At 65.6% G+C, this 50,357-nt stretch carries 42 protein-coding genes and 1 tRNA gene (1 of these 43 only partly in view); 31 read left to right on the forward strand and 12 right to left on the reverse strand.

What is annotated here, in order from left to right; translation table 11 throughout:
• The 19 genes from HNR60_RS15055 to epsC form a co-directional block, all read left to right on the forward strand.
• On the forward strand, window positions 1-8,095 hold the 3' portion of the coding sequence (locus HNR60_RS15055) for a filamentous hemagglutinin family protein (RefSeq protein ID WP_184258873.1). The gene continues 2,945 nt to the left of window position 1, outside the view; 8,095 of the gene's 11,040 nt are visible here — the last part of the coding sequence; the start codon falls outside the window, past its left edge; it ends in the stop codon at window positions 8,093-8,095.
• Between the two features lie 233 nt (window positions 8,096-8,328).
• Window positions 8,329-9,132 (forward strand): secretin and TonB N-terminal domain-containing protein, encoded by an 804-nt coding sequence (locus tag HNR60_RS15060; protein ID WP_184258874.1) that lies wholly within the window; start codon window positions 8,329-8,331, stop codon window positions 9,130-9,132.
• Complete coding sequence (locus HNR60_RS15065; RefSeq protein WP_184258875.1) at window positions 9,129-9,857, forward strand: energy transducer TonB; 729 nt, start codon at window positions 9,129-9,131, stop codon at window positions 9,855-9,857. Before HNR60_RS15060 ends, HNR60_RS15065 begins: the two co-directional genes overlap by 4 nt.
• 133 nt (window positions 9,858-9,990) lie before the next feature.
• Window positions 9,991-10,533, forward strand: coding sequence for a sigma-70 family RNA polymerase sigma factor (locus HNR60_RS15070; RefSeq protein WP_184258877.1), 543 nt, complete (start codon window positions 9,991-9,993; stop codon window positions 10,531-10,533).
• Window positions 10,534-10,937: 404 nt separating this feature from the next.
• Entirely contained in the window at window positions 10,938-11,876 is a 939-nt protein-coding gene (locus HNR60_RS15075; protein WP_184258879.1) for a FecR family protein, read from the forward strand.
• Between the two features lie 252 nt (window positions 11,877-12,128).
• On the forward strand, window positions 12,129-13,808 hold the full coding sequence (locus HNR60_RS15080; RefSeq protein WP_210313572.1) for a ShlB/FhaC/HecB family hemolysin secretion/activation protein: 1,680 nt from the start codon (window positions 12,129-12,131) through the stop codon (window positions 13,806-13,808).
• Window positions 13,809-13,828: 20 nt separating this feature from the next.
• A complete protein-coding gene (locus tag HNR60_RS15085) occupies window positions 13,829-15,859 on the forward strand; it encodes a DUF2341 domain-containing protein (RefSeq protein WP_246432961.1) in 2,031 nt (676 codons plus the stop codon).
• A 5-nt stretch (window positions 15,860-15,864) separates the two neighbouring features.
• The gene (locus tag HNR60_RS15090) at window positions 15,865-16,269 is read left to right on the forward strand and encodes an ExbD/TolR family protein (protein ID WP_184258887.1); all 405 of its coding nucleotides are present in this window, start codon (window positions 15,865-15,867) and stop codon (window positions 16,267-16,269) included.
• Between the two features lie 7 nt (window positions 16,270-16,276).
• Window positions 16,277-16,774, forward strand: coding sequence for a hypothetical protein (locus tag HNR60_RS24195; RefSeq protein ID WP_246432962.1), 498 nt, complete (start codon window positions 16,277-16,279; stop codon window positions 16,772-16,774).
• Window positions 16,771-17,526: a TonB C-terminal domain-containing protein gene (locus HNR60_RS15100; RefSeq protein WP_184258889.1), complete on the forward strand. Its 756-nt coding sequence runs from the start codon at window positions 16,771-16,773 to the stop codon at window positions 17,524-17,526. The genes HNR60_RS24195 and HNR60_RS15100 overlap by 4 nt, the downstream gene beginning before the upstream one ends.
• A 46-nt stretch (window positions 17,527-17,572) precedes the next feature.
• Window positions 17,573-19,414 (forward strand): putative porin, encoded by a 1,842-nt coding sequence (locus HNR60_RS15105; RefSeq protein WP_184258892.1) that lies wholly within the window; start codon window positions 17,573-17,575, stop codon window positions 19,412-19,414.
• A 2-nt stretch (window positions 19,415-19,416) separates the two neighbouring features.
• Window positions 19,417-20,016: a hypothetical protein gene (locus tag HNR60_RS15110; protein WP_184258893.1), complete on the forward strand. Its 600-nt coding sequence runs from the start codon at window positions 19,417-19,419 to the stop codon at window positions 20,014-20,016.
• Window positions 20,013-21,056, forward strand: a complete 1,044-nt coding sequence (locus HNR60_RS15115; protein WP_184258894.1) for a peptidyl-prolyl cis-trans isomerase — start codon at window positions 20,013-20,015, stop codon at window positions 21,054-21,056. The genes HNR60_RS15110 and HNR60_RS15115 overlap by 4 nt, the downstream gene beginning before the upstream one ends.
• Window positions 21,057-21,073: 17 nt before the next feature.
• Entirely contained in the window at window positions 21,074-21,607 is a 534-nt protein-coding gene (locus HNR60_RS15120) for a YbjN domain-containing protein (RefSeq protein ID WP_184258895.1), read from the forward strand.
• 55 nt (window positions 21,608-21,662) lie between these two features.
• A complete protein-coding gene (locus tag HNR60_RS15125) occupies window positions 21,663-22,136 on the forward strand; it encodes a hypothetical protein (RefSeq protein WP_184258897.1) in 474 nt (157 codons plus the stop codon).
• The gene (locus tag HNR60_RS15130) at window positions 22,137-22,943 is read left to right on the forward strand and encodes a transglycosylase SLT domain-containing protein (protein ID WP_246432963.1); all 807 of its coding nucleotides are present in this window, start codon (window positions 22,137-22,139) and stop codon (window positions 22,941-22,943) included. It begins immediately after the preceding gene.
• A gap of 12 nt (window positions 22,944-22,955) precedes the next feature.
• Complete coding sequence (locus HNR60_RS15135) at window positions 22,956-23,333, forward strand: hypothetical protein (RefSeq protein WP_184258900.1); 378 nt, start codon at window positions 22,956-22,958, stop codon at window positions 23,331-23,333.
• Between the two features lie 261 nt (window positions 23,334-23,594).
• The gene (gene cysK, locus HNR60_RS15140; RefSeq protein ID WP_184258902.1) at window positions 23,595-24,572 is read left to right on the forward strand and encodes a cysteine synthase A; all 978 of its coding nucleotides are present in this window, start codon (window positions 23,595-23,597) and stop codon (window positions 24,570-24,572) included.
• The gene (epsC, locus tag HNR60_RS15145; protein WP_184258904.1) at window positions 24,569-25,516 is read left to right on the forward strand and encodes a serine O-acetyltransferase EpsC; all 948 of its coding nucleotides are present in this window, start codon (window positions 24,569-24,571) and stop codon (window positions 25,514-25,516) included. Before cysK ends, epsC begins: the two co-directional genes overlap by 4 nt.
• A 163-nt stretch (window positions 25,517-25,679) precedes the next feature.
• Here the strand turns inward: epsC and HNR60_RS15150 are convergent, their stop codons facing one another.
• The 3 genes from HNR60_RS15150 to HNR60_RS15160 all read right to left on the reverse strand — a co-directional run bounded on the left by HNR60_RS15150 (window position 25,680) and on the right by HNR60_RS15160 (window position 29,482).
• Window positions 25,680-27,716: a family 2A encapsulin nanocompartment cargo protein cysteine desulfurase gene (locus tag HNR60_RS15150; protein WP_184258907.1), complete on the reverse strand. Its 2,037-nt coding sequence runs from the start codon at window positions 27,714-27,716 to the stop codon at window positions 25,680-25,682.
• Entirely contained in the window at window positions 27,709-28,656 is a 948-nt protein-coding gene (locus HNR60_RS15155) for a family 2A encapsulin nanocompartment shell protein (protein ID WP_184258909.1), read from the reverse strand. Before HNR60_RS15155 ends, HNR60_RS15150 begins: the two co-directional genes overlap by 8 nt.
• Before the next feature lie 349 nt (window positions 28,657-29,005).
• Window positions 29,006-29,482 carry a MarR family winged helix-turn-helix transcriptional regulator gene (locus HNR60_RS15160; protein WP_184258911.1) on the reverse strand — a complete coding sequence of 159 codons (477 nt, stop codon included), beginning with the start codon at window positions 29,480-29,482 and terminating at the stop codon, window positions 29,006-29,008.
• A 159-nt stretch (window positions 29,483-29,641) separates the two neighbouring features.
• On the opposite strand from HNR60_RS15160, the gene HNR60_RS15165 reads away from it, so the two are divergent.
• The 7 genes from HNR60_RS15165 (at window position 29,642) to HNR60_RS15195 (ending at window position 36,673) form a co-directional block, all read left to right on the forward strand.
• Window positions 29,642-31,285 carry an MFS transporter gene (locus HNR60_RS15165; RefSeq protein WP_184258913.1) on the forward strand — a complete coding sequence of 548 codons (1,644 nt, stop codon included), beginning with the start codon at window positions 29,642-29,644 and terminating at the stop codon, window positions 31,283-31,285.
• A 184-nt stretch (window positions 31,286-31,469) separates the two neighbouring features.
• The gene (locus HNR60_RS15170; RefSeq protein WP_184258915.1) at window positions 31,470-32,024 is read left to right on the forward strand and encodes an iron transporter; all 555 of its coding nucleotides are present in this window, start codon (window positions 31,470-31,472) and stop codon (window positions 32,022-32,024) included.
• Window positions 32,025-32,116: 92 nt separating this feature from the next.
• On the forward strand, window positions 32,117-32,497 hold the full coding sequence (locus tag HNR60_RS15175; protein WP_184258917.1) for a cupredoxin domain-containing protein: 381 nt from the start codon (window positions 32,117-32,119) through the stop codon (window positions 32,495-32,497).
• 15 nt (window positions 32,498-32,512) lie between these two features.
• Entirely contained in the window at window positions 32,513-33,352 is an 840-nt protein-coding gene (locus HNR60_RS15180) for an FTR1 family iron permease (RefSeq protein WP_184258919.1), read from the forward strand.
• A complete protein-coding gene (locus HNR60_RS15185; RefSeq protein WP_184258921.1) occupies window positions 33,349-34,773 on the forward strand; it encodes a 4Fe-4S binding protein in 1,425 nt (474 codons plus the stop codon). The genes HNR60_RS15180 and HNR60_RS15185 overlap by 4 nt, the downstream gene beginning before the upstream one ends.
• A gap of 202 nt (window positions 34,774-34,975) precedes the next feature.
• Complete coding sequence (locus tag HNR60_RS15190; protein ID WP_184258924.1) at window positions 34,976-36,307, forward strand: carbohydrate porin; 1,332 nt, start codon at window positions 34,976-34,978, stop codon at window positions 36,305-36,307.
• Between the two features lie 150 nt (window positions 36,308-36,457).
• Window positions 36,458-36,673, forward strand: a complete 216-nt coding sequence (locus tag HNR60_RS15195; protein WP_184258926.1) for a hypothetical protein — start codon at window positions 36,458-36,460, stop codon at window positions 36,671-36,673.
• Between the two features lie 294 nt (window positions 36,674-36,967).
• Here HNR60_RS15195 and HNR60_RS15200 read toward each other — a convergent pair whose 3' ends face one another.
• The 6 genes from HNR60_RS15200 to HNR60_RS15225 form a co-directional block, all read right to left on the reverse strand.
• Window positions 36,968-37,801 carry a transglutaminase domain-containing protein gene (locus tag HNR60_RS15200; RefSeq protein ID WP_184258928.1) on the reverse strand — a complete coding sequence of 278 codons (834 nt, stop codon included), beginning with the start codon at window positions 37,799-37,801 and terminating at the stop codon, window positions 36,968-36,970.
• A gap of 111 nt (window positions 37,802-37,912) precedes the next feature.
• On the reverse strand, window positions 37,913-40,018 hold the full coding sequence (gene glgX / locus HNR60_RS15205; protein ID WP_184258930.1) for a glycogen debranching protein GlgX: 2,106 nt from the start codon (window positions 40,016-40,018) through the stop codon (window positions 37,913-37,915).
• Window positions 40,019-40,173: 155 nt separating this feature from the next.
• Complete coding sequence (katE, locus tag HNR60_RS15210) at window positions 40,174-42,291, reverse strand: catalase (RefSeq protein ID WP_184258932.1); 2,118 nt, start codon at window positions 42,289-42,291, stop codon at window positions 40,174-40,176.
• A gap of 121 nt (window positions 42,292-42,412) precedes the next feature.
• The gene (locus tag HNR60_RS15215) at window positions 42,413-42,967 is read right to left on the reverse strand and encodes a DUF4142 domain-containing protein (protein ID WP_184258934.1); all 555 of its coding nucleotides are present in this window, start codon (window positions 42,965-42,967) and stop codon (window positions 42,413-42,415) included.
• Window positions 42,968-42,981: 14 nt separating this feature from the next.
• Entirely contained in the window at window positions 42,982-43,491 is a 510-nt protein-coding gene (locus HNR60_RS15220; RefSeq protein WP_184258936.1) for a YciE/YciF ferroxidase family protein, read from the reverse strand.
• A gap of 59 nt (window positions 43,492-43,550) precedes the next feature.
• Window positions 43,551-43,841: a SemiSWEET family sugar transporter gene (locus HNR60_RS15225; RefSeq protein WP_184258939.1), complete on the reverse strand. Its 291-nt coding sequence runs from the start codon at window positions 43,839-43,841 to the stop codon at window positions 43,551-43,553.
• Window positions 43,842-44,147: 306 nt separating this feature from the next.
• Here HNR60_RS15225 and HNR60_RS15230 point away from each other — a divergent pair.
• Window positions 44,148-44,221, forward strand: a tRNA-Gly gene (locus HNR60_RS15230).
• 241 nt (window positions 44,222-44,462) lie between these two features.
• Window positions 44,463-44,606 (forward strand): hypothetical protein, encoded by a 144-nt coding sequence (locus HNR60_RS15235; protein WP_184258941.1) that lies wholly within the window; start codon window positions 44,463-44,465, stop codon window positions 44,604-44,606.
• A 49-nt stretch (window positions 44,607-44,655) separates the two neighbouring features.
• On the opposite strand, the gene HNR60_RS15240 is transcribed toward HNR60_RS15235, so the two are convergent.
• Window positions 44,656-45,192: a flavin reductase family protein gene (locus HNR60_RS15240; RefSeq protein ID WP_210313574.1), complete on the reverse strand. Its 537-nt coding sequence runs from the start codon at window positions 45,190-45,192 to the stop codon at window positions 44,656-44,658.
• Window positions 45,193-45,397: 205 nt separating this feature from the next.
• Here HNR60_RS15240 and HNR60_RS15245 point away from each other — a divergent pair, with 205 nt between their 5' ends.
• On the forward strand, window positions 45,398-46,780 hold the full coding sequence (locus HNR60_RS15245) for a 4-hydroxyphenylacetate 3-hydroxylase N-terminal domain-containing protein (protein WP_184258943.1): 1,383 nt from the start codon (window positions 45,398-45,400) through the stop codon (window positions 46,778-46,780).
• A gap of 128 nt (window positions 46,781-46,908) precedes the next feature.
• Here the strand turns inward: HNR60_RS15245 and HNR60_RS15250 are convergent, their stop codons facing one another.
• Entirely contained in the window at window positions 46,909-47,718 is an 810-nt protein-coding gene (locus HNR60_RS15250; protein ID WP_184258945.1) for a GntR family transcriptional regulator, read from the reverse strand.
• An 8-nt stretch (window positions 47,719-47,726) separates the two neighbouring features.
• A complete protein-coding gene (locus tag HNR60_RS15255; protein WP_184258946.1) occupies window positions 47,727-48,398 on the reverse strand; it encodes a DUF4286 family protein in 672 nt (223 codons plus the stop codon).
• 83 nt (window positions 48,399-48,481) lie between these two features.
• On the opposite strand from HNR60_RS15255, the gene HNR60_RS15260 reads away from it, so the two are divergent.
• Both HNR60_RS15260 and HNR60_RS15265 read left to right on the forward strand, forming a co-directional pair.
• Window positions 48,482-49,063: an amino acid synthesis family protein gene (locus HNR60_RS15260; protein ID WP_184258948.1), complete on the forward strand. Its 582-nt coding sequence runs from the start codon at window positions 48,482-48,484 to the stop codon at window positions 49,061-49,063.
• A gap of 3 nt (window positions 49,064-49,066) precedes the next feature.
• Complete coding sequence (locus HNR60_RS15265; protein ID WP_184258950.1) at window positions 49,067-50,266, forward strand: amidohydrolase family protein; 1,200 nt, start codon at window positions 49,067-49,069, stop codon at window positions 50,264-50,266.
• The last annotated feature ends 91 nt before the right edge of the window (window positions 50,267-50,357 follow it).

A 50,357-nucleotide genomic window follows, 5' to 3' on the forward strand; every position in this document is an offset into this window, starting at 1 on the left:
GGTCGGCGATGCCGGCGCGATCAAGATCGTCAGCCTGGTCACGACGGACCTCGCCGCGCTGGACCTGCGCGGCTATGCCGCCGGCTCCGGCGGCAGCATCTCCATCGTGATGCTCGGCGATATGCAGGTCGGCGGGACCAAGCCGGCCGATCCGGCGACGATCTATTTGCCGGCGATGCTGTGGGCGGACCGCGGGTTTCGCGCGGTGAACGTCGCCACCGACGGCGATGTCGAGATTCCGGATGGCGCCACGGTCAGTCAGCTGCCGGTCAACGTCGATATGCTCGGCGCGGACTATGCCTCGGTTGCCACCGGAATGCCGATCACCGCGGTGGGCAAGCTGCGCGTGCTCGATCTGGTCGATCGGCTGACGCGCAAATCGGCGTCGCTCACCATCAGCAGCCCGAAGACCATCACGCTGGGCAGCGGCGCGACGCTGGCGAGCGACGTCAAGGGCAGCATCACGCTGACCCAAGGCGAGGCGGTCAACACCGGCGCGGCGGTGATCAAGGGCAGCATCGACGCGCCGGCCGGCGTGATCACCATCAATGCCAATAAGCTCACCGTGGCGGGCGGGGCGAGGCTCACCGCGCGCGGCGTCGCGGCGATCGTCACCGATCCCGCCACGGGTCTGCGCACCGGCACGGTGCTGAATGGCGGCACCGTCAGCCTCACTGGCGCGATGGCGCTCGAGGCCAGCGTGCTGATCGACGTGTCCGGCACCGCCGGCGTGATCGACGACCCGCAGCGCGCACGCGGCAGCAATGCCACGGTACTGCTGGCGAGCGACGGCGGAACGATCTCTTTGACCGGCGGCACTTCGGCGGGGTCGACCATTGATGCAGGGCTGCTGGCCAAGGCGGGCGGCGCGGGTGCATCGGGCGGCACGCTGACGCTGACGAACGGCGCCGTGTTGGGCTCGGCACAAAATTCGATGCCGACCGCGACGACGACCTATATCGGCTACTTCAAGCTGGTCGGGGCCGGTGGCAAGTATTCGTACGATCCCGCGACCGGCGCCTACTACGCCAATGCGGCCAGCGGGACGTATAATTTTGTCGGCGGGACTGCTTTCGGGACTGCCGCCGCTGTGATCGATCTCGATCCCTACGACGAATACGGCACAACCGCCTACAAGCTGCCCGCGGCGATGCGTTCTGCGATCAATAATCTGAGCACTCTCACGGCTGCGTCGATGCAGATCGTAAATGGTCTGGCGGCGGATGCCCCGGCTCCGGATGGCATCAAACCTTGGGTGCAGAACACCGCGATCACCGAGAAGGCGGTGGTGCTGCTCAACAAGTACTTCTACGCCGCCATCCGATCCGGGCCGTCCAGCGCCTACGTCTACACACCGGGGACCAAGATCAAGATCGCGGATATTGCGGGTGCTTCGGTTTCGGTTTCCGCCAACGCCATCAACAATGGCGGCTTCGGCGCGGTCAATTTGCCTGGGGTGAAGCTCGGCAATGGTGTCAATTTGAACCTGCCGGGAGCGGCGCTCTCGATCGGAAGGCTGACCGCCCCTTCGGTCGGCGCCAGCGCGGAAATTAACGCCGCCTATATTGCGCTCGGTGGTAACGTCAACGCCAACACCGCGCCGGCCGGCGGCACGCTGACGCTGACTGCCGAACTGATCGACGTGACAGCGGGCGTGACGCGGGGCTATGGCGATACAAAGCTGATCGCCGGCGACATCCGCCTGGTCGGCAACGATTTCACCCCCAATCCTCTCCTCAATGTCGACGGCACGCTGACGCTGCAGGCGGCGCAGATCTATCCCGCGACGCAGACCATCGCCACGATCACCGCGGCCGACCGGATCGTGGTGCTGCCGAACGGCACCGCCGCCGCGCCGCTTTCCGCCGGCGGCAGTCTCACGTTAAGCGCACCCGACATCGACATCTACGGCACCGTCCGGGTGCCGTTCGGCAGCCTGACGCTGTCCGCGTCGCACGAGATCACGCTCGGCGCCGAAGCGGTTGTGTCGGTGTCCGGTGACGGACTGACTGTGCCTTACGGCGTGCTGCTCAACGGCGATACCTGGGCGCTGCAGACATCGGCCGGCGGCGTGCCGGTGACGATCGCGGCTCCGCCGCAGAAGAAGATCACGCTCGACGCGCCGTCGGTGACGATGGCCTCCGGCTCGACCACCGACATCCGCGGCGGCGGCGATCTCTATGCGTCGGAATTCGTCGTCGGCAGCGGCGGCTCGCACAACATCCTGACCATGGCCGGGGTCTATGCGATCCTGCCGGCCTCCGGATCGGTCACGGCGCCCAGCAGCGCGCTGGCGGTTGGCAGCCGGGTCTGGCTCGCCGGCGGCAACGGCCTTGCGGCCGGCTGGTACACGCTGCTGCCGGCGCAGTATGCGCTGCTGCCGGGCGCGATGGCGATCCAGATGGTCGCCGGCAGCAGCGGCAAATCGCTCCCCAAGCCGTTCACGATGAACGACGGCACCGTGCTGATGTCGGGCCGGCTCGGCAATGCGCTCGACGGTTCGACCGATGCGCTGAGCTCGAATTTCCGGGTGATGAGCGGCCGCGTGGTGCGGGCCTACAGCGAATACAACGAGGCCACCGCCAACGCCTTCTTCTCCTCCGACGCGTTCAGGCTGACGCAGTACCGGCTGACCGGGCTCGACGTCGTCACGCCGCAGCGGCCGATGGACGGCGGCTCGGTGGTGTTCAAGGCGATCAACCAATTGACCCTGGACGGCCAGCTGCAATCCGTCGCCGCCGATGGCGGCCGCGCCGGTCTGGTCGATATCGCCGCGGCCAAGATCGCGGTGCTCGGCGCCGGGCAGGACACGAGCGGCCTTGCCGGTTACCTGATCATCGACTCGTCGCGGCTGTCCGGCTTCGGCGCCGCCAGCCTGTTGCTGGGCGGCGTCCGCACCCAGACCGCGACCGGGCTGGCGGTCGAAGTGTTCGCCAATAGCATCGAGGTGCGCAACGACGGCGCCAGCGCGCTGGTCGGGCCGGAGATCATTCTGGCCGCATCGGACGGCATCACCATCGCCGCAGGCAGCGCGCTGCGCGCCGAGGGCAAGGTGTTCGGCGGCAGCGGCAATCTGATCATGAAGCCGCAGGTCGCCGAGGTGTGGAGCGACAACGGTACGTCCTGGGACCCCAAGGATGACTACATGGTCAGCCCCGCCCGCGACTACGGCGCGCTGATCCGGCTGTCGAACGGCGATGTGGTCGCGGTCAACCGCACCAATGCCGACGGCTCCAGCCATGGCAATGTCAGCATCGGCGCCGGTGCCGTGCTGTCCGGCGGCAAGGCCTTGCTGATCGACGCCACCCGCAGCGCGACGCTGGCGAGTTCGGCGGCGCTTTCGGCCGCCGACATCACGCTGTCCGGCAGCCGGATCGGCTTCGGCGGCGGCAGCAGCGGCCTGGTGTTCGATGCCGCCAGCCTGGCGCGTTTCAACGCCGCGCAGAACCTGACGTTGCGCAGCTATTCCAGCATCGACTTCTACACCGCGATCGATTTCGGCTCGGCCGGGCTGAAGTCGGTGACGCTCGACGCCACCGGCCTGGTCGGCCGCAGCGCTGCTGCCACGACCATCACCGGCGAGACCGTGGTGCTGCGCAACACCGTCGGCGCCTTCAGCGAGCCCGCCGTCGCCGATCAGGGCGCGCTCACGCTCGACACCAACCAGCTGGTGCTGGGCAGCGGCGCCAAGATTTTGCGCGGCTTCGGCGCAGTGACGCTGAATGCGGCCGGCCGTGTGGTCGGCCAGGGCGACGGCAGCCTCGATGCCGGCAGTGCCGCAATCCGGATCGTCACGCCGCTGATCACGGCACTGAACGGCGCCGGGCAGGCGGTGACCACCACCGGCGGTCTTGCCGTGGTCGGCGGCGTCGCGACGCAGGTCGCGCGCGATGCCGCAAGCCTCGGTTCGCGCTGGAGCTTCACCGCCGCCGCGATCGATTTCGGCGGCCGCGTCGACGCGCTCGGCGGCCGCGTGGCGCTGACCGCAGTCGGCGGCGACGTCGTGCTTGGCGGCGGCGCCAGCATCGACGTCGGCGGCTTCGACAAGACCTTCAACGACGTCACCGCCACCAGCAACGCCGGCACCATCAGCTTGACGTCGGTCGGCGGCAGCGTTCGCGCCAATGCCGGCTCGATGCTCAATCTTGCCGCCGCGGCCGGCGGCGGCGACGCCGGCACGCTGTCGGCGGTGGCCTCGGGCGGCGGCTCGGTCGATCTCGCCGGCACCATCGATGCGCATGCGAGCTCAGGCAAGGGCGGTGCGTTCACGCTCGACATCGGCGCGCTACCCGACTTCGACGGGTTCAGCCAGCGGCTCGAAGCCGCCGGCTTCACCCGGTCGCGTCAGTTCCGCATCCGCAGCGGCGACGTCGTGCTCGACGGCAATACTGTGGTCGAGGATTTCGTGCTCAGCGCCGACGCCGGCACCGTCACCATCATCGGCCGCATCGATGCCAGCGCGGCCTATGGCGGATCGATCGCGATCGCGGGCGGCAATGGCCTGGTGATGACGTCGTCGGCCAATCTGATGGCGCGCTCGACCACGGCGCTCGGCAGCGGCCGGGTCACGCTGGAGGCCTCTGGCGGCGCACTCGATATTTCCGGCGGCGTCATCGACGTCTCCGGCGGCGAGCGCGGCCGGGTACGCTTCCGCGCGCTGCAGAACAGCACGCATGACGGCGTCGCGGTGAGCAATCTGCAGGTCGATATCAGCGGCGCGCGTGCCGCGGTGCTGGAAGCGGTCGCGGTCTATGACAGCGCCGACGGCCGCGTCGAAACGCCATGGGCCGGCGCCGTCACCGACGCCGCGAGCTTCATGGCCGCAGCGCCCGGGATTGCGGCGACGATCTCCAGCGGGATCGCGGTGATGGCCGGCATCGAAATCCGCAGTGCCGGCGATCTGACGCTGAATGCGAGCCTCGATCTCGCCAGCACGTTCTCCGGTCATCAGGGCGGGCTGACGCTGCGCGCGGCCGGAAACCTCAACATCCTCGGCAATATCAGCGACGGCTTCAGCGATGCAACCAAGACGGGCGCGCTCCTGGCGCAGCAGTCCTGGGATCTCCGGCTGGTCGCCGGTGCTGATCTTTCCTCCGCCAATTCGCTCGCAGTGACACCAATTGCGGGGCTGGCAAGCAACAGCGGTTCGCTGGTGATCGGCGATGCCAGTAACGGCTATCTGGTCCGCACCGGCACCGGCGATCTCGCCGCCCGCGCCGGCCGCGACATCCGGCTCGCCAACTATCAATCGGTGATCTACACCGCGGGCAAGCAAGACACCACAGTCTACGCCGATTTCAGCACCGGATCGACCGGCGCGGTCTACGGCATCCAGGGCGGCAATCTCGGAATCGCTGCCGGGGGCAGCATCAGCAGCACGCTGCCGACCGACACCACCGACAACATGCTGTTCACCAACTGGTTGAAGAAAGCCGGAATGGTCAACAACGCCTTCGTCTTCACCGGGCAGCAGAGCACCTGGTGGATCGACTATTCCGGCTTCACCCAGGGCGTCGGCGCGCTCGGCGGCGGCAATGTCAACGTCCAGGCCGGCGGCGATCTCGACAATTTGCTGGTGGCGCTCGCCACCACCGGCCGCGTTCACGGCGGCACCGTCACCGCCGACGACAAGGTGCTGCAGGTCGACAATGGCGGCGCCATGACCGTGGTCGCGGGCGGGGCGGTGAAGGCCGGCAGCTACTACATCGCGCGCGGTGCCGCGACCATCGACGCCGGCACGTTCGAAAATGGCCGCCAGGTCACCAGCACGGTGACCGGAGGCAACGCGCCCGTCATCACGACTTACGACATTGCGCCGATGCTGGCGCTGGGCGACGCCACGTTGAATGTGCGCACGGCCGGCGATCTCAGGCTGCAGACGGTGCTCGATCCGCTGCTGGCCTATGACCCTCATGCGGGCATCTATAATCAGACATATTTGCTCGGCATCACTGGCAACAGCCAACTGAACCTGACGTCCGTCGGCGGCAATGTCACTCTGGTCAACCAGGCGCGCTATCTGTCGCAGGACGTCGAGACGGCGTCGTTCTGGCACGCAATTCAGCAGACCACGGTTCAATTTGCCAACCAGTATGCCGGCAATCTCTATCCGGCGCTCACCCACATCACGGCGCTGAACGGCTCGGTCAGCAATCTCGGCCAGCTCAGCACCTTGCCGGCGGCGCGCAGCGAGCTGACGATCCTGGCGGCGCAGGATATCGACCTCGGCAATATCCTGATGGCGCGCGCCACGCCCGACATGCTGCCGTCGCCGTTCCACCCGATCAGCGGCAGCGGCAGCGCCCTGCAATATTACGACCTCTCCGAGAGCAGCACCGACAAGTTCCTGGCGCTGCTCGAGAACCCCACGCCCGGCGCTTATGTTACCGCCAGCAACGAATTCGACCGCTATCTTAGGAGCGTCGGCAACCCCGGCATACTGCCAAACGCCGGCGATTATGAGCCCAGCCGGATCTATGCGCTGAACGGTAGCGTGCGCTCCGGCAAGCTGATCTCCAACGAGCAGACCTGGATCTCCGCCGGCGTCGATATCCGTAACGTCGGCATGAACCTGCGCAACCTGCACGGCACCGACGTGTCGTGGCTGAATGCCGGCAACGACGTGATCCAGCGCTACCTCGGGATCACATTCCCGCCTTTCATCACCATTCAGGGTCCCGGCGACCTGCTGGTCACCGCCGGCCGCGACATCTACGCCGATGAGTTGCGCATCATCAGCACCGGCAACCGCACCTACATCAACGGCAGCGGCGTCGATACCGCGGTGAAGGGGCTGTCGTCCTACGGTTCATCGATCGAACTGCTCGCCGGCCTGCATGGTCAGCAGCCGGACTACGCCGCGGTCGAGGCTGCTTACGTCGATCCGTCAAAGATCGGAACCATGCCGAGCTATCTGACCGTCATGATCAATGGCGAGTTGTGGCCGCTTTATTTGACCGAGAAGTTCGAGGTCAAGGATGGGGTGATCGTCAAGCAACTGCGATTCGGCCTGGCTTCATTCATCTACGATACCACTGGCCGGGTTTTCGAGTCGCAGGCGGACCTATGGGCCGCGTATCAGGCCTTGCCGGTGCTGACCCAGCAGCGTTTCCTGCGCCAAGTCTACATGCAGGAATTGCGCGAGGCCGGCCGCGATCACAACAACGGCTCGATCACCGGCGGCTATCAGCGCGGCTACGACGCCGTCGCGGCGCTGTTTCCCGGCGATGCCTGGAAGGGCGACGTGCAGAGCGGCAACGCGCTGATCCGCACCGGCTTCGGCGGCGACATTCGGGTGATGACGCCCGGCGGCGGGCTGCAGGTCGCCGCGCTCAATCAGGCGGTCGACGCCGGCTACGGACTGGTGACGCTCGGCTACGGCCGTATCGAGATCTTCGCCGATCAGGACGTGGTGGTGAACCGCTCCCGCATCCTCACCTTCACCGGCGGCGATATCATCATCTGGTCGACGCTCGGCGATATCGATGCCGGCAAGGGCGCCAAGACCACGCGGGTGCCCTCGGCGCCGCTGATCGCGACCGACGATGACGGCGTGACCCGGGTCACCGAGCGCACCGATATCAGCGGCTCCGGCATCGGCACCATCCTGGGCGTCGCCGGCGTCGAGGCCGGCGACGTCGATCTGATCGCGCCGGTGGGCACCGTCGACGCCGGCGACGCCGGCATCAGGGTCGCCGGCAACTTCAACGTCGCCGCGCTGTTCGTGCTCAACACCGACAACATCAAGGTCGGCGGTGAGATCAAGGGCGTGCCCAAGGCCGAAGCCCCGGCGGTCAGTCTGACCTTGGACACCAAGGACAAGGCCGCCGCCGACGCGGTGAAAGATGCGACGCAGCAGACCGCCAATGACCGGCCTTCGGTGATCATCGTCGAAGTGTTGGGCTATGGCGGAGGCGGCCCCGGTCCGGCGGACGACGAGCGCTCTCGCGACAAAGACAAAGACAAAGACAAGGACAAGGACGACCGGCATGGCCGGCTTCAGGACTCCAATGGCCCGGCGCACGTCGTCGGCTATGGCAGCCTCACCGAACAACAGAAGCGGCTGTTGACCGAAGCGGAAAAACGCAATCTCTGATCCGCCGGCAGCGCGGTGCTGTTCCGCAGCAGGCGGCGGCGACGATGACTGGCGCGCCGGCGCCGACTGATCGTCGTCGGCGACAGGTGGTCGGCATCGCGCTTTGCGACCTGCGCGGGTGGCTGCGGCTTCTATCGAAGCGTCGGGCCTCCTTGCCCGAAGCTTCCGATAAATTTCTGTCACACAACGAATCTAGAAGAGCCCGCCTAGGCGCGTCAGGTAGATTGCAGGCGATGACGGTCATTGAGACGCTTTTGCTCGGGTCGGACCGCCAGGTTGCGCTGCGGCAGGTCGCCATAAGATGCTGTGCTCCGACGCGTGCCGGCGTCTGGCGTGCCCCGTCTGCTTGCCGAAAATTGCTTGCGGCGACATTGGCGATGCTGGCGATCGCTTGCGCGGCCGCCGCCGAGGATCGCCAGACTGCCAGCAGCACCGACCCGATCGGATTCCACATCCCGGCCCAACCGCTGGCCAGCGCGCTGCAGGCCTATGGGCAGCGCGCCGGCGTCCAGGTCCTGTATGAGAGTCAGTCGGCCGCCGGCCGGCGGTCGGTCGCGGTCGAAGGGACGTTCGCGCCGGAAGCCGCTCTGCGCCTGATGCTGTCGGCGACCGATCTCAACGTGCAGTATATTCGTCCCGAGGCCATCACCATCTCGCCTCCGCGTGCCGCTGCCGCTGTGGCGCCCGCCGGCTTGTCCGGCGATGCCGATCTGTCGCTCGGGACCTTGCGGGTGCGCGGCGCTAGCCAAAGCGATGCCGCCCGGTTTCAAGACTATAGCGCGAGCGTGCAGGCCGACATTCAAAACGCGCTGCGGAGAAACCCAAAGACGCGCGACGGGGTCTATCGTGTGGTGCTGGATCTGTGGATCACCCCTTCTCGCACCGTCGCGCGAACCGAGTTGTTCCGATCGACCGGGGATGGCGAGCGCGACGCCGCGGTCGAGGCAACGCTGCGTGGCCTGATGATCAGCAAAGCCGCACCGGAAAAGGCACCGCAGCCAATTCGCGTGGCGATCATGGTGACGTCGGTGCAATGAGTTCTGACGAACCCATCGATCGGGGTTTGATCCGGGTGCCTCAGGCGACCGCGCATCACGATGACGATCCCGCCGCGTGGTCATCCGGCGAATGGCTGCGGCTGATCATCGCGCCGAGCCTGGCAACGTTGTTGTTGGTCGGCGGCGTCTATTGGGTCCGGCTGCAACTGCCGGCAGGACCGGCCGGCCAGCAACAGGCCGCGATCATGCAGGTGCAACTGCTGCCTCGTGCCGCCGCCCCGACGATTCCGATGCCCGCTTCGGCGCAATCGTCGGCGGACGAGGTGGTGGGCCGCGCCGATGTGACTGAGGCCGAACCGACGCCGACGAGCGCCGAGGTCGCGGCGCGGCCTGCGCGCATCCGCGCCTTCGAACCAGCCGAATTGCCGCCGCCGAGCATCTCGGCGATGCCGGCCAAGCTCAATGGCCCCGCGAACGTCGCGGCGATCAGATTCCAGCAAATCCTGCTGCAGCACGTCGCGCGATACCAGCGATACCCCAACGCCGGCATCGGTCAGAAGCTCGAAGGCAGGGTCGATGCGCAGTTTTCAATGGCAAGGGATGGCACGGTGCTCGGCATCTGGGTCAAAACCAGCTCAGGGCAGCAGCTGCTCGACAAGGAAGCGATCGAGACCATTCGACGGGCCCAGCCATTGCCGCCGATTCCTCCGGGACTTCCCGACAGGCTGAATATTCATGTCCAGCTCGTGTTCGAACCGGCGTGAGCGATGTCGGACGCGCCCGCCGGCCCGACAACAATCGGACGCGTGGCGACACCTTCATAAATGTGTCGCCTGGTAACGCTACCAACCTCACATTCTCGCCAGTGATGAAACAGTTGCGTGAGGCCCGCGAAACGTGGCGGATATCAATCGAGTGCGGTTGCATGGCCAGTTGGTCGAGAACTACGACGGGCTCGTCAAGAAACTAACACGACGGCTGGGATCGGCGGATTCCGCCCATGAGGCGCTGCACGAGACGTTCCTGCGCCTCGACGGGGTGACCGACGTCGTCCCGGTCCGCAGCCCCGCCGATTACATTTTTCGCATCGCGATCAATGTCGCCAAGGATCGGCAAAAGGCGGAAAATTACCGGGTCAGCCGCGCCGAGATCGATTCGCTTCTGGGCGTTTGCGACGAGGGGCCGGACCCCGCCCGGATTGTCGAGGCGCGCTCGGAAATCGAGGCGTTCGCGCGGGCATTGGCGGAATTGCCGCCGCGTCCGCGTGACGTTCTCAGAAGTATCACCATTGACGGGCAGTCGGCCGCCGCGGTCGCGGCCCGGTTGGGGGTCAGTGTCCGGACCGTGGAAAGCGATCTCAAGCTCGCACTTTGCCATTGTGCCAATTGCATGCACCATGCCTTGGTTCCCCGCGCGGGAGGGCCGCGTCCGCGGTCCTGACCGGCCCGGGGGACGGCCCCCTATTTGAGTTATTTTTCGGGATGGTCGGCGTTCAGTCGTCTATCGAGTAGAGGCATGGCGTTGACCTCAGTGATTGGGAGCGGCCCCCAAGGGTTGCGAGAACGGCGAACAGCTCGACCGGGCCGTCGATCTAACGCGCGTCTTGGAGCCGGTCGGCAAACTGCAAGCAGACGCGGCCGGGCAGATTCGGGCCGTCGCTCGAGCGGCACGGCCGGCCAATTATTGAAATGTCCGATTGCGAGAAAGGTTTGGATGACACAATCGGGTGGAGTAAGCCTGCGTATAATTCTCGTCTCGCGAATCGTTGGCTTGGCGAGGCAGATGGACAATAGACCGTGACCAGGCAGATCGATCGATCAGACCCTCCCGCGCCGGACGCGCTGATGGACGAGGCCCTTGATTGGGTCGTTCGATTGAAGACGGGCGCGCCGACCAGGGCCGATGTCGACGCTCTGCAGCGATGGCGGCAACAAAGCGACGCGCATGAACAGGCTTTCAAGAGCGCCGCACGGATCTTGCGCCATGCCGGTATCGCGGCGCAGCGGTTCTCCAGCGAGCCGCCGCCGCCGCCTTCGGCGGTGGTCGCCAGCCGCCCACGGGCGCTGGCGCGCCGCGCTTTTCTGGGCGGCGCCATTGCGGCCGCCGTCGGCGGCTACATGGTGGTTCGTCCGCCGCTCGATCTTTGGCCGTCGCTGGAGGAGCTGTCGGCGGATTATCGGACTGGAAAAGGCGAGCACCGCAAGATCGCGATCACCCCCGACGTGTTGTTGGAGATGAATACTCAGACCAGCATCGCGCAACGATCGGCGGCTGGTGATACCCAGATCGAATTGATTTCCGGCGAAGCCGCAGTCTCCTCGTCGTCAGGCTCAAAGCCGTTCGTGATGACGGCTGCAGATGGCCGGATCAGCGCGCGCCAGGCGGATTTCAACGCCCGCTGTCTCGACGGCATCGTCACGGTTGCTTGCCTCAGCGGCGACGTCGACGTCGAACAAGGCGGCAAGATCGTGCGGCTTCGCAAGGCCGAGCAGATTTCCTATTCGGTTGCGGGAATCGACCAATTGATCGCGGTCGATCCGCAACAGATCGCCGCCTGGCAGGCGGGGCAGTTGATTTTCCGCGACAAGCCGCTGGCGAGCGTGGTCAGCGAGATCAACCGCTATCGACCCGGCAAGATCATCATCACCAACGCCGACCTCAAGCGCCGCACGGTCAACGGAACCTTCCAGATCGACAAGCTCGGGGATTTCGTCGCCCAGGTCGAAAAATTGTTCGGCGCCCAGGCGACGTCGTTGCCGGGCGGCGTGGTGCTGCTGAGCTGAACCGCGCGACGGCATGGCCGCCACGGCGGGTGAGTCGGCCGGCTGCAGCACCAGACTTTTAAAGATCCGCTAACAGTTCCGCCCGCGCCGAAATAATTCTGCGGGTTATGTCCTGCCCAATCGTCTTTAGAGCGAGGGGTGTCATCGCGATGGTCAGTCGCGGTCGCGCGGCCCGTCTCTGGAGGCGAGCAGGTCATCGTGAAACGTGGAAGTGTGTGCAAGCATCGTCGGCCTTCGCCGACGTGCACGGCATTGTTTTATCAAACGGCATCGGTTTCGGCGCTGGCGTGTAGTCTGGCGGTGGCGTCGCCGGCGTGGGCGGCGAAGCCCGCCGCCGCGAGCGGCGCCGCGGCCGCGGCACAACCCGCCGATCCGTCGGCCGCGGCGCCGAAGCCGGCGACCGTGCAGCGTTTCGACATCGACGATTTCGCAATTCAGGGCGCCGACACCCTGCCGCAGATCGAGATCGAGGAGGCGGTGTATCCGTTTCTCGGGCCGAACCGCAGCGCCGATGACGTCGAGAAGGCTCGGGCGGCGCTCGAGAAGGCCTATCACGCCAAGGGTTTTCAGACCGTCAGCGTCTCCGTTCCACAGCAGAACGCGCAGGCCAAGGTGATCACCCTCAAGGTCACCGAGCTGAAGGTCGGACGGCTGCGGGTCAAGAACTCGCGTTACTACGACGTCGATCGCATCAAGAACGGCGCGCCGTCGTTGAAGGAAGGCGCGGTGCCGAATTTCGGCGAAGTCACCAAGGACATCGTCTCGCTCAATCAATGGCCGGACCGCCGGGTGACGCCTGCGCTGCGGGCCGGGGTGACGCCCGGCACCGTCGACGTCGACCTGACGGTCGAGGACAAGGCGCCGGTGCACGCCAGCGTCGAGGTCAACAACCGGCAATCGCCGAACACCACGGCGACGCGGCTCAACGCCACCGTGCGCTACGACAACCTCTGGCAGCTCGGACATTCGTTCAGCTTCAGCTACCAGGTGGCCCCGGATCGCACGTCGGACGCCGAGGTGTTTTCCGGCTCCTATCTGGCGCGCACCAATCTCGATTGGCTGAGCGTGCTCGCCTACGCGGTGAAGTCGAAGAGCGACGTCGCGACCATCGGCGGCACCAACGTCGTCGGTCCGGGAGAGATCTTGGGCACGCGCGCGGTGATCACGCTGCCGACCCGCGAGAATTTCTTCCACACCTTGTCGGTCGGGCTGGACTACAAGCATTTCGACCAGACCGTGCAGCAGGGCACCGGGCAATTCGAGTCGCCGGTCACTTACTATCCGCTGGTTGCGAGCTACGGGGCGACGCTGCAGACCGAACAGTTCACCACCCAGCTCAATGCCGCGGTGACCTACAATCTGCGCACCCCCAGCAGCGATTGGGTGGCGTTCGACAACAAGCGCTACTATGCCTCGCCGAGCTTCACGCACCTCAATGTCGATGTGGCTCATACCCAGGAAATCGGCGAGGGCTTTCAGCTCTATGGCAAGGTCCAGGGCCAGGTTGCCGACGGTCCTCTGGTGTCGAGCGAGCAGATCAGCCTCGGCGGCCTCGACACCGTGCGTGGCTACTTGGAGTCCGAGACGCTCGGCGACAATGGCGTGGTCGGCAATCTGGAACTGCGCAGCCCCAACGTCGGCGCGATGCTGCAGAGCCAAATGAAGGACGAGACCGGGCAGGGGCCGGCGCGCGTACTAATCTTCAACGAGTGGCGGTTCTTCGCCTTTGCCGACGCCGGCAGGGCGGTGGTGCTGAAGCCGCTTCCCGAGCAGCAATCGCAGTTCGACCTGTGGAGCTACGGCGTCGGGACGCGTTTCAAGATGCTCGATGGCTTCAACGGCATGGTCGTCTACTCGGTGCCGATGATCAGCCAGGCTTACACGCAAGAAAACAAATCGCGGGTGAATTTTCGGATCTGGGGTGAATTCTGATGACAAGCGAATGGGATCAAATGGGTGGAGTTCGCCGGCCGGCGTCGCGGCGATCGATCACGAGGATAGCGACGGGGCTGCTGGTCGGCGTGATCGGGATGCTGGCGGCGACGGCGCCGGCGAGCGCGTGGTGGAACGACGAATGGCAGCTGCGCAAGAAGATCACCATCGACGCCAGCGCCTCCGGAGCCGGGATCACCGATCCGATCGGCGCCACGCCGGTGCTGATCCGGCTGCATGTCGGCAACTTCCGTTTCGGCCTCGCCAAGGATGACGGCAGCGATCTGCGCTTCGTCGCCGGCGACGACAAGATGCCGCTGAAATATCATATCGAGAAGTTCGACTCGCTGCTCGCCGAGGCGCTGGTCTGGGTCGCGGTGCCGAACCTGCAGCCCGGCGCGAAGGCCGATATCTGGGCTTATTACGGCAACAAGAAAGCGGTGGCGACCAGCGATCCGAAGGGCAGCTACGACCCCGATACGATGCTGGTCTATCACTTCAACGAACGCGGCACGCCGGCGCTCGATGCGTCGGCCTGGATGAACAATGCCCAAAGCGTCGGCCAGCCCGCCGACGGCGCCATCATCGGCACCGGCTTGCGGCTCGATGGCCGCGCGGCGCTGACGCTGCCGGCCTCGCCCTCGCTGACGCTGCCGGCCAACGCCGCTTTGACATGGTCGGCTTGGATCAAGCCCGCCGCGATCCAGCCGAATGCCGCGATCTACAGCCGCCGCGATGCCACCGGCGGCGTGGTGATCGGTCTCGACAACGGCGCGCCGTTCGTCGAGGTGAACAACGCCGGCGTCGTTCAACGCAGCGGCGCCGGCGCCGCGATCGCGCCGAATGGTTGGCACCACCTCGCGGTGGTCGCCAATGCCGGTCAGCTGACGATCTACCTCGACGGCGTGTCCTATGCGTCGCTCACGGCGTCGCTGCCGGCCCTGAACACGATCGCTCTGCTTGGAAGCGAGACCCAGGCTCGGATCGTCCCCCCTGCCGCAGCAGCGGTTGACCCGTCCGCGACTGCGCAGCCAGCCCCCGCTGCGACGGCCGCTGACGGTGTCGCGGCGGCCACCGCCGCTCCGGACGCCGCAGCTGCTGCGGTCGAGGCTGCCCCGGCGCCGGCGCCGGCGATGGCCGGCTTCAGCGGCGACCTCGACGAACTACAGATCGCGAAGGTTGCGCGCAGCGCTGGCTTCATCAAGATTGCGGCGGTCGGGCAGGGCCCCGATCTCGCCAAGCTCGTGACCTTCAGCGCCGACGAGGAGACCGCAAGCTGGCTGTCGGGCTATTTCGCGGTGATCCTGAAGTCGGTGACCTTCGACGGCTGGGTGGTGATCGGCATCCTGATGATCATGGCGGCGATCAGCTGGGTCGTGATGTACGACCGGACCGCGTATCTGAACCGGCAGTCCAAGGCCAACGCCACCTTCATGAGTGGTTTTCGCCAGGTCGCGTCCGATCTGACCGCGCTGGACCTTGCCGTCGGAGCCGACGCCGCGTCGCACCGCCTCGGCGTCGGCGATGAGGATGCCAAGCTGATGCGGGCGTCCTCGCTGTATCGGATCTACCACATCGGTGCCGAGGAAATTCGCACCCGTTTCGCTCAGAACGGCAACCGCACCGCGGTGCTCGCCGCGACGTCGATCGCCGCGATCCGTGCTGCGCTCGACAGCGGCTACGTCAAGGAGACGCAGCGCCTGAACCGGATGATGGTGCTGCTGACCATCGCGATCTCCGGCGGGCCGTTCCTCGGCCTGCTCGGCACCGTGGTCGGCGTGATGATCACCTTCGCGGCGATCGCGCAGAGCGGCGACGTCAACGTCAACGCGATCGCACCAGGCATCGCCGCGGCGCTGGTCGCTACCGTCGCCGGCCTGTTCGTCGCCATCCCGGCGCTGTTCGGCTACAACTACCTGATCTCGCGGATCAAGGACCTGACCTCCGACATGCAGGTCTTCATCGACGAGTTCGTCACCAAGATGGCGGAATCCTACGCCGCCGATCGCGGTCGTCCGGATCCGTCTCGTCGCTACGCGGCGGCGGAGTAATCCCGATGATGGTGCAAAGCGACGCCAAGCCGTATGACGACATCAACATCACGCCGATGCTGGATCTCGCTTATGTGCTCCTGGTGATCTTCATCATCATGACCACGGCGACGGTGCAGGGCCAGAAGGTCAATCTCCCGAAAGCCTCTGCGGCGCCGAGTCTGGCGACGCAGACCACCAAGGCGATCACCGTCGCCAACGACGGCAAGATCTTCCTCGACACCATCCCGGTGACGCTGATCGAGCTGGAGCAGCGTCTGATCCAGCAAAAGGCGCTGACGCCGGAATTTCCCGTGGTGCTGCGCGGCGATGCGCAGGCGCAGTACCAAAGCGTGATGGACGTGCTCGACCTGCTCGGTCGGATCGGCCTGACGCAAGTCGGCCTCGCCACCAAGCCGCTCGTGAAGTGATGCATCGATGAATCGCATCATGGACATCCGCGAAGACACCAAGAGAGGCGCCAGGACGTTCTGGGCCTGGCTTCGCCGTGCGCCGGCGCCGGGCGCCGGGCGGCCGACGCCGCCATTCGACGCCGGGTCCGAGCGGATCAACGCGGCGCCGGGCGGACATCAGAGGTCGGCGCCGAGCGGCGTCGTGCTGCAGTTTCCGCTGCGCGGCGAGGCGCTGCTGGTCAGATTGGCCGAGGCGTTGCGCTGCAAGTTCGCCGGTCGCGGCCCGCAGCGGGATCCTCTGCTTCTGACGATCTCGCGTTGTCCCGGCTCGCGGCTGACCATCGACGGCGCCACCTTCGTCGAGTTCGACGCCGATCGCTCGGCCTATCACGTGGCGGTCGAAGCGGCGCCGGACACCTTGATCACGCTGCAGACCACCGACTTTGAGCTGGTGGTGGATTTTGTCGCACACTACGTCGCGGAGCGCGCCAGCGATCCAGCGACGCTGGAGGCTGCATCATGAGCTTGCCGGCAAGGCCGCAAGGCGGCGACGTGCAAATCCCCGACGACGATGCCGAGGACGACGCGTCGCAGCGCGGAAGTGCTGCGCCGCTGGCGCGCTACGGCGCGGCGCTGGCGGTGGTCGCGGCGATGTTCGCCGGGGCCTATCTGTTCCTGTTCACCGGCGACGACCTGCCGCCGCCGCGCCAGGTGCGGGAGTTGACGGTGGTCAACATCTTGCCGCCACCGCCGCCGCCGCCGCCGCAGCAGATGCCCGAGCCGCAGATGATCGAGCAGCCGAAGATGGCTGATCCGGAATTCAAGGAAGAAAAGCAGGTCGACCAGCCGAAGGACGAGCCGGTCCGGGATGCCAAGAACGAAGACCTGCCGGGTCCGCTGTCGCTCGATGCCAAGCCGGTCGGTCCCGGCGATCTGTTCAATCTCGGCGGCAAGCCGGGCGGCAGCGCCTATGGCGGCGGTGGCGGCGGCGGCAGTCGCTGGGGCTGGTACGCCTCGATCGTGCAGTCGCAGATCGAAGCGGCGCTGCGCGCCAACGGCAAGACCCGCAATTCCGTGATGCAACTGCAGATCCGGTTCTGGGCCGACGGAACCGGCCGGGTCAATCAGGTGCAATTGATGTCGTCCAGCGGCGACGCCGAACTCGACGCCACCATCCGCAACGAGGTGCTCGGCAAGTTGGTGCTTCGCGAGCCGCCGCCCAAAGACATGCCGATGCCGATGGTCACCCGCGTCACCGCGCGCCGACCGAGCTGAGAAACGAACTTGTTGAGTCATCCGACTGATAGAGGACTGGGGACAAATGTCTAAGAAGAAACTCGACGCACGCCGGCGGATGGTGCCGATCGCGATGTCGCTGTGTGCGCTGACCTGGACGGTTCCGGCGCTCGGGCAGAGTGGATCCGACCAGGGTGCGACGGCCGCCAAGAAGGGGGACGTCAAGCGCACCGGGGTGTCGCGCGCCAGTCCGGCGTCGCCGAATGCGACGATCAATCTGGTCAATCTGTTGGTCAAGCAGGGCGTGCTGAAAGAAGAGCAGGCGCAGGCGCTGATCAAGCAGGCCGACGACGAGGCCTATGTCTCGCGCCAGGCCGCCAAGGACGCCACCGTCAAGGCCGACGAGGCCGCGAAAGCCGCCAATGCCGCCAGCGCCGCGGCGCAGCCGCCCGGCACCCGCCACGTCACTTATGTTCCCGAGATTGTCAAACGCCAGTTACGCGAAGAGATTAGGCGTGACGTCATGGCCAAGGCGGAGAAAGAGAATTGGGCGTCGCCCGGCGCCTATCCGGAATGGGCGCAGCGGATTCGTTTCTCCGGCGATCTGCGGGCGCGCTATGAGGGCAGCTTCTTTCCCAGCGGAAACGGCCCGCTGCAGAATTTCAACGCCATCAACACCGGCTCGCCGTTCCTCGAGGACGCCGCCCTCAATCCGTATTACCCGCCGTCCTACAACACCAGCGAGGACCGCCAGCGGACCCGGCTCCGCGCCCGGCTTGGCATGGATGCCGATCTGTTCAACGGGTTTTCCGCGGGCCTGCGCATCGCGACCGGGGAGAACAACTCGCCGGTCTCGACCAATCAGACGTTCGGCTATAACGGCGGCGACTTCTCGAAATACGCGCTGTGGCTGGATCGCGGTTTCCTGAAATATCAGGCGTGGGGCGACGATCTCGTGATCTCCGCCGGCCGCTTCGACAATCCGTTCTGGTCGCCGACCGATCTGGTCTGGAACAAGGATTTGGGTTTCGACGGAGTCGCCGCGCAGGCCAAATATGAAATCCTGCCGGGCATAACACCGTTTGTCGTCGGTGGCGCGTTCCCGATCTACAACACCGATCTCAACGCCGGCGCCAATCTCTACACCGGAAATTCGACGCCGGTGAAGTTCAAGAGTGACGACAAATGGCTGTTCGGGGCTCAGGCGGGCTTTTCCGCACGGTTCGACGCCCAATCCGGTGTCCGCTTCGCCGGCGCCTATTACGACTTCAGCAACGTGCAGGGCAAGCTCTCCAGCGCCTGCATCGTGACCAGCACCACCGACATCTGCGACACCGATATGCGGCGGCCGTCATTTGCGCAGAAGGGCAATACGTACAGGCTGTTGCGCAACATCCCGACCTACTCCGGCGCGACCCAGCTGTCGCAGTATCAGTATTACGGCCTGGCGAGCGACTTCAAGCCGGTGGTGGCCAGCGGCCAGATCGACCTTGGCGATTTCCACCCGGTCCATGTGCTGCTCGACGGCGAATATGTCTGGAACAGCGCGTTCAAGAAGGGCGATGTCGCTGCGGTCGCCTACAACAACCTCGGGCCCGACGTCGTCACCGGCGTGCCCGGTCCGTTCAACGGCGGCAACCAAGGCTGGCTCGGCCGCGTCACGGTCGGCCACAAGGCGATCAAGCATCTGTGGGATTGGAACGTGCACGGCGGCTATAAGTACCTAGAATCGGATGCCACCATCGACGCCTTCGTCGATTCCGACTTCGGCCTCGGCGGCACCAACCTCAAGGGCTATTTCGTCGGCGGCAATCTCGGCCTCAGCGAAAACGTCTGGGCCTCGATGCGTTGGATGAGCGCCAACAACATCGCGGGCATGCCGTATGCCGTCGATATCATTCAAGTCGATCTGAATGCGAGGTTCTGATCATGCGGCTCGGTATTCCGAAAACCACGCTGCTGGTGATCGCGGGGCTGCTTGCAGCTGCGAGCGCCCATGCCGATCAGGACTCCGATCGGCTGCGCGAGGCGCTGCGCAGCGCCACCGCGCAGACCCGTGCGCTGGAAGATCAGCGCACCGCCTTGCAGGCCAAGGTTGCCGACGCCGATCGCGAGAAGGCGGCGATGAAGGCGCAGGTCGACGCCGCCAAGGACGAGGTGCGCCAGCTCAAGAAGGAAAATCGCGAGGCGGTCGATGAATTCAATCAGCGGCTGGCCGAACGTGACGAGACCTTGGACAAGTGGAAGTCCGCCTATGAAGAGGCCGCGACCGTCGCCCGCAGCAAGGACGCCGAACGCGCCAAATTCGAAGGCGAGGCGGCGACCTACAAGGCCAGTGCGAAAAGCTGCAAGGCCAAGAACACCGAATTGATCAAGGCCGGACGCGAAATTCTGGCGCGCTACCGGACCCTGACGGTGGGCGACAACTTCGTCGCCACCGAGCCGTTGACCGGGCTCGGACGCATCGAAGTGCAGACCTTCTTGCAGGACAGCACCGACAAGATCCTCGATCAGAAAGTGACCCCATGACCATGTCCCCGTTCACCACGTCGACAGTGGCGTGCGTCGCCGTCATCGCCGCGCTTGCCGGAGCGTCGGGAGGCTCAGCGCAAGCGCAGACGGCGCCCCCGGTCGCAAACGCGGCGCCGGCGCGGCCGGTGCCCGCCAAGCCGGTTGCCGCGGCGCAGCCTGCGGCGGCCGTTCAACAGCGTCCGCAGGCCGTGGCGGTCAAGCCTGTGGGCGTCAAGGCCGCGACCGACGTCGTCGCGCGGGTCGGCGACAATGAACTCACCGCCGATGATCTGCGCGCGCAAATCAGCGCGCTTGCGCCGAATGACCGCGCGGTGCTGGCGAAGGATCCGGGCCAGCTCAGCCAGGTGGTGCGGATGCTGCTCGCCAACCAGTTGGTGCTCGACGAGGTCGCCGATAAGAAGTGGGAGCAGCGGCCGGAGGTGGTCGCTCAGCTCAACCGGGTGCGCGAGAGCGCGCTGGTCGAGCTCTATCTGCAATCGGTCTCGGCGCCGCCGAGCAATTTTCCCACCGAGGATGAATTGCAGAAGGTCTACGACGCCAATCGCGGTCAGCTTGTGGTGCCGCGGCAATACCAATTGTCGCAGATCTTCATCGCCAGCGCGAAGGACGCCGACAAGGCGAGCGAAGACAGGGCCAGGAAGAAGCTCGACGATATCCAGAAGAAGCTGAAAGCCGCGGGTGCGGATTTCGCGGCGATCGCCGGTGACGACAGCGATGCCAAGGGGAGCGTCGATCTGGGCATGATTCCCGAGACGCAAATCATCCCCGAAATCCGCGCCCACATCGTCGGCCTCGCCAAGGGCGCGGTGTCCGATCCGGTTCGGCTCGACGACGGCTGGCACATCCTGAAGCTGACCGATACCAAGGCGTCCTACACCCGCACCTTGCTGGAAGTGCGCGAACAACTGGTCCAGCAACTGCGCAAGGAGCGCGCGGGCGTGATGCGGCGCGGCTATCTGGCGGAATTGCTGAAGCAACATCCGCCGGTGCTCAACGAACTCGCCTTGTCGAACCTGCTCGACAATTCCAGCAAATAATCCGCGCGGAGATCACGATGTCTGACCTGACGATGAAACTCACCCTCGATGTGCTGCGCGATGTTCTGCAGCAGGCGGGATACCGTGTTGAGACGCTGACCGATCCGGTCGCCAACGTCGCCTATGTGCGATCGGCCACCGGCGGGCTGGCCTTCGACATTCGTCCGGGCAATCGGCTTGCCGGCCCGGATCAGAGCTTTGTCGATGTCGCCTTCACCGCGGTGCTGCAAATCCAGGGCGAATTGCCGCTCGATGTGGTGAACCGCTGGAACGCCACGCGGCGGTTCGCCCGCCTGCAGCTCAGCCAGCCGTTCCTGGTGTTCTGCCTCGACGTCTCGGTGGCCGGCGGTGTGACGCAAGACTATCTGCGCGCGCAGATCGAGATCTGGGACCAGTTGGTGCAGCAACTGATCGCCTTTCTGCGCGATGAATTGAAGCAGTTGAGCGTCCGCGAAACCGCCGCCGCGGCTGCCGACCAGCAAGCCGCACTGCCGTCGGCGCCGGCGCACGACAAGGCGGCGCAAACGGCTACGCCGGCGCTGATCCAGTAGTTGGAACGCGGCGACGGTTGACAGCGGGAAGGACGAGCCAGAAGTGCCGAGAGTGATGCAGGAAGCGCGCCGGCGCCGGTCGGGCTGGTGGAGACGGCTGCTTTGGTCGCTGGGGGCCGGCTTTCTGACCGGGACGGCGGCAGAGCAGGCGGTTGTGGCGGCGCAGCCGAGCGACTATCGCGCTGCCGCGACGGCCCCTTTGGCCTGGCAGCAATTCTCGCAGCAGCTGCAGCTTCGCTTCGCGGATCTGCTCGCCGCCAACGGAAAACTGCCGCGGCATTTGCAGGATTATCTGGCCGCGCGCGGCACCGACGCGCCGCCGCTCAGCCTGACGCTGCGAAGCTGGATTTCGCCGGCCGGCAATATCGAGCGGGTTGAATTCGTCGATCTCGCCGACGACAAGGTCGCGGCCGATTTGCGCGGGCTGCTGAACGGCGGTCATGTCGGCGTGCCGCCGCCGGAGATGCCGCAGCCGGTCAATTTGCGACTCTCGCTACGGCCCCCCGAGCCGCCGCAAAAGGGGGACTAGATGGCTGTCGCGAACCGTATCGCCGCTCTGCCGCCGGCGATCGCCGGACGCCCGCGCGCGGTGTCCGTCGTCATCCTGGCCGCATCGTTTGCGCTCTCGGCGATCCCTGCGGCCGCGGAGCCGGCGCCATCGTCGTTTGTCACCCGTTTCGCCGCGGTCGAGGGCGAGCCGGCCAAAGATGATCTTCCGCCGGCGAGTTTGGCGGCTGCGCCGAAGCCATCCAACGTGGCCGCCGTGACGCCTGCGGTGTCCGGGGCCGCGCTGTATCGTCCGATCATTGAAAAAGAAGCGGCGCAAGCCGGGCTGGCGCCGGAAATCGCCGAGGCGGTGATGGGGGTGGAGAGCGGCTACAATCCCGCCGCGATCGGCGGCGTCGGCGAGATCGGCCTGATGCAGATCTTGCCGTCGACGGCACGGATGCTGGGCTTCGCCGGCACGCTGGCCGAACTCGCGGTGCCGGAAACCAACATCCATTACGGCGTCACCTATCTCGCGCAAGCCTGGCGGCGGGCCGGCGGCGATCTCTGCACTGCCGCGATGAAATACCGCGCCGGCCATGGCGAGACGAGGTTTTCCGTTCTGTCCGTCAATTACTGCCTGGCGGTGCGATCCAAGCTCGCAGCGCGCGGCTATCGCGTCACCGGCAGCGTTCCGGTGGCGACCTTCGGCGACCCCGGTTCGGGTCCCGGTCCGGGTCGCGGCTGCGGCCGCAAGTGCCTGGCGCTGTCGCGAACCGCAACCGTGAACATCGCCGCGCTCAATACCCAGCTCAGCGCCCTGGTTCTTCAGGTGCGGGCCAGGCGGTAGCAGGAAATCAGCATGCGCAATCCAGCCGTTGTCTTGATCGCCTTGACCGTATTGGTGTCCCCGGCCGTGGCCGAGGACGCGGTCCAGATGCTGCCCGAAATCGTCATCGGCGGCGCGGCGCCGGCGACGGCCGCGAGGTCGGAACGCTGCGTGGAAGTCGAGATCGGATCGAGCCGCGCCTTGAACTGTCTCAACCAGAAGCTGAAACGCGAGGTCGATCGCGTCAATCCCAATCCGATTCTGCCGCCGGTCGACGCCAAGTCGTCCGACCTCAAGGTCGGAACCGTCAACATCCCGGCGGTGCAGCAGCAATATGGCCGGAATTTCGGGGTGTCGGCGTTTCCCTATCGGCCGGCGGCGCCGGTGTTCACCGCGCCGCTGCATCGCTAGGCCGGCGGGCGGCTCCGCGCGCGCGGTCAACTTTCCGATTCGAGGCGTTTGCGTGGAAGGAATTTGCATCGCGCGCGACGTCCGCGACGGCTTCCTTCCAAATTGCAAAACCCGGTTTGTTAATGGTGTCACGCCGCGGGTTCCCTATGATATCAAGCCGACGATGGCGAGCCGACGCGCTCGCTCCAGTTGTTAGTTGTCGGCGCGCGGAGTTCGATCGCATCACCCACCGCCCGCCTTGCAAGACGGAGAGCATGGAAGATGTCACGCTGGTTCGAAGATAATGCGCAGTCGATCGGCCACACCCCGCTGATCCGTCTCAACCGCGTCACCGACGGCGCGTCGGCCACCGTGCTGGCCAAGATCGAAGGCCGCAACCCGGCCTATTCGGTGAAGTGCCGGATCGGCGCGGCGATGATCGAGGACGCCGAAAAGCGCGGCCTGCTCGGCCCCGGCAAGGAGATCGTCGAGCCGACCTCGGGCAACACCGGCATCGCGCTGGCGTTCGTCGCCGCCGCCAAGGGCATTCCGCTGACCCTGACCATGCCGGCGACGATGAGCCTGGAGCGGCGCAAGCTGTTGATCGCGTTCGGCGCCAAGCTGGTGCTGACCGAAGGCCCGAAGGGCATGGCCGGCGCGGTCGCCAAGGCGGAAGAAATCGTCGCCTCCGATCCGAACCGCTACGTGCTGCTGCAGCAGTTCAAGAACCCGGCCAACCCGGCGATCCACGAAACGACCACCGGCCCGGAAATCTGGAACGACACCGACGGCGCGGTCGACATCTTAGTCGCCGGCGTCGGCACCGGCGGCACCATCACCGGGGTGTCGCGCTACATCAAGACCACCCAGGGCAAGCCGATCCTGTCGGTCGCGGTGGAGCCTTCGGCGAGCCCGATCCTCAGCCAGAAAGTCGCCGGCGAGGCGCTGAAGCCCGGCCCGCACAAGATCCAGGGCATCGGCGCCGGCTTCGTGCCGGACGTGCTCGATCTGTCGCTGATCGATGCCATCGAGCAGGTCTCCAACGACGACGCGGTGGAGTATGCCCGCCGGCTGGCCAGCGAGGAGGGCATCCTGTCCGGCATCTCCAGCGGTGCGGCGGTCGCGGCCGCGGTGCGGCTCGCCAACAAGCCGGAGCACGCCGGCAAGACCATCGTGGTGATCCTGCCCGATTCCGGCGAGCGCTATTTGTCGTCGGTGTTGTTCGAAGGCCTGTTCGACGCCCAGGTTCTCGCTGCATGAACGCGCGGCCCGAACCGCGGATCGTCGCGGACAAAACCTGGGACCTCGACGGCATCGTCGCCGAGCTCGCGGGGCTTCGGGCGGTTTCACAGAAGCGGCGCTACCGGGGCCGGTCGCTCCCCGAACTGCCGTCGCGCGAGGCCATCGTCACCGTGGTCGATGGCCTCGTCGCCGCGTTGTATCCGCGGCATTTCGGCCCGGCGGGGTTGTCGCACGACGGCATCGACTGGTTCGTCGCCGACAGCCTCGACCAGGCGCTGCGCACGCTGCGCCAGCAGGTGCGCCGCGAGCTGCATCTCGGCGACCACGACGGCGCGCTCAGCCGCAGCGAGGTGGAATGCCGGGCGCTGCAGGTCGTCGCCGACTTCGCCCACGACCTGCCGCGAATCCGCGCGCTGCTCGACAGCGACATCCGCGCCGCGTTCGACGGCGATCCGGCGGCGAAGAGCCTCGACGAGGTGGTGTTCTGCTATCCCGGTATCGCCGCGATCATCCGCCACCGCATCGCGCATCGGTTGTATCTGCTCGGCGTGCCGATGCTGGCGCGGATCATCGGCGAACTGGCGCATGCGCAGACCGGCGTCGATATCCATCCGGGCGCCGAGATCGGCGAGAGCTTCTTCATCGATCACGGCACCGGCGTGGTGATCGGCGAGACCGCCAAGATCGGCCGCCGGGTGCGGCTGTATCAGGCAGTGACGCTGGGCGCCAAGCGCTTCGAGGTCGACGACAACGGCGCCATCGTCAAGGGCGGCGACCGTCACCCGATCGTCGAAGACGACGTGGTGATCTACGCCGGCGCCACCGTGCTCGGCCGCATCACCATCGGCCACGGCTCCTCGATCGGCGGCAGCGTCTGGCTGACCAAGAGCCTGCCGCCGGGCAGCGTGGTCACCCAGGCCAAGGCACGCAGCGAAAGCTTTGACGACGGCGCGGGGATTTGAGGCGGCGCACAACTACTAACACCGTCATCCCGGGGCACGAGCCGCGCCAGCGGCGAGTGAACCCGGGATCCAGTATCCCAGGGCGGTGAGTACTGGATTCCGGGTTCGCTCGGGCCTTCGCCCTCGCGCCCCGGAATGACAGCCTCGTTTTCTTGAACCGCTGCTACCCCACCCGCCCGCGCGGCGCGCCGCTTTGCAGCCGCTTCAGCGCCGCCACCAGCGCGTCGACGTCCTCGCAGGTGTTGTAGAACGCCAGCGACGGCCGCACCGTGGCCTCGAGCCCGAACCGCCGCAGGATCGGCTGCGCGCAATGATGCCCGGCGCGCACCGCGATGCCGTCCTGGTCGAGCGCCTTGCCGACGTCGACCGGGTCGTGGCCGTCGAGCACGAACGACAGCACGCTGGCCTTGTCCTTGGCGGTGCCGATCATCTTCAGCCCGGGCACGCCGAGCATCCGCTCGGTGGCGTAGCCGTGCAGCTCGTGCTCATAGCGCGAGATCACTTCCATGCCGATTCCTTGCAAATAATCGATCGCGGCACCCAAGCCGACCGCGTCGGCGATGTTGGCGGTGCCGGCCTCGAAGCGGTCGGGCGGGCCTTGATAGAGCGTCTTCTCGAAAGTGACGTCGGCGATCATGTTGCCGCCGCCCTGCCACGGCGGCATCTGCGCCAGCACGGACTCCTTGCCGTACACCGCGCCGATCCCGGTCGGCGCGAACAGCTTGTGGCCGGAGAACACGAAGAAATCGCAGCCGATCGCCTGCACGTCGACCGGCATATGCGACACCGACTGCGCGCCGTCGATCAAGACGCAAGCGCCGTGGCGATGCGCGATCGCGGTGATCTCGGTGACCGGGACGATGGTGCCGAGCGCGTTGGAGACTTGCGTCATCGACACCAGCTTGGTTCTCGGCCCGAGTAGCTTCTCATACTCTTCCAGGATGATCTGGCCGTGATCGTCGACCGGGGCGACGCGCAGCCGCGCGCCTTTCTCGGCGCAGAGCTGCTGCCACGGCACGATGTTGGCGTGGTGCTCGAGCCACGACACCACGATCTCGTCGCCTTCGCCGATGTTGCGGCGGCCCCAGGCCTGCGCCACCAGGTTGATGCCCTCGGTAGCGCCGCGCACGAAGATGATGTCGCGCGGCGAGGGCGCGCCGAGAAAGCGGCGGACTTTTTCGCGCGCCGCCTCAAAGGCGTCGGTGGAGCGCGCGGCGAGTTCATGCGCGGCGCGGTGGATGTTGGAATTCTCGTGCGTGTAGTACTGCGACAGCCGGTCGATCACCGCCTGCGGCTTCTGCGTGGTGGCGGCGTTGTCGAGCCAGACCAGCCGCTTGCCGTGCACCCGCGTCTGCAGGATCGGAAAGTCGCGCTTGATGGCGTGCGGATCGAACGGATGCGCGCCGCCGCCGAACGCCGGCGTCAGCACCGGGCGCAGGTTAGGTGCCATCACGGCGAAGTCTGCGCTCGGCTTGCCCACGTCAGGCCGCGGCGGCTGCGGCGTCGCGTCGGCATTGAGGAAGTAGTTCTGCGTCGGTACCGCGTCGAGCGGCGTCGGGTCGCCGCTGCCGGTCGGCGTTGCCGAAGGCGGCCGGGCCGACTGCGGCGTCGGTGGCTGCGGCGCGTGATGCGACGCGAACGGCGCCTCCGAGAGGAAGTAAGCGGCGGGCTCGTCGCCCGCTGCGCCGCGGCCCGGCGCGGCGTCGAGGGCGCGCCGGTCCGGCGGGGCGAAATACACCGCGTCGCCGAGGTTGAACTGCGGCGCGCCCTGCAGATCGATGGCCTGCAGATCGATCGCCTGCGGTCCGATTGCGCCGGGCGATGAGCCGGGCTGCGGCAGCTCGAGTCCCGGCGGCAGCGAGGATTGCGACGGCGGCTGCGGCGCGGTGACGCTCGGCGTCGGCACCACCGAGGGAATCGTGGTCGGCGGCAGGTCCGGCGGCCCCGCCGAGGGATTGCCCGGCACCCATGGTGCCGCGCTCGTCGTCACCGTCGGCGCCGGCGTGGTGATCGGGGTCTGCGGCGCCAACGGAATGCCCTGCGCGCCGAGCGGCGCGTTCGTCGAACTCGGCGGCGCCTGGTTCGGCGGCGCCTGGAACAACGCGTTGGCGAGCCGCGCGATCACGGCCGCGTCGGGCCAGGCGGCGCTGGTGGGATCTTGCGGCAACGCGGCGCCGCTGGCCGCGCGGGGCTCAGACATAGTTGAACGGATACTGGTGATACTTGCCGACCTCGACGTCATCGAGCACGGCGAGCGCGTCGTGGGTCAGGATCGCGGTCGAGCAATACAGCGAGATCAGATAGGAGGCGACCGCCTTGCGGTTGATGCCCATGAAGCGCACCGACAGGCTCGGCGCCACCTCGCCGGGGATGCCCGGCTGGAACAGCCCGACCACGCCCTGGCGCTTCTCGCCGGTGCGTAGCAAGAGAATCGAGGAGCGCCCGTTCTCGTCGATCGGCAGCTTGTCGGAGGGCACCAGCGGCAGTCCGCGCCAGGTCAGGAACGGCGAGCCGAACAGCGTCGCGGTGGGCGGCGGCACGCCGCGCCGCGTGCACTCGCGGCCGAACGCCGCGATCGCGCGCGGATGCGCCAGGAAGAACGCCGGCTCCTTCCACACCTTGGTGATCAGTTCGTCGAGATCATCCGGCGTCGGCGCGCCGCCCCGGGTCACGATCCGCTGCGACGGCGCGGCGTTGGAGATCAGGCCGTAGTCGCGGTTGTTGATGATTTCGCTCTCCTGCCGCTCCTTGACCTTCTCGATCAACAGCCGCAGCTGTTCCTGGATCTGGTCGTAAGGATGACTGTAGAGATCGGAGACGCGGGTCTGCACTTCCAGCACCGTGGTCACCGCATTGAGCGAGTATTCCCGCGGCGCGACTTCGTAGTCGACGAAAGTCTCCGGCAGGTCGGCGTCGCGATCGCGCACCGGGCTGCACTCGACGTCGGCATCGGACAGCGCGATCGCTTCCTTGACGCGGTTGAGCCGGTAGATACCGGCTTCGACCGGCGTCCATGGCAAGAACGAAACCAGCCAGCGCGGTGTAATGCCCGACCACTGCGCGCGGGTCTTGGTCGCGTTGGCAAGTTGACGCGCAGCGGATTCGCTTAAGGTGCGTCGGACGTCGGTATCTTCGGCCATGCCTATCTCCTGCGCGGCCGCGATCATGCGGCCGGACTGCTGTTGGCGTAGATGTTGTGTGATGATTGTAGTTGTGACGTTGAACGATGATTGCCTGCTGATTGCGTCGTATCGCCCGGAGTTCCAATGTTCAAGGCGAGAGTGCAGAACGGGCATTTCGAATTCAGCGCCGATTTGGAATGACGTACTAAGCGCGACGTGATCGTGCGAAAATCCGGCGTCGCACGATAAAAATCATCTACGGGCGCAAAGCTGCGCTCTGCGGCGAGGCGCGGAGCCACGCTTATCTGTGCGTCGAGGTGGGATGTCGCGCGGCGCTGGTCGGGCCGAGATCGCCCGCGCTAACCGATCAGTTCTCTTCGGCGCGCAGGCTGGTGGTCAGCGAGGTGTTGAACTTGCCGAGCAAGGTTGCGAATGCCTCGCGTTCGGCGGCGCTCCATCCCTTGAACAGGTTGTGCATGCGGCGCAGCCGCATCTCGCGCATCTTGAGGGCGTCGCGCGCCCCCGAGGCGGTCTCGCGGATCAGCATGCTGCGGCCGTCGGCCGGGTTGGCGTGGCGTTCGATCAGCCCGCGCTCCTCCATCACCGCGACCTGCCGGGTCACCGTGGAGCCGTCGAGCAGCAGCCGGTCGGCCAATGCCATCACGGTCTGCGGCCCGTGCGCCTGCACGATCAGCAGCAACAGATATTGCGCGCGGTCGAGCGGGTAGTCGCGGCGGCGCTGCGCCGCTTCCAGCCCGCGCGCCAGCCACGACATCTCCGCCTCGATCGCCGCGACGACGTCGGTGCGGCCGGCCGAGCTGGTTTTGGCGGGCGTGGAGCTCATGGCGATGGTCCCGGTGGACTCGGAGCGGGGAGGGCGGCGCGATTATAGGCCCGGATCCCAGCGCGGGTCACGGTTGCAGTTTTAGATGTATCATACATCTTGTTCTGCGGCGCTCGCCGATTTAGCTGTATGACACATCTAATTACCCGAGAGCATGCCATGTCCAGCGCCCCCGCCGGCGACGTCGGTTCGAGTTTCTTTCGCCAGCCCCGCGCCGTCTGGGCCACCGCCTTCGCGGCGGTGGTCGGCTTCATGGGCATCGGGCTGGTCGATCCGATCCTGACCTCGATCGCCGAGGGGCTGCAGGCGACGCCGAGCCAGGTGTCGCTGCTGTTCACCAGCTATTTCGCCGTGACCTCGGTGATGATGCTGGCGACCGGCTTCGTCTCCAGCCGGATCGGTGGGCGGCGGACGCTGCTGCTCGGCGCGGCGCTGATCGCCTGCTTCGCCGCACTCGCCGGCACCTCGCATTCGGTCACCGAACTGGTGCTGTATCGCGCGGGCTGGGGCCTCGGCAACGCGTTCTTCGTCGCCACCGCGCTGTCGGTGATCGTGGCGGCGGCGAGCGGCGGCACCGCTACCGCGATTCTGTTGTACGAGGCGGCGCTCGGGCTCGGCATTTCGGTCGGCCCGCTGCTTGGCGCCGCGCTCGGCAGTCTGTCGTGGCGCTATCCGTTCTTCGGCACCGCGGCCTTGATGACCATCGGCTTCGTCGCCATCGCGCTGTTTCTCGAGGCGCAGCCCAAGGCGGCGCGAAAAACCAGCCTGGTCGATCCGATCCGCGCGCTCGGCCATCGCGGGCTGCTGTCGGTGGCGGGCAGCGCGTTCTTCTACAACTACGCGTTCTTCACCGTGCTGGCCTTCGTGCCGTTCGTGCTGCAGGCCTCGGCGCACACCGTCGGCCTGATCTTCTTCGGCTGGGGCCTGGCGCTGGCGGTGTTCTCGGTGCTGGTGGCGCCGCGGCTGCAGATCCTGTTCAGCGCGCTGACGCTTGGCGTCGCCAATCTTGTGGCGCTGGCGGTGCTGCTGCTCGGCATGGCCTTCGGCTCGGTGCCGATCATCGTCGCCGCGGTGGTGCTGTCCGGTGCGGTGATGGGCATCAACAACACCGTGTTCACCGAAATGGCGCTGGAGATTTCGCCGTTTCCGCGCCCGGTGGCTTCCGCGGCCTATAATTTCGTGCGCTGGTTCGCCGGCGTGATCGCGCCCTATGCGGCGCCGAAGATCGCCGAGCATTTCGGCGCCTCGGCGTCGTTCGTGGTCGCCGCGGTGTCGGCGCTGGCCGCGGCCGCGGTGCTGCTGGCGATGCGCGGCAATCTTGGCCGCTTCACCGCGAAGCATCCCAAGCCCGACGTTGCGGCGGCAGCCGTTGTGCCGAGCGGCCCGATCCTGGTCGCCCTCGACGGCACCGCCAACGACCGCGCGATCCTGGCCCGCGCCGCCAAGGCCGCGGCGGCGGTCGGCGCGCCGGTGGAGGTGCTGCACATCTGTCCGCTGGAACTGGTCGAAGGCGAGGCCGCCGTGGCCGAGAGTTCCAGCGGCTCGGCCGGGATCGTGGACCTGGCGCTGGCGGAACTGCACGCCGCCGGCCTGCAGGCCGCCGGCGCAGTGCGGGAAGAGCTTGCCGCAAGTTTGCCACAAGCGATTCTCGACCATGCCGATGCTCTCGACGCCCGGCTGATCGTGCTCGGCGGCCGGCACCACGGCGACCCGACCGACCTCGTCCACGGCAGCGTCGCCGACATCGTCGGCCGCCGCGCCACTCGGCCGGTGATGCTGGTGCCGGAAGTGCGGGCGGACTGAATGCTGCCGTTGCGTCCGCAGCCGCGAGTCCGCCGCAAAATCGGTATTAGAACGCCGTTCCGGGGCAGTTTGGAGAGCTTCTAAGCTATTGATATTCTAATATAGATTGATTGACGCGAACGGTTCCCATTGGCAGGGTCTGGCCATCAGACGCGCCTGGGGCGCGATATCAGGGGACAGAAGAATGCGTCGTTTCGTTATGACTGCCGCGTTGGGAGCCGCCATGGCTCTCGTGGGTTCGGCCGCGATGGCCAAGGAATATCCGATCGGGAAGCCGCAAAACGTGGCCGATGCCGGTCTCGAGGTCGCCGCGGTTTATCTGCAGCCGATCGAGATGGAGCCGCCCGGCATGATGCGCGACGCCAAGGAGTCCGACATCCACATCGAAGCCGACATCAAGGCGCTGAAGGGCAACAAGAACGGCTACGCCCAGGGCGACTGGGTGGGTTATTTGCAGGTCACCTATGAATTGACCAAGGTCGGCGAGAAGGAAGGCCAGAAGGGCGACGCGATGGCGATGGTGGCCAGCGACGGCCCGCACTATGGCAACAACGTCAAGCTCCAGGGCCCGGGCAAATACACCTTGAAATTCAACGTCTCGCCGCCCGGCAGCGATCCGCATGGTAGCCATTTCGGCCGTCACGTCGATAAGGAAACCGGCGTCGCCCCGTGGTTCAAGCCGTTCACCGTGGAATACGAATTTACCTACGCGGGCACCGGCAAGAAGGGCGCCTACTGACGCAGATCAATGCGCTGCGCCGCAAAATCGCCGAGGCAGTTGCGACGCATTCGCTTTCTAAGGCGAATCCAGGTTGGTTAGGTTCTGAACGTATGAATCTTTTCTGCATGATCAGCCGGACGGCGCGCACGACGCGCCGTTCGGTGTTTTTGTTGGTGGCGGCCGTGGTGCTGCCGCTGATCGGCGTCTCGGCCGCGCGCGCCGACGACGAGCCATCGTTCCGCATCGAGTTTCGCGACGGCAAGGTGACGCCGTCCCGGCTCGAAGTGCCGGCCAATACCCGCTTCAAGCTGGAATTGCACAATCTCGGCCAGGAGCCGGCCGAGTTCGAGAGCAAGGAGCTGCGCAAGGAGAAGGTGTTGGCGCCGGGCGCCAGTTCGGTGCTGGTGATCCGCACGCTGGATCCCGGCGAATATGATTTCTTCGATGACTTTCATCTGGATGCGCCGCCGGCCGTCCTGGTCGCCAAGTAGCGAACGGAGAGGACTTTGGGCGGACAACTTGGCAACGTAGCCTTCGTGATCTGGCGGGAGAGCGTCGAAGCTCTGCTGGTGATCGGGATTCTCAATGCCTGGCTGTCCCGGCAGCAGGTCGATGCCGCGCGCGGCAAGGTCTATCTGTGGAGCGGCGTCGCCGCCGGGCTGTTGCTGTCGGTGCTGTTCGGCGTGGTGCTGGTGCTGTTCGGCGAGACGCTGCCCGACGAAGCGCAGCGCGCCTATCAGACCGGCGCGGTGCTGATCGCCGCCGCCTTGATCGTGCAGATGGTGTTCTGGATGCGCCGCCACGGCCGCACCCTGAAGCGCGACATCGAAACCTCGCTGCAAGGCGCCGCCGATCGCTCCAACTGGTGGGGCGTGTTCGTGTTGGCGCTGATCGCGGTGGCGCGAGAGGGCAGCGAGACCGTGGTGTTTCTCTACGGCACGCTGGCCGCGGCGCGCACCGGCGAGTTCATGGCGCCGTTGCTGGTGGCGATCGTCGGCTTCGTTCTGGCGATCGGGACCTACTATCTGCTGCAGGTCGGCAGCCGCATCATGTCCTGGAGAACCTTCTTCGGCATCACCGAGATCCTGCTGTTGTTCCTGGCGGCCTCGCTGCTGGTGACCGGGGTGGACAATCTGATCGATCTCGGCTTTCTGCCGACGCTGTCGCGCCGGCTGTGGGATTCTTCGGCGATCCTCCCGGACTCCGGCCCGATCGGCGGGCTGGTCGGTGCGCTGACCGGCTATCGTGCCAGGCCCGACCTGATGCAGGTGCTGGTCTATGCCGTCTATTGGGGATTGATCTATTGGGCGTTGTTCTGGCCCCGACCGCAGGCGAAAACCGCATGAGGGAACCCGGCGACACCCTGGCCCTGGGCCGCTCCGAAGGCCGCATCGACGCGGCGCTGCACGAGATCGGCGATTGGCTGATGCGCAACCAGCGCGGTATCCGCACCGCGCAATGGGGCGTTGTCGTCGTTTATCTGGGGTTGCTGATCGTCCCGACGCTGCTGCCACTGCCGTCCGGCGCCGCGCATATCTGGACCAACCTGACGCTGTTCGCGCAATTCGTGTTCTGGGGCCTGTGGTGGCCGTTCGTGCTGCTCAGCACCGTGCTGGTCGGCCGGATGTGGTGCGGCGTGCTGTGCCCGGAAGGCTCGATGACCGAAGCGGTGAGCCGGCATAGCCGGGGCCTCGCGATTCCGCGCTGGGTGCGCTGGAAGGGCTGGCCGTTCGTCGCCTTCGCGGCGACCACGATCTACGGCCAGATGATCAGCGTCTATCAATATCCGAAGCCGGCCTTGGTGATTCTCGGCTTCTCGACGGTGGCGGCGATCGCCACCGCGGCGCTGTGGGGCCGCAACAAGCGGGTGTGGTGCCGCTTCCTGTGTCCGGTCAGCGGCGTGTTCGCGGTGCTCTCGAAGCTCGCGCCGGTGCATTTCCGCGTCGACAGTCAGGCCTGGGACGATTGGAAGAAGCCGCACTCCCGCGGCGCCGCGCAACTGGTCAATTGCGCCCCGCTGGTGCCGATCCGCACCATGAAGGGCGGCAGCGCCTGCCACATGTGCGGCCGTTGCAGCGGCTATCGCGGCGCGGTGACGCTGGCGCGGCGCTCGCCGAGCCACGAGATCGTCCACGTCGCAGGCGCCGAGCCGCGGCCGGTGGAAACCATGCTGATTCTGTTCGGGCTGCTCGGCGTCGCCGCCGCGGCGTTCCACTGGACCAGCAGCGCCTCCTTCATCGCCATCAAGCAGACCATCGCCGAGTTCCTGGTGGAGCACGGCGTGATGTGGCCGCTGGAAATGACCGCGCCGTGGTTCATCCTGACCAACTATCCGGACCTCAACGATTCGATGTCGCTGCTCGATGGCGCGGTGCTGGTCGGCTACCTGGTCGGCATGGCGGCCTGCGCCGGCGGCCTGGTGGCGGCTTGCGCGGCGCTGGCGACGCGGCTGCTCGGCACCTGGTCGACCGCGCGCTTCCACCACTTGGTGCAGAGCTTCATCCCGCTGGCCGCCTGTGGGGTGTTCCTCGGCCTGTCGATGACCACCGTGTCGCTGCTGCGCAACGACGGCATCGTGTTCGGCTTCGTCGGGCCGCTGCGCGCGGCGCTGCTGATCGGCGCGGCCTCGTGGTCTCTCTGGCTGGGCTGGCAGATCTCGGCTCTGTACAGTCGCGCAATGATTCGCCGGGTCGCGGCGATGCTGCCGCTCGGCGTCGCGGTCGTGACCAGCGGCGCGGTGTGGGCCACGTTGTTCTGGCATTTCTGACGTTAAGCATATCCGGCTGGTTGAGTGCTGCGCCGCTCCGACTGAAAAGGAGCGGTGACGACGACTTTCGTCGCGCGACTTTGTGTGCACCGCGGTGCGAAATTACCACCTAGAAGTTGTCTAATGGCGTTACTAATCAGTGGGTTAGCCTTTACGCAGCCGGGGCCGTCTGGTACCCGTCGATCATTGATTGGGGGACAGAATGAGCTACACGCGACACAGAAATTTCACCGCGCCGCGCGCTTGCGCCACTGCGCTGTTGGCGACCGGCTTGCTGGCCGGCGGCCTCGTTACCGCCAGCGCCCAGGAGAAGAGCCTGGAAGAGCGCGATAAGCTCACCGGCACCTGGGGTGGCGCCCGTACTGCCCTAGAGGATAAGGGCATCGAAATCGGCGTGGTCTACATCGGCGAGGTGCTCGGGATCTCCGGTGGCGTCAAGCCGACCGGCGGCACTTATGCCACCTATGAAGGCCGTCTCGACGTCACCATCAACACCGACCTGGAGAAGCTGGTCGGTTGGGCTGGCGCCAAGACCCATGTCCGTGCCTTTCAGATTCACAGCGCGCAGGGCCAGAACGCCGCGAACTATGTCGGCTCGATCGCGGATCCCAGCAACATCGACGCCTACGGCACCACGCGGCTGTTCACCGCCTGGTTCCAGCAGGAGTTCGGTACTTGGGGCTCGATCCGCCTCGGCCAACTCGCCGGCGACGACGAATTTCTGGTCAGCACCACCGCGGGCGGCCTGATCAACGGCACCTTCGGGTGGGCCGCGATCATGGCAGCGAACCTGCCGAGCGGCGGCCCGGCCTATCCGTTGGCCACCCCCGGGGTGCGGCTGCAGGTCAATCCGACCGAGAATATCTCCTTGCTCGGCGCGGTGTTTGCCGGCAATCCCGCCGGGAATTGCACCAGCGACAACCCGCAGCGCGATTGCAACCGCTACGGCACCACGTTCAGCCTTGATGGCGGCGCGTTCTGGCTCGGCGAGGCGCAGTACAACTTCAACCAGGCCAAGGATGCCACCGGGCTTGCCGGCTCCTATAAGCTCGGCACCTGGTATCACACCGGCGATCGCTTCCTTGACCAGTACTACCAGACCGACCGCAGCACCGACTGGGGCATGTACGGCGTGGTCGATCAGATGCTGTGGCGCGGCAAGGAGGCCAGCACCAGCATCTTCGTTCGCGGCGGCTGGACCCCATCCGACCGCAATTTGGTGTCGTGGTACATCGATGGCGGTGTCGGCTTCAAAGGCTTCGTTCCCGGCCGCGAGGCCGACACTCTGACCGTCGGCGTGGCGCATTCCAAGATCAGCAGGGAGGCGGTCGCTTACAGCTTCGACAACTCATCCTTGCAGCGCTCCGGCGAAACCGTGCTCGAGGTCAGCTACATCGCCCAGATCAATCCCTGGTGGACGCTGCAGCCCGACTTCCAATACATCTCCAAGCCGTTCGGCGGCGTCACCCGCGACGATGGGTCGTTTGTCGACGACGCTTATGTGTTCGGCGTCAGGACCACGATCACGTTCTGATCCATCATTCAGACGTCAAGATGCAGCGGCGGAGGGCAACCTCCGCCGCTTGCGTTTAGGGAGGCGGCGGTCGCGCAGATCGCGCGGCAAAGCCGCGAGAGAGCCCGGAACGATCATTGCGACCGGCGATTATGCCAGTCGGAGGTGATCATGGGAAAAGCCTATTACGATATCGTCGGCCAGGAGAAACACTGGGCGGTGTTGCACGACGGCGAGCCGGAGGGCGACTACGCCAGCAAGGAGGCGGCCTTCGAAGCCGCCTGTGTCGCGGCCTCGAACGCCATCAAATTCGGCCATGACGTGCGGGTCACGGTACCGGGACGCGAAGAAGCCGGCGGTTCGGCGCTCGGCGTCGCGAGCAATTAGCGCGGCTATCGTCTAACTGCGCACTTCACGTCTAGGGCGTTTACCCGAAAGCGATGCTGTCATTCCGGGGCGCGAGTTCGCAAGAGCGAGCGAACCCGAATCTCGCCGCGGATGCTTGGCCGAGCGTTTTGCAAGATTCCGGGTTCACTCGCAGCTTCGCTACTCGTGCCCCGGAATGACAGGTTGGGAGCTGACGGCTTTAAGCCGATACGACAACCAGGCCGGACTATTAAGCGGCCAAAGACAAAGGGCGAGCCGATGGCTCGCCGTTATCAATTCAGAGCTTCAATGCCCTCAGGCGACGCGCGACAACTGCTCGTCCTGGGTCACCTCATGGGTGATCACCTCGAACCTGACGAGCTGCGCGAATCCGAAGCTGGTCGAAATCGCCACGTCGGCGGCGTCGCGGCCGCGCGCGATCACAATGCGGCCGATCCGCGGATGGTTGTGGCGCGCATCGAAGGTGTACCAGTTGCCCTCGAGATAGACCTCGAACCAGGCACTGAAGTCCATCGGCGCGGGATCGGCCGGCACGCCGATGTCGCCGAGATAGCCGGTGCAGTAGCGCGCCGGAATATTCATGCAGCGGCACAGCGTCACCGCCAGATGCGCGAAGTCGCGGCAGACGCCGACTCGTTCCGCGTGGCCTTCCGACGCCGTGCGATCGGAGCGGGCGTGATGATAGCCGAACGAGATGTGATCGTGCACATAGTCGACGATCGCCTGCACCCGTTCCCAACCGGAGGTGATGCCGCCGAACAGCGACCAGGCCAGGTTGGACAGCTTGTCGGTGTCGCAATAGCGGCTGCCGAGCAGATAGATCAGCGCGTCGTCCGGCAATTCGGCGACCGGCAACTGACGAGCACCCGGCGCGACCTCGTCCGGCAGGCCGGAATCCTCGATCAGGAAATCGTTGCTGATCTCGATCTTGCCGGGCGGCGCCACGATGCGGGTGCAGACGTTGCCGAACATGTCGAGGATGTCGCGACTTTCAACCTGCGATGAAAACCGGATGCGATGCTCGCCGATGACGTGCTGCATGCGCGACGGATGCACGCTGAGCATCAGATTCATCGGCGTGTCTTGGAAGCAATGGAACGCGATGTTGTAGCCTGCCCGTATCAGCACTGAAATCTCCGTTCTTGCCCGGCAAAAAGGTTGCCGAACAAGCGCGAAGCCCGCCCGATGGTTCCGAGTTTGGCGTTGAAATGGCTGCCGAAATTATCGGCAGCCAAGATGTTACGCGCGGAGCGTGAACAGCAGCAGCGACCGTCCGGTCACCTGATACATGGCCCCGCACGGAAATTCCGCGCCCGGCGCGCCATCGGGAATGTTGCTGTCGATCAGCAGCGACCATTTGGTGCCAAGCGGCGTATCCGGCAGCGTGAAATCCACCACGCCGTCGAACGAGTTCATCACCAGCAGCACGGTTTCCTCCTCGCCGTGCTTGCGGATGCCGGTCTTCTGCGCGCGGCCGTCGAGCAACATGCCGAAGCTCTTCATGTTGGTGTCGTGCCACTGCTCGTCCTGCATCGGCGTGCCGTTGGCGTTGATCCACACCACGTCGCAGACGTCGAGTTCCGGATCGTGCTGGCCGGTGAGGAAGCGGCTGCGGCGCAGCGTCGGATAGGTCTTGCGCAGCTCGATCAGTCGCTTCGTGAAACTCAACAGATCCTTGGCGTCGTCGTTGAGCTCCCAGTGCACCCAGGAAATCTCGCTGTCCTGGCAATAGGCGTTGTTGTTGCCCTGCTGGGTGCGGCCGAACTCGTCGCCGGCCAGCAGCATCGGGGTGCCCTGCGACAGCACCAGCGTCGCCAGCATGTTGCGCTTCTGCCGTTCGCGCAGCGCCAAAATCGTCTCGTCGTCGGTCGGGCCTTCGACGCCGCAATTCCATGAGCGATTCGACGAGGAACCGTCGCGATTGTCCTCGCCATTGGCTTCGTTGTGCTTGTCGTTGTAGCTCGCCCAATCGTGCAGCGTGAAGCCGTCATGCGCGGTGACGAAGTTGACGCTGGCCCAGGCGCGGCGGCCCTGATGATTGAACAGATCGCCGGAGCCGGACAGCCGCGGCACGATCGCTGCGACGTCGGCTTCGCCGCGCCAATAGTCGCGCGCGGTGTCGCGGAACTTGTCGTTCCATTCCGCCCAGCCGGGCGGGAAGCCGCCGACCTGATAGCCGCCGGGGCCGATGTCCCAGGGCTCGGCGATCAGCTTGACCGAGGTCAGCACCGGGTCCTGATCGACCGCCTTGAGGAAACCGCTCTGCTCGTCGAAGCCGTAGACTTCGCGCGCCAGAATGGTGCCGAGGTCGAAGCGGAAGCCGTCGATGTGCATCTCGTTCGACCAGTAGCGCAAGCTATCGGCGACCATCTGGATCACCCGCGGATTCGACAGGTTGACGGTGTTGCCGGTGCCGGTGTCGTTGATGTAGTAGCGCTTCTTGTCCGGCAGCAGCCGATAGTAGCTGGCGTTGTCGATACCCTTGAACGATAGCGTCGGGCCGAGCTCGCTGCCCTCGGCGGTGTGGTTGTAGACCACGTCGAGGATCACTTCGAGCCCGCCGCTATGCAGCCGCGCCACCATCTCCTTGAATTCGCGCAGGCTGTTCGGCACGTCGGAGGCGTAGCGCGGGTCGGGGGCGAAGAACCCGATGGTGTTGTAGCCCCAATAATTGGTCAGCCCCTTGTCCAGCAGATTATCGTCGTTGATGAAGGTGTGGATCGGCAGCAGTTCGACCGCGCTGACGCCGAGCGCGGCGATATGGTCGATGATCGGCTGGCTGCCGAAGCCCGCATAGGTGCCGCGCAGATGCTCGGGCACGCCGGGATGCAGCTTGCTGAAGCCCTTGACGTGGGCCTCGTAGATCACGGTCTGATCCCACGGCGTATTGCGGCGGCCGGGTTCGCCCTTCCAGTCGTAATTCGGATCGACCACGACGCATTTCGGCACGAACGGCGCGCTGTCGCGGGTGTCGAAGGTGCGGTCGTCGCCGCTTTCCATCGTATAGCCGAACACCGCCGGATCCCATTTCATCTCGCCGGCATGGGCGCGGGCATAGGGGTCGAGCAACAGCTTGTTGGGGTTGAAGCGATGGCCGTTTTCCGGCTCGTAGGGGCCGTGGACGCGGTAGCCGTAGAAACACCCGGGGCCAACGTCGGGCAGATAGCCGTGGAAGATCTCGTCGGTGTATTCCGGCAGCTCGTAGCGGCGTTCCTGATCGCCGTCGAACAGGCAGATCTCCACCTTGGTGGCATGCGCCGAAAACAGTGCAAAATTCGTTCCGTTGCCGTCCCAGCTGGCACCCAACGGGAAGGGAAGGCCTTCCCCAACAGTCTGTTCGCTCACGTCGTCCTCGATTCGTCGATGTCACGCCCGATGATGCTACATCGGCGTCGTGACGCTGCTAAGTCTGATAAACGGTTCATCGCTTGTGGTCGATAGAAGGTCGCCGTCGAGCGTCGGCTCGACGGCGGCCTGCAGTCGGTTGATCGGGCGGCCGATCAGTTCATCTTGACCGTCGGTTCGCGCGCCCAGACCCGTAGTTGGCCGAGTTCGCCGACGAAGCCCGTGGCATCCTTGGCGCCGTCGAGCTTGATGCAGCCCTCGTCGAGGCTGTCGAGCACCGCGGCCTTGGCGAGCAGCGGTTCGGCGGCGGTGACGTAGCCGATGAACTTGCAATGCGCGAACGCATCGGCGACGAAGTCGCGTGCGGTTGATTCCTGCACCAGCGCATCGATCTCGGCCTCCGAGGGCAACAGCGCGACGGCGTCGTACAGCACCGAGGGGCCGCCGTCGATCATCTGGTCGGCCTCGACGAAGCTGCCGTCGCTCAAGGTGGCGCCGCCGACCTTCGGCGCGATCAGTTCGACCACCGCGCCGGCCTTGGTGACCGCGGCCTGCAGCGCCTTCAACACCGCGGCGTCGGTGCCGTCGGTGATCAGGATGCCGAGCTTGCGGCCTTCGAAGCGTTTCGGTCCGCGCTCGACGATCGACAGCGCAGGCGACGGCGGCAGATCCTGCCGGGTCGGCACCGCGGCGTCGGCCGGCTCAGGCATGGTCTTGATACCGAGCGCCGCCGCGACCCTGTTGGCCAGGCCTTCGTCGATGTTCAACAGATGCGACACCACGCGTTCGCGGATCACCGGCAGTTTGCACTTGCTGAGCTCGAAGGTGAGCGCGTTGGCGATGTGATGCTGCTCACCGCGGGTCTGGCTGATGAAGAACTGCCGTGCCTGACTGTAGTGATCGGCGAAGCTTTCGGCGCGGAAGCGGGCCTTGGCGCCTTCCTCGGCCTCGGGGAACGGCACGAAGCCGCGGCTCGGGGATTCCCGCGGACCCTCGCCGAACGAGTTCGGCTGGTAGTTGATGCGGCCGACCGGATTGCGCATCGCCATATGGCCGTCCTGTTGGAAATGCGCGAACGGGCATTTCGGCGCATTGATCGGCAGATGGGTGAAGTTCGGGCTGCCGAGCCGCTTCAGCTGGGTGTCGAGATAGGAGAAGTTGCGGCCCTGCAGCAACGGATCGTTGGAGAAGTCGATGCCGGGCGGCACGTTCTGGGTCATGAACGCGACCTGCTCGGTCTCGGCGAAGAAATTATCTGGCATGCGGTCGAGCACCAGCCGGCCGATCGCGATCGGTGGCAGGACTTCTTCCGGGATGATCTTGGTGGGATCCAGGATGTCGAAGTCGAAGCCGTCGGCAAATGCCTGGTCGAACAGCTGCACCTGCAGCTCCCATTCCGGGAAGTTGCCGGACTGGATCGCGGTCCACAGATCGCGGCGATGGAAATCCGGATCGGCGCCGTTGATCTTGACCGCTTCGTTCCACAGCACCGACTGCAGCCCGAGCTTCGGCTTCCAGTGGAATTTCACGAAGGTGGATTCGTTCTTGGCGTTGACCAGCCGGAAGGTGTGGACGCCGAAGCCTTCCATGAAGCGGAACGAACGCGGGATGGTGCGGTCCGACATCTGCCACATCACCATGTGCATGCTCTCGGGCGTCAGGCTGATGAAGTCCCAGAACGTGTCGTGCGCCGACTGCGCCTGCGGGAAGGCGCTGTCCGGATCTTCCTTGACGGCATGAATGACGTCGGGAAACTTGATGGCGTCCTGGATGAAGAACACCGGGATGTTGTTGCCGACCAGATCCCAATTGCCTTCCTTGGTGTAGATCTTCACCGCGAAGCCGCGGACGTCGCGGGCAAGATCGAACGAGCCCTTGCTGCCGGCGACGGTGGAGAACCGCACGAACGCCGGGGTGCGCTCGCCTTCGCGCTGAAACAGGTCGGCGCGGGTGTATTTCGACAGCGATTTGTAGGTCTCGAAGAAGCCGTGCGCGCCGTAGCCGCGGGCGTGCACCACGCGCTCCGGAATCCGTTCGTGGTCGAAGTGAAACATCTTTTCGCGAAAGTGGAAGTCTTCCATCAACACCGGGCCGCGCGGGCCGATCTTCAGCGAGTTCTGGTCGTCCGCCACCGGGCCGCCCTGCGCGGTGGTCATCACCTCGAGGCCGAGGTCCTCGGCGGTCTGATGCAACTCGCCGCCTTCGCCGCGCGTCAATTTCTGGTCGTGCACGGTCGAGGTATGTCCAGCGGAACGCTTCGAGGTTTTGGCCATGAGGCGGGAGTCCTGTTTGGGCAATGGGAAGGAAGAGCTGAGGGGGCCCAGCGGCATGGGCCGGCCGGGCACTTCACAACGAAACGGCCCGGCGTTGCTGGCAACGCCGGGCCGGGAGTAATTACTTCTTGCCGACGGTGGCGCTGGAGTTGGTGTCGTCGAGCTTCTGCGCCATCTCGAGATGATGCTTCAGCGCGGGCAGGGTCTTGCCGGCCCAATCCTTCAGCTCGGCGTTTTCGCCGCTCTTGGAATAGCGCTCGAACAGGTTCACCGCATCCTTGTGGGCGTCAACCTGCTGCGAGGCGTAGAGCGGGGCGAAATCCGCGCCGCGGGCCTGGTTCAGCTTGTCGAGCTTGCCCTGGTGCGCGCTGTCGAGCTGGCTCGGCACGTTAACCTTCAGCGCGCCGGTGGCGAGCTTCTTCAACTCCGCCGAGGTCTTGCCGTGATCCTCGATCATCTGATTGGCGAACGTCTTCTGGGCTGCGGTGCCGTTGGACAGCGCCAGCTTGGCGGAGCCGATTTCGAACAGGTCGCTGATCGCGGCTTGGGTGACGAAGTCCTGAGTGGTCGGCGCGATACCGAGCGTGGAATTCACGCCGGTTTTTTCGCCGACCGACTGCGCCAGCACCGGGGTGGCGAACAGCAGGCAGGCGGCGATAATCGTCAAACGCTTCATGTTGGTGATCCTTTTCAGCTTGCAGCTTTGCGGTTGACGCCCTTGCGGAGCGCCACGGTGTTGAGCTTGGTGTTGGCGGCCTTTTCCTCGTTCAGATTGGTGGTGAGGAATCGGACGATGTCGTCGTGGCCGAGTTCTTCGGCCCAGGCGATCAGCGTGCCGTAGCGGGCGATCTCGTAGTGTTCGACCGCTTGCGCGTTGGCGACGATGGCGGCGTCGAGCACCGACTTGTCGGCGATCTCGCCGGCGGTTTCGTTGGACTCTTTGATCAGGCCGTCGATCGCCGGACAGTCGGTCCCCGACGGCGTCTTGCCGAGCTTCTTGAACACCTGGTCCAACCGCTCGATCTGCTTGTGGGTTTCCTCGAGGTGGGCCTTCAGTCCCTGCGCGAGGTCACGATTGGTGGCCTGCTCGATCATGGTCGGCAGCGCCTTGGTGATCTGCTGCTCGGCGTAGTAGATGTCCTGCAGACCGTGCAGCAGCAGGTCGTCCATCGATTGAATGTCTTTGCTGAAGAATCCCATGGTGGTCTCCAGAAATTGCTGCCATGCGCCCGCGATGCACTCCAACGGAGTGATCCGGGTTAGGTTCCCGGGCTGCGACGGCGGCGTTGGGCAAAAAGATCGCGGGTTTTGAAGGCCAGCACGCTGGCGGCCAGGGTGGCTCCGACGCCGTTGGCGATGACGATGACGTAGTCGGATTTCAGCAGCCCATAGAGCGTCCACAGCACGAGACCTGCGGTAAGCACGATCAGCATGTGCAGCGACAGGTCCTTGGTCGATCCGCGCGTCCAGGCTTTGCGCACCTGAGGCACATAGGACAGCGAGGTCAGCGTCGCCGCCGCCATGCCGATCCAGGACAGATATTCACTCATCGGCAGTGAGCGCGAACGACTGAGCTGCGTCGGTCCGCAGCGGTCGCAAGCGCCGCGCACCGACGCGCGAACGGGTGTGCATGTCGAGGTCTCCGGTTGGGGCGGACCAATCGCACGATGTGACAAATGTTCCCGACGTTACGCCGAGCGATCGCCGAGGGGGGGCGGGGCGGGTGGCTCCCCGGTCATCGAAAGTCGCGCTCCCGGCGACGACGGCGCGGCGCGCCGCGGCGTGGACGATTTTCCCCAGTGCGGCGGCGCGGGGTGTTGAGGCGGCCCGGATGCCGTGTTAGGTCAACGCCCAATGCGGGTGTAGCTCAATGGTAGAGCAGCAGCCTTCCAAGCTGAATACGAGGGTTCGATTCCCTTCACCCGCTCCAACCGTTATCTTATTGTCTCTACAGATATATTCCGCATTTCGCTTTGCGGAAGGCGGTCGTCCACGCGGCGCGGTCCGAGCGCTTGTGGCGAAGCACGGATCTTGTGGATGGTAAGTAAATACCGTGCACGGGAGGGGCGTCATCCCTTGCGGTTGGCCGACGCGCGTTGAGGGACCTGTCGAGCGAGATTGAGGCGCTCCCCCCGAGATTCGGACGGCACTCGATTGCGCCCGAGGCGCCGATGCGGGCGATGGTGCTGCCGGCGTTTACCGCGACTGCGGTCTGTAGTCAGGGCGGCGACGGCCGGGCGACCGGCACCGCGCAGCGCGTGCAGGCGTTGGAACCGATGATCGCCAACGCGCGATCGAAATCGAAATACGTCTGATGGACGAAATCTTGCCGGAGCAGTGCACCGCTCCCACGCGCACGGCCCTCTACCAGCCGTGCAGCGAGTAGTCGACGCCTCGCGGCGTCTCGATCTCCACGTCGGGATCGAGCTTGCGATAGCGGCCGCGATAGAACAGCAGCGGCCGCGGACGCTCGCCCGACGTGGTGGTGTATGACGTGACGCGTCCGATCAGGATCAGATGATCGCCGCCGTCGTGGCGGGCATGACACTCGCACGAGAAACAGGCGTTCGCCAAAGGGATCAGCGGCGCGCTTTTGGGGTCGGCCGGCTCCGCGATGCCATCCCACTTGTCGGTGAGCGCGCGGGCGAAGCGGTTGGATACCTCGCTTTGCGATTCTGAGAGAATGTTGACGGCGAAATGCGACGCGCCGGCCCAGGCGTCGAACGCCTTGGCGCTGCGCGCGATGCTGAACAGGATCAACGGTGGATCGAGCGACACCGAGTTGAAGGAACTGACGGTCGCGCCGATCCGCTCGCCGTTGTTCGCCCGCATGGTGACGATCGCGACACCGGTCGGGAACAGACCCAGCGCATCACGAAACGCTCGAGGCTCGATGGTCATGATCGGTCTCCAAACATGCGAGGGGCCGCGGGGCAGGCCCGCTGGAAGGGATCGTGCGACGCGCGGGATCGCGGTGGAGCGTCGACGAACATCGCGCCGGACGTCGATCGAATTGCGGAATAAGCGAGGCGCCGCCGCCGATTTCCGGAATTGACATCTACGACATTTATGTACACACTGTATATATAAATCAATGGAGACGTCGGTGAACGTTCAAACGCCCGGGCCGCTTGCCCTCGAAACAAATGCTGGATTTCGCACCGGCGCTGATTTTCTCGCACACCTCGCGGCGACGCCGCGTGCGGTGTTCGTCGACGGCGAACGGGTGTCCGATCCGTCGCGGCATCCGGCGTTCCGTCAGGCGGCGAAGCAGCTCGCCTCGCTGTATGATTTCGCGTTCGCGCCCGAGAACCTCGAGATCATGACCTATCTGGAGCCGGAGACCGGCTTGCGTGCGTTGCGCTGCTACCAGATCCCGAAGACGGTGGCGGACCTCACCGCGAAGCGCATCGCCGCGGAAAAATGGGCCGAATTGTCGTTCGGCCTGATGGGACGCAGCCCCGACCACGTCGCGAATTTCTTCACCGGCTACGCCGCCAAGCCCTCGGTGTTCGCCAAATCCGGCGCGCAATATGCCGAACGCGTGGTCAATTTCTACAAACGTCTGCGCGACAAACATCTCTACGTGTCCTACGCGATCGTGCCGCCGCAGATCGATCGCAGCAAATCGGCGAGTAACCAGTCCGAGCCGGATCTCTATGCCGGCGTGGTTCGCGAGGTCGAGGGCGGCATCATCGTCAAGGGCGGCCAGCAGCTCGCCACCGGCGGGGTGTTCGCCGACTATCTGCATCTGTCCAGCATTCACCCGCTGCAGCCCGGCGACGAGAACTACGCGATCAGCGTTGCGATCCCGATGGACGCACCGGGCCTGCGGCTGCTGTCGCGGCGGGCGTTCGCCACCCAGGCGACCAGCTCCTACGACTATCCGCTGACCAGCCGGTTCGACGAAACCGACAGCTTCGTCGTGCTCGACGACGTGTTCGTGCCGTGGGATCACGTCTTCATCTATCGCGACATCGAGCTGTGCCGCGACCAGTGGTGGAAGACGCCGTCGCACACCTACGGCAACCACCAGGCGCAAGCGCGGTTTTCGACCAAGCTGCGGTTTCTGCTCGGCATGGCCAAGCGGATGAACGAGGCGACCGGCAACGACGGCGCGCCCCCGGTGATGGTGCAGATGGGCGAACTCGCCGCGTTGGCGTCGATCGTCGAAGGCATGCTGTTGTCGCAGGAGGCGCTCGCCACCGTCGACGACGAAGGGGTGCTGTGGCCGTCGAAGAGCATGCTTTACGCGGTGATGGCGTTGCAGGGCGAAATCAATCCGCGGATGATCGACATCGTGCGCGAGCTGACCGGTGCTGCGATGATCACCTTGCCGTCGTCGGTCAAGGATTTCGACAACCCGGAGACCGCCAAGGACATCGAGCGCTATTATCGGTCGTCGCAGATGGGTGCCCGCGATCGCGTGGCGTTGATGCGGATGGCGTGGGACTTCATCGGCACCGAATTCGGCAATCGCCATCAGTAGTACGAGAAGTTCTACGGCGGCGCGTCGTTCATCGTGAAGATGAACATGTTCCGCAGCTACGACTTCCAGCGCGCCGGCGCGCTGGTCGATCGCGCCCTGAACCTGCCCGCGGTCGACATCGAGTCGTCCTAACGCCGGCGTCGGGCTTGCCCCGGTGCGGCGGTCGCCGGAGAGGCTGACTCGAAATTCGTCGCCGCAACCGGCCGCCGGTTTGCGGCGGCAGCGGCCGAGCTGCCGCCGGTGCGCGGGCGGCTGCGCGGCGCCTGCTTGGCGTTCAGCAGCTCGAACGCCGCAATCGCCGAGAGGTGCGCATGCTCGACGTGTTTGACCGCGGCGCTGCGGGCGGCGGCGCCGTTCTTGGTTGCGACGGCCTGATAGATCGCCTTCATCTCCTGCAGGCTGTGCTTGGCGCGTCCCGGCTGCGACATCGACTGGGCGCGCAGGAAATTGATCCGCGCCAACAGCGTCGACAACGTTTCCTGCATGATCCGGTTGCCGCACAACCGCATGATGTGACCGTAAAACGCCGCCGTCGAGGCGATCTTGCCCGGCATGTCCGCGGTGCGGATCGCCCGGCCGAACGCGGCCAGCGAGGCCCGCATTTGTTTGAGATCGTCCGTGGTGGCGCGTTTGGCGGCGATGCAGGCGGCTTCGCCCTCGAGCAGGGCGCGCACCTGATAGATCTCGGCGGCGTGGTCCGCGGTCAGAACCGGAATTTGCGGTCCGCGATTCGGAATGATGACGATCAGGCGTTCGGCTTCCAGACTGCGCAGCGCCTCGCGGATCGAGGGCCGACTGACGCCGAGCATGTCGCAGAGCTCGGCCTCGATCAATCGATCGCCGGGCGCAAAAAACCCATCGGTGATCGCGGCGCGAAGTTTCTCGACGATCTGTTGTTGAACCGTCCTGGGAGATATCCGGAGATCGTGAGCCGTCATGCTGTCTTCTATCGTTGGCCGAGTTGCCGCTGCCCCCATCGATCGAACACGGCGTAGCTCGCTTGGAACCAGTCTTGCTCTGCAAGCCGCTTGCGCCATTCCGTCGCGCGGGCGTTTTCCCGCGCCGGCGACTGCAACGCTTTGGCATCCGCGAGGTAATGCAAGGCCATGTGGGTGTAGATCTCTGGAACGCCATCGGTAACCAGCATTCGGCGCACCATCAACCAATCGGGGCATTCCATCAACAGCGGAATATGCTCCGTCTCGTACCAGGAGTCGAACTCCGCGGCGGCCTCGGCGGGGACGTTGAAGCAGACGCTGTAGAGAATGGGGGCGTCCAGCGCCGCTGCAACGCCCGGAGCGGCGGGTTTCGCCGACGTCTCGCTGGCGAGATAGCGGGTGAATCCGGAGACGTTGGCCAGCATGAAGGCGGTGTCCTCGGACGGATTGCTCTTGATGACCTTGTAGGCATCGCTCGACAGCACGCCGACGTCGTCCATCTCGTACACCGCGAGATAACCCTCGCCGTCCTGACGCCGGTAGCGCTGCGCGCTGACGAAGCCGGGGCACGCCATCCGCACGGGAATATGGTGCGTATCATACCAGTTGTGAAATCGATCGGTCCATGCTGCCGCCGGAGCCATCTCGGAGAACAGGACCGCTTGACCTTTGCTCTGCATTTGCGTGCGCCTCGATTGACAGATTGTCAGACAAACTGGTATCCTTTTGCGAACGCCTGTCAAGCCTTGGAAAGTCACACCAGATGCAGCTGAACATCCGCCGGACCTATCTGTTGATCGAAGACAAGAGCGAAGCGGCCGGCCGGCGGGTCGATACGCCGGTTCGCAAGGTCGCCGCGGTCGTGGTGCTGGAGAATCCGTTCGTCGGTCGCTACGTCGCCGATCTCAGCCCGCTCATCGAGGCCAGCGTCGGGCTCGGCGCTATGATGGGGGATATGGCGGTCACCGCGCTCGGATCCTACCAAGTGCAAGGTTACGGCAAGGGCGCGCTGGTCGGATTGAACGGCGAGGCCGAGCACGCCAGCGCGCTGATCACCACCGCCTACGCCAATCCGCTGCGCGAGGCGATCGGCGGCGGCAAAGCCTGGATCTCGTCGATGGTGAAGATGGCGGCGCCGGGTTGCGCGATCGACGTTCCGATGAATCACAAGGACGACGTCTATGTGCGCTCGCACTACGACGGCATGACCATCGCGCTGCAGGACACCCCGATGGCCGACGAGATCGCGGTGGTCTTCTGCATGGCGAGCCACGGCCGCATCAATGCGCGGGTCGGCGGTTTGACTCACGATGAGGTGGTGCAGCGCAATGGCGCCAAGGCTTAGCGAATGAAAACGGCGATCGTCAACATCGGAACCATCGTCACCGGCGACCTGAAAGCGCCGTTCGCTGCGGGTGACGCCATCCTGATGCAGGAGGGCCGGATCAGTGCGGTCGGCACCTTGTCGTCCGAGCAGGTGTCGGGCGCCGACGTGGTGATCGACGCCGCCGGCACCACGGCGATCCCCGGGCTGATCGACAGCCACGTGCACATCACTTTCGGCGACTACACGCCGCGGCAGCGCGTGGTCGGTTATCTCGAAAGCTACGTGCACGGCGGCACCACCACTGCGATCACCGCCTCCGAGGTGCACACCCCGGGACGGCCGAAGGATCCGGCCGGCGTCAAGGCGTTGGCGCTGGCGGCGCGCGGCTGTTTTCTGGAGTATCGGCCGGGCGGCATGCGGGTGCATGCCGGCTCTGTCATTCTCGAGCCGGGCCTCACCGAGGCCGATCTCGATGAGTTGGTGAAAGCCGGCGTGTGGCTGGCCAAGGCCGGCTTCGGCGCCTTCGGCTCGCCGTTCGATTATGCGCCGCTGATGCTCGCGGCGCGCGAGCGCGGCATGGTGACGACCATGCACACCGGCGGCTCGTCGATTCCGGGCTCCTCGGGGATCTGGGCCGAGCACGTGCTGAAGTCGAACCCGACCGTCTCGTTCCACGTCAATGGCGGCCCGGTGGCGATGCCGGAACAGGGCTTTGCGCGGCTGGTGAACGAAAGCCGCATCGCGCTGCAGCTGTGTACGGCCGGCAATCTGCGCACCGCACTGCTGACCGCGAAGCTGCTCGACGAGGCCGGCCAGCCGGAGCGGCTGTTGATCGCCACCGATACGCCAACCGGCAGCGGCATCATGCCGCTCGGTATGCTGTACACCATCAGCCATCTGGCGAGCCTCGGCCACATGCCGCCCGAACAGGCGATCGCGGCGGCGACCGGAAACAATGCGACGACCTATCGGCTCAATAACGGCTTCCTGAAACCCGGCAAGGATGCCGACGTGGTGCTGATCGACGCCTGCGCCGGCGGTTCGCAGGACGACGCGCTGTCGGCGCTGCGCAACGGCGACGTGCCGGCGGTCGCCGCGGTGGTGAGCGACGGCGTGCCGCGGTTCGTCGGCCGCAGCCGCAACACGCCGGCCGGCATTCGCACCGTGCGGGTGGCGAACACCAAGTTGCCGCGGGACTTCTCCGGCGCGGCGACGCACTAGAGCGGGATGACGCTTGGCTGAATCGATGGGGGATTCCCAAATCAGGCGGTTTCTGATTCAAGCTTGATGCTGGAATTGGGAGGCCAGCAGG

The organism is Rhodopseudomonas rhenobacensis, assembly GCF_014203125.1.
GTDB classification, from domain to species: domain Bacteria; phylum Pseudomonadota; class Alphaproteobacteria; order Rhizobiales; family Xanthobacteraceae; genus Rhodopseudomonas_A; species Rhodopseudomonas_A rhenobacensis.

Coding starts and splice junctions, on each gene's coding strand:
- HNR60_RS15160 (WP_184258911.1), bottom strand. CDS start 29,482: ATGAGCTCCACGCCCGCCAAAACCAGCTCGGCCGGCCGCACCGACGTC.
- HNR60_RS15195 (WP_184258926.1), top strand. CDS start 36,458: ATGGGAAAAGCCTATTACGATATCGTCGGCCAGGAGAAACACTGGGCG.
- HNR60_RS15175 (WP_184258917.1), top strand. CDS start 32,117: ATGAATCTTTTCTGCATGATCAGCCGGACGGCGCGCACGACGCGCCGT.
- HNR60_RS15185 (WP_184258921.1), top strand. CDS start 33,349: ATGAGGGAACCCGGCGACACCCTGGCCCTGGGCCGCTCCGAAGGCCGC.
- cysK (WP_184258902.1), top strand. CDS start 23,595: ATGTCACGCTGGTTCGAAGATAATGCGCAGTCGATCGGCCACACCCCG.
- HNR60_RS15135 (WP_184258900.1), top strand. CDS start 22,956: ATGCGCAATCCAGCCGTTGTCTTGATCGCCTTGACCGTATTGGTGTCC.
- HNR60_RS15250 (WP_184258945.1), bottom strand. CDS start 47,718: ATGACGGCTCACGATCTCCGGATATCTCCCAGGACGGTTCAACAACAG.
- HNR60_RS24195 (WP_246432962.1), top strand. CDS start 16,277: ATGAATCGCATCATGGACATCCGCGAAGACACCAAGAGAGGCGCCAGG.
- HNR60_RS15225 (WP_184258939.1), bottom strand. CDS start 43,841: ATGAGTGAATATCTGTCCTGGATCGGCATGGCGGCGGCGACGCTGACC.
- HNR60_RS15235 (WP_184258941.1), top strand. CDS start 44,463: ATGCGGGCGATGGTGCTGCCGGCGTTTACCGCGACTGCGGTCTGTAGT.
- HNR60_RS15075 (WP_184258879.1), top strand. CDS start 10,938: ATGGACGAGGCCCTTGATTGGGTCGTTCGATTGAAGACGGGCGCGCCG.
- HNR60_RS15170 (WP_184258915.1), top strand. CDS start 31,470: ATGCGTCGTTTCGTTATGACTGCCGCGTTGGGAGCCGCCATGGCTCTC.
- HNR60_RS15215 (WP_184258934.1), bottom strand. CDS start 42,967: ATGAAGCGTTTGACGATTATCGCCGCCTGCCTGCTGTTCGCCACCCCG.
- HNR60_RS15120 (WP_184258895.1), top strand. CDS start 21,074: ATGTCTGACCTGACGATGAAACTCACCCTCGATGTGCTGCGCGATGTT.
- epsC (WP_184258904.1), top strand. CDS start 24,569: ATGAACGCGCGGCCCGAACCGCGGATCGTCGCGGACAAAACCTGGGAC.
- HNR60_RS15125 (WP_184258897.1), top strand. CDS start 21,663: ATGCAGGAAGCGCGCCGGCGCCGGTCGGGCTGGTGGAGACGGCTGCTT.
- HNR60_RS15130 (WP_246432963.1), top strand. CDS start 22,137: ATGGCTGTCGCGAACCGTATCGCCGCTCTGCCGCCGGCGATCGCCGGA.
- HNR60_RS15110 (WP_184258893.1), top strand. CDS start 19,417: ATGCGGCTCGGTATTCCGAAAACCACGCTGCTGGTGATCGCGGGGCTG.
- HNR60_RS15155 (WP_184258909.1), bottom strand. CDS start 28,656: ATGGCCGAAGATACCGACGTCCGACGCACCTTAAGCGAATCCGCTGCG.
- katE (WP_184258932.1), bottom strand. CDS start 42,291: ATGGCCAAAACCTCGAAGCGTTCCGCTGGACATACCTCGACCGTGCAC.
- HNR60_RS15090 (WP_184258887.1), top strand. CDS start 15,865: ATGATGGTGCAAAGCGACGCCAAGCCGTATGACGACATCAACATCACG.
- HNR60_RS15150 (WP_184258907.1), bottom strand. CDS start 27,716: ATGTCTGAGCCCCGCGCGGCCAGCGGCGCCGCGTTGCCGCAAGATCCC.
- HNR60_RS15065 (WP_184258875.1), top strand. CDS start 9,129: ATGAGTTCTGACGAACCCATCGATCGGGGTTTGATCCGGGTGCCTCAG.
- HNR60_RS15220 (WP_184258936.1), bottom strand. CDS start 43,491: ATGGGATTCTTCAGCAAAGACATTCAATCGATGGACGACCTGCTGCTG.
- HNR60_RS15265 (WP_184258950.1), top strand. CDS start 49,067: ATGAAAACGGCGATCGTCAACATCGGAACCATCGTCACCGGCGACCTG.
- HNR60_RS15115 (WP_184258894.1), top strand. CDS start 20,013: ATGACCATGTCCCCGTTCACCACGTCGACAGTGGCGTGCGTCGCCGTC.
- HNR60_RS15165 (WP_184258913.1), top strand. CDS start 29,642: ATGTCCAGCGCCCCCGCCGGCGACGTCGGTTCGAGTTTCTTTCGCCAG.
- HNR60_RS15190 (WP_184258924.1), top strand. CDS start 34,976: ATGAGCTACACGCGACACAGAAATTTCACCGCGCCGCGCGCTTGCGCC.
- HNR60_RS15255 (WP_184258946.1), bottom strand. CDS start 48,398: ATGCAGAGCAAAGGTCAAGCGGTCCTGTTCTCCGAGATGGCTCCGGCG.
- HNR60_RS15100 (WP_184258889.1), top strand. CDS start 16,771: ATGAGCTTGCCGGCAAGGCCGCAAGGCGGCGACGTGCAAATCCCCGAC.
- HNR60_RS15260 (WP_184258948.1), top strand. CDS start 48,482: ATGCAGCTGAACATCCGCCGGACCTATCTGTTGATCGAAGACAAGAGC.
- HNR60_RS15240 (WP_210313574.1), bottom strand. CDS start 45,192: ATGACCATCGAGCCTCGAGCGTTTCGTGATGCGCTGGGTCTGTTCCCG.
- HNR60_RS15105 (WP_184258892.1), top strand. CDS start 17,573: ATGTCTAAGAAGAAACTCGACGCACGCCGGCGGATGGTGCCGATCGCG.
- HNR60_RS15085 (WP_246432961.1), top strand. CDS start 13,829: ATGGGTGGAGTTCGCCGGCCGGCGTCGCGGCGATCGATCACGAGGATA.
- HNR60_RS15060 (WP_184258874.1), top strand. CDS start 8,329: ATGACGGTCATTGAGACGCTTTTGCTCGGGTCGGACCGCCAGGTTGCG.